The organism is Aquabacter cavernae (genome assembly GCF_003993795.1).
Taxonomy (GTDB): domain Bacteria; phylum Pseudomonadota; class Alphaproteobacteria; order Rhizobiales; family Xanthobacteraceae; genus Aquabacter; species Aquabacter cavernae.
The window spans coordinates 281,987-338,098 of sequence record NZ_RWKV01000008.1; the positions used below are offsets into that span (position 1 = coordinate 281,987).

At 67.7% G+C, this 56,112-nt stretch carries 52 protein-coding genes (2 of these 52 only partly in view); 33 read left to right on the forward strand and 19 right to left on the reverse strand.

Annotated elements, in window-relative coordinates; all coding sequences use genetic code 11:
* Positions 1–862, reverse strand: partial view of a glycosyltransferase family 2 protein gene (locus tag EJJ38_RS06090; RefSeq protein WP_164738429.1) — the 5' end (the start) only. The gene continues 1,295 nt to the left of window position 1, outside the view; only the first 862 of its 2,157 coding nucleotides appear in the window; it begins with the start codon at positions 860–862; its stop codon lies beyond the left edge, outside the window.
* A 100-nt stretch (positions 863–962) separates the two neighbouring features.
* On the opposite strand from EJJ38_RS06090, the gene gor reads away from it, so the two are divergent.
* The gene (gene gor / locus EJJ38_RS06095) at positions 963–2,324 is read left to right on the forward strand and encodes a glutathione-disulfide reductase (protein WP_127089219.1); all 1,362 of its coding nucleotides are present in this window, start codon (positions 963–965) and stop codon (positions 2,322–2,324) included.
* A gap of 115 nt (positions 2,325–2,439) precedes the next feature.
* Complete coding sequence (locus EJJ38_RS06100) at positions 2,440–2,727, forward strand: hypothetical protein (RefSeq protein ID WP_127089220.1); 288 nt, start codon at positions 2,440–2,442, stop codon at positions 2,725–2,727.
* Between the two features lie 38 nt (positions 2,728–2,765).
* Here EJJ38_RS06100 and EJJ38_RS06105 read toward each other — a convergent pair whose 3' ends face one another.
* Complete coding sequence (locus tag EJJ38_RS06105) at positions 2,766–4,019, reverse strand: multidrug effflux MFS transporter (protein ID WP_127089221.1); 1,254 nt, start codon at positions 4,017–4,019, stop codon at positions 2,766–2,768.
* 362 nt (positions 4,020–4,381) lie between these two features.
* Positions 4,382–6,532: a lytic transglycosylase domain-containing protein gene (locus EJJ38_RS06110; RefSeq protein ID WP_127089222.1), complete on the reverse strand. Its 2,151-nt coding sequence runs from the start codon at positions 6,530–6,532 to the stop codon at positions 4,382–4,384.
* Between the two features lie 387 nt (positions 6,533–6,919).
* Between EJJ38_RS06110 and dapA the strand changes: the two genes are divergently transcribed.
* From dapA to EJJ38_RS06125, 3 genes are all read left to right on the forward strand, one after another.
* Positions 6,920–7,819: a 4-hydroxy-tetrahydrodipicolinate synthase gene (gene dapA / locus EJJ38_RS06115; protein ID WP_127089223.1), complete on the forward strand. Its 900-nt coding sequence runs from the start codon at positions 6,920–6,922 to the stop codon at positions 7,817–7,819.
* 32 nt (positions 7,820–7,851) lie between these two features.
* The gene (smpB, locus tag EJJ38_RS06120; protein ID WP_127089224.1) at positions 7,852–8,331 is read left to right on the forward strand and encodes an SsrA-binding protein SmpB; all 480 of its coding nucleotides are present in this window, start codon (positions 7,852–7,854) and stop codon (positions 8,329–8,331) included.
* 85 nt (positions 8,332–8,416) lie between these two features.
* A complete protein-coding gene (locus EJJ38_RS06125) occupies positions 8,417–8,980 on the forward strand; it encodes a peroxiredoxin (protein ID WP_245454134.1) in 564 nt (187 codons plus the stop codon).
* Here the strand turns inward: EJJ38_RS06125 and EJJ38_RS06130 are convergent.
* Together EJJ38_RS06130 and EJJ38_RS06135 are read right to left on the reverse strand one after the other, a co-directional pair.
* Positions 8,968–9,597, reverse strand: coding sequence for a uracil-DNA glycosylase (locus EJJ38_RS06130; protein WP_127089225.1), 630 nt, complete (start codon positions 9,595–9,597; stop codon positions 8,968–8,970). The two genes, EJJ38_RS06125 and EJJ38_RS06130, sit on opposite strands and share 13 nt — an antisense overlap.
* 4 nt (positions 9,598–9,601) lie before the next feature.
* Positions 9,602–10,204: a LabA-like NYN domain-containing protein gene (locus EJJ38_RS06135; protein ID WP_127089226.1), complete on the reverse strand. Its 603-nt coding sequence runs from the start codon at positions 10,202–10,204 to the stop codon at positions 9,602–9,604.
* A 198-nt stretch (positions 10,205–10,402) separates the two neighbouring features.
* Between EJJ38_RS06135 and rpoZ the strand changes: the two genes are divergently transcribed.
* The gene (gene rpoZ / locus EJJ38_RS06140) at positions 10,403–10,792 is read left to right on the forward strand and encodes a DNA-directed RNA polymerase subunit omega (RefSeq protein WP_127089227.1); all 390 of its coding nucleotides are present in this window, start codon (positions 10,403–10,405) and stop codon (positions 10,790–10,792) included.
* Positions 10,793–11,073: 281 nt separating this feature from the next.
* Here the strand turns inward: rpoZ and rimO are convergent, their stop codons facing one another.
* Positions 11,074–12,417 carry a 30S ribosomal protein S12 methylthiotransferase RimO gene (gene rimO, locus EJJ38_RS06145; RefSeq protein ID WP_127089228.1) on the reverse strand — a complete coding sequence of 448 codons (1,344 nt, stop codon included), beginning with the start codon at positions 12,415–12,417 and terminating at the stop codon, positions 11,074–11,076.
* Between the two features lie 269 nt (positions 12,418–12,686).
* Here rimO and EJJ38_RS06150 point away from each other — a divergent pair, with 269 nt between their 5' ends.
* A complete protein-coding gene (locus EJJ38_RS06150) occupies positions 12,687–14,105 on the forward strand; it encodes a sugar porter family MFS transporter (RefSeq protein WP_274704720.1) in 1,419 nt (472 codons plus the stop codon).
* A gap of 25 nt (positions 14,106–14,130) precedes the next feature.
* Here EJJ38_RS06150 and EJJ38_RS06155 read toward each other — a convergent pair whose 3' ends face one another.
* Together EJJ38_RS06155 and EJJ38_RS06160 are read right to left on the reverse strand one after the other, a co-directional pair.
* A complete protein-coding gene (locus EJJ38_RS06155; RefSeq protein WP_164738430.1) occupies positions 14,131–16,218 on the reverse strand; it encodes a TonB-dependent receptor family protein in 2,088 nt (695 codons plus the stop codon).
* Positions 16,219–16,292: 74 nt separating this feature from the next.
* Complete coding sequence (locus EJJ38_RS06160; RefSeq protein WP_127089231.1) at positions 16,293–16,664, reverse strand: DUF2946 family protein; 372 nt, start codon at positions 16,662–16,664, stop codon at positions 16,293–16,295.
* 453 nt (positions 16,665–17,117) lie between these two features.
* Between EJJ38_RS06160 and exbB the strand changes: the two genes are divergently transcribed.
* The 11 genes from exbB (at position 17,118) to thiL (ending at position 26,439) form a co-directional block, all read left to right on the forward strand.
* The gene (gene exbB, locus EJJ38_RS06165; RefSeq protein WP_338021858.1) at positions 17,118–18,047 is read left to right on the forward strand and encodes a tonB-system energizer ExbB; all 930 of its coding nucleotides are present in this window, start codon (positions 17,118–17,120) and stop codon (positions 18,045–18,047) included.
* A 3-nt stretch (positions 18,048–18,050) separates the two neighbouring features.
* On the forward strand, positions 18,051–18,497 hold the full coding sequence (exbD, locus tag EJJ38_RS06170; RefSeq protein ID WP_127089233.1) for a TonB system transport protein ExbD: 447 nt from the start codon (positions 18,051–18,053) through the stop codon (positions 18,495–18,497).
* 5 nt (positions 18,498–18,502) lie between these two features.
* Positions 18,503–19,348, forward strand: coding sequence for an energy transducer TonB (locus EJJ38_RS06175; RefSeq protein ID WP_127090292.1), 846 nt, complete (start codon positions 18,503–18,505; stop codon positions 19,346–19,348).
* Between the two features lie 159 nt (positions 19,349–19,507).
* Positions 19,508–20,818: a serine hydroxymethyltransferase gene (gene glyA / locus EJJ38_RS06180; RefSeq protein ID WP_127089234.1), complete on the forward strand. Its 1,311-nt coding sequence runs from the start codon at positions 19,508–19,510 to the stop codon at positions 20,816–20,818.
* A 24-nt stretch (positions 20,819–20,842) separates the two neighbouring features.
* The gene (gene nrdR / locus EJJ38_RS06185) at positions 20,843–21,331 is read left to right on the forward strand and encodes a transcriptional regulator NrdR (protein ID WP_127089235.1); all 489 of its coding nucleotides are present in this window, start codon (positions 20,843–20,845) and stop codon (positions 21,329–21,331) included.
* Positions 21,328–22,470, forward strand: coding sequence for a bifunctional diaminohydroxyphosphoribosylaminopyrimidine deaminase/5-amino-6-(5-phosphoribosylamino)uracil reductase RibD (gene ribD / locus EJJ38_RS06190; RefSeq protein WP_127089236.1), 1,143 nt, complete (start codon positions 21,328–21,330; stop codon positions 22,468–22,470). The genes nrdR and ribD overlap by 4 nt, the downstream gene beginning before the upstream one ends.
* Before the next feature lie 480 nt (positions 22,471–22,950).
* Positions 22,951–23,640 (forward strand): GGDEF domain-containing protein, encoded by a 690-nt coding sequence (locus EJJ38_RS06195; protein WP_164738431.1) that lies wholly within the window; start codon positions 22,951–22,953, stop codon positions 23,638–23,640.
* A gap of 167 nt (positions 23,641–23,807) precedes the next feature.
* On the forward strand, positions 23,808–24,422 hold the full coding sequence (locus EJJ38_RS06200; RefSeq protein WP_127089238.1) for a riboflavin synthase: 615 nt from the start codon (positions 23,808–23,810) through the stop codon (positions 24,420–24,422).
* Between the two features lie 31 nt (positions 24,423–24,453).
* Positions 24,454–24,936, forward strand: coding sequence for a 6,7-dimethyl-8-ribityllumazine synthase (gene ribH, locus EJJ38_RS06205; RefSeq protein ID WP_420836878.1), 483 nt, complete (start codon positions 24,454–24,456; stop codon positions 24,934–24,936).
* On the forward strand, positions 24,933–25,442 hold the full coding sequence (gene nusB, locus EJJ38_RS06210; RefSeq protein WP_127089240.1) for a transcription antitermination factor NusB: 510 nt from the start codon (positions 24,933–24,935) through the stop codon (positions 25,440–25,442). The genes ribH and nusB overlap by 4 nt, the downstream gene beginning before the upstream one ends.
* 1 nt (position 25,443) lies before the next feature.
* Positions 25,444–26,439: a thiamine-phosphate kinase gene (gene thiL, locus EJJ38_RS06215; protein ID WP_127089241.1), complete on the forward strand. Its 996-nt coding sequence runs from the start codon at positions 25,444–25,446 to the stop codon at positions 26,437–26,439.
* A 153-nt stretch (positions 26,440–26,592) separates the two neighbouring features.
* On the opposite strand, the gene EJJ38_RS06220 is transcribed toward thiL, so the two are convergent.
* From EJJ38_RS06220 to EJJ38_RS06245, 6 genes are all read right to left on the reverse strand, one after another.
* The gene (locus EJJ38_RS06220; RefSeq protein ID WP_127089242.1) at positions 26,593–27,135 is read right to left on the reverse strand and encodes a hypothetical protein; all 543 of its coding nucleotides are present in this window, start codon (positions 27,133–27,135) and stop codon (positions 26,593–26,595) included.
* Between the two features lie 515 nt (positions 27,136–27,650).
* A complete protein-coding gene (locus EJJ38_RS06225) occupies positions 27,651–27,959 on the reverse strand; it encodes an SCP2 sterol-binding domain-containing protein (protein WP_127089243.1) in 309 nt (102 codons plus the stop codon).
* Positions 27,960–27,985: 26 nt separating this feature from the next.
* Complete coding sequence (locus tag EJJ38_RS06230; RefSeq protein WP_127089244.1) at positions 27,986–29,776, reverse strand: acyl-CoA dehydrogenase C-terminal domain-containing protein; 1,791 nt, start codon at positions 29,774–29,776, stop codon at positions 27,986–27,988.
* Positions 29,777–30,046: 270 nt separating this feature from the next.
* Entirely contained in the window at positions 30,047–32,365 is a 2,319-nt protein-coding gene (locus tag EJJ38_RS06235; protein ID WP_127089245.1) for a 3-hydroxyacyl-CoA dehydrogenase/enoyl-CoA hydratase family protein, read from the reverse strand.
* Positions 32,366–32,373: 8 nt separating this feature from the next.
* Entirely contained in the window at positions 32,374–33,510 is a 1,137-nt protein-coding gene (locus EJJ38_RS06240; RefSeq protein ID WP_127089246.1) for a thiolase family protein, read from the reverse strand.
* 102 nt (positions 33,511–33,612) lie between these two features.
* A complete protein-coding gene (locus EJJ38_RS06245) occupies positions 33,613–34,044 on the reverse strand; it encodes a MerR family transcriptional regulator (protein ID WP_127089247.1) in 432 nt (143 codons plus the stop codon).
* A gap of 429 nt (positions 34,045–34,473) precedes the next feature.
* Between EJJ38_RS06245 and EJJ38_RS06250 the strand changes: the two genes are divergently transcribed.
* The 4 genes from EJJ38_RS06250 (at position 34,474) to EJJ38_RS06265 (ending at position 40,370) form a co-directional block, all read left to right on the forward strand.
* The gene (locus EJJ38_RS06250; protein ID WP_164738432.1) at positions 34,474–35,805 is read left to right on the forward strand and encodes an OmpP1/FadL family transporter; all 1,332 of its coding nucleotides are present in this window, start codon (positions 34,474–34,476) and stop codon (positions 35,803–35,805) included.
* A gap of 80 nt (positions 35,806–35,885) precedes the next feature.
* Positions 35,886–37,535 carry a long-chain-fatty-acid--CoA ligase gene (locus tag EJJ38_RS06255; protein WP_127089249.1) on the forward strand — a complete coding sequence of 550 codons (1,650 nt, stop codon included), beginning with the start codon at positions 35,886–35,888 and terminating at the stop codon, positions 37,533–37,535.
* A 292-nt stretch (positions 37,536–37,827) separates the two neighbouring features.
* Positions 37,828–39,198 carry a glutamate--cysteine ligase gene (locus EJJ38_RS06260; protein ID WP_127089250.1) on the forward strand — a complete coding sequence of 457 codons (1,371 nt, stop codon included), beginning with the start codon at positions 37,828–37,830 and terminating at the stop codon, positions 39,196–39,198.
* Positions 39,199–39,431: 233 nt separating this feature from the next.
* Entirely contained in the window at positions 39,432–40,370 is a 939-nt protein-coding gene (locus EJJ38_RS06265) for a DMT family transporter (RefSeq protein ID WP_164738433.1), read from the forward strand.
* Positions 40,371–40,384: 14 nt separating this feature from the next.
* Here EJJ38_RS06265 and EJJ38_RS06270 read toward each other — a convergent pair whose 3' ends face one another.
* Entirely contained in the window at positions 40,385–41,266 is an 882-nt protein-coding gene (locus EJJ38_RS06270; protein WP_127089252.1) for a LysR substrate-binding domain-containing protein, read from the reverse strand.
* A gap of 181 nt (positions 41,267–41,447) precedes the next feature.
* On the opposite strand from EJJ38_RS06270, the gene EJJ38_RS06275 reads away from it, so the two are divergent.
* On the forward strand, positions 41,448–41,750 hold the full coding sequence (locus tag EJJ38_RS06275; protein WP_127089253.1) for a DUF1127 domain-containing protein: 303 nt from the start codon (positions 41,448–41,450) through the stop codon (positions 41,748–41,750).
* A gap of 98 nt (positions 41,751–41,848) precedes the next feature.
* On the opposite strand, the gene EJJ38_RS06280 is transcribed toward EJJ38_RS06275, so the two are convergent.
* From EJJ38_RS06280 to EJJ38_RS06290, 3 genes are all read right to left on the reverse strand, one after another.
* Positions 41,849–42,775: a DUF937 domain-containing protein gene (locus EJJ38_RS06280; RefSeq protein WP_127089254.1), complete on the reverse strand. Its 927-nt coding sequence runs from the start codon at positions 42,773–42,775 to the stop codon at positions 41,849–41,851.
* A gap of 102 nt (positions 42,776–42,877) precedes the next feature.
* On the reverse strand, positions 42,878–44,716 hold the full coding sequence (locus EJJ38_RS06285; RefSeq protein WP_127089255.1) for a monovalent cation:proton antiporter-2 (CPA2) family protein: 1,839 nt from the start codon (positions 44,714–44,716) through the stop codon (positions 42,878–42,880).
* 246 nt (positions 44,717–44,962) lie between these two features.
* The gene (locus EJJ38_RS06290) at positions 44,963–45,520 is read right to left on the reverse strand and encodes an invasion associated locus B family protein (RefSeq protein WP_127089256.1); all 558 of its coding nucleotides are present in this window, start codon (positions 45,518–45,520) and stop codon (positions 44,963–44,965) included.
* 426 nt (positions 45,521–45,946) lie between these two features.
* Between EJJ38_RS06290 and coxB the strand changes: the two genes are divergently transcribed.
* The 9 genes from coxB (at position 45,947) to EJJ38_RS06335 (ending at position 54,746) form a co-directional block, all read left to right on the forward strand.
* Positions 45,947–46,819, forward strand: coding sequence for a cytochrome c oxidase subunit II (coxB, locus tag EJJ38_RS06295; RefSeq protein WP_127089257.1), 873 nt, complete (start codon positions 45,947–45,949; stop codon positions 46,817–46,819).
* A 127-nt stretch (positions 46,820–46,946) separates the two neighbouring features.
* Positions 46,947–48,569: a cytochrome c oxidase subunit I gene (gene ctaD, locus EJJ38_RS06300; protein ID WP_127089258.1), complete on the forward strand. Its 1,623-nt coding sequence runs from the start codon at positions 46,947–46,949 to the stop codon at positions 48,567–48,569.
* A 257-nt stretch (positions 48,570–48,826) separates the two neighbouring features.
* Complete coding sequence (cyoE, locus tag EJJ38_RS06305; protein WP_245454204.1) at positions 48,827–49,741, forward strand: heme o synthase; 915 nt, start codon at positions 48,827–48,829, stop codon at positions 49,739–49,741.
* 3 nt (positions 49,742–49,744) lie between these two features.
* Positions 49,745–49,930, forward strand: coding sequence for a hypothetical protein (locus EJJ38_RS06310; protein WP_127089260.1), 186 nt, complete (start codon positions 49,745–49,747; stop codon positions 49,928–49,930).
* Positions 49,931–49,939: 9 nt separating this feature from the next.
* Positions 49,940–50,566: a cytochrome c oxidase assembly protein gene (locus EJJ38_RS06315; protein WP_127089261.1), complete on the forward strand. Its 627-nt coding sequence runs from the start codon at positions 49,940–49,942 to the stop codon at positions 50,564–50,566.
* Between the two features lie 97 nt (positions 50,567–50,663).
* A complete protein-coding gene (locus EJJ38_RS06320; RefSeq protein ID WP_127089262.1) occupies positions 50,664–51,500 on the forward strand; it encodes a cytochrome c oxidase subunit 3 in 837 nt (278 codons plus the stop codon).
* Between the two features lie 181 nt (positions 51,501–51,681).
* Complete coding sequence (locus tag EJJ38_RS06325; RefSeq protein WP_127089263.1) at positions 51,682–52,071, forward strand: DUF983 domain-containing protein; 390 nt, start codon at positions 51,682–51,684, stop codon at positions 52,069–52,071.
* Positions 52,068–52,832 (forward strand): SURF1 family protein, encoded by a 765-nt coding sequence (locus EJJ38_RS06330; RefSeq protein ID WP_127089264.1) that lies wholly within the window; start codon positions 52,068–52,070, stop codon positions 52,830–52,832. The genes EJJ38_RS06325 and EJJ38_RS06330 overlap by 4 nt, the downstream gene beginning before the upstream one ends.
* A gap of 93 nt (positions 52,833–52,925) precedes the next feature.
* On the forward strand, positions 52,926–54,746 hold the full coding sequence (locus EJJ38_RS06335; protein WP_245454136.1) for an NAD(P)/FAD-dependent oxidoreductase: 1,821 nt from the start codon (positions 52,926–52,928) through the stop codon (positions 54,744–54,746).
* 61 nt (positions 54,747–54,807) lie between these two features.
* Here EJJ38_RS06335 and EJJ38_RS06345 read toward each other — a convergent pair whose 3' ends face one another.
* Entirely contained in the window at positions 54,808–55,815 is a 1,008-nt protein-coding gene (locus EJJ38_RS06345) for a P1 family peptidase (RefSeq protein ID WP_127089266.1), read from the reverse strand.
* 180 nt (positions 55,816–55,995) lie between these two features.
* On the opposite strand from EJJ38_RS06345, the gene EJJ38_RS06350 reads away from it, so the two are divergent.
* Positions 55,996–56,112, forward strand: partial view of a cytochrome c biogenesis CcdA family protein gene (locus EJJ38_RS06350; RefSeq protein ID WP_127089267.1) — the beginning only. Its footprint extends 615 nt past the window's final position; only the first 117 of its 732 coding nucleotides appear in the window; its start codon is at positions 55,996–55,998; the stop codon falls past the right edge of the window.

Consider the following 56,112-nt stretch of genomic DNA (forward strand, 5'->3'; position numbering starts at 1 on the left):
CCGCGTCGCGCGTCGGCTGGCCGGAGGCGGGAAGCAGGCAGACGAGGCCCCGGTCGATACCCGCGATGAGGGTGCGAAGCGCGTCCGCGTCGTCCGCAGAGGTTTCGAAGAGGCGCAGGCGCGGTTCGTCCTTGGCCGCCGTGCGGGCCCATTGGGCGAGCGCGGGCGGCGCGCCGGTGGGGAGGGCCGCGTGCCACATCCAGTTCGGATCGGTCTGGGCCTGGAGGGCGGTCAGCCGGAGCCCAGCCTCCGCAGGGGCCGGAGGAAGCGGTCCCGCGAAGCACAAGGACAGGTCGCGCCGAGCGTGCAGGGTGTGGGCGAAATCCTCCACATGCTTTGCCCGGTAGGCGCGGTAGGCCGTAGCGCGCTCGGCCAGGCGGGCGGGGGAATTCTCCATGAGCGCCGCATGGGCGCCGCGCAGGTCGCGCGCCGCCGCACCGGCCTCCTTCCAGCGCCGCAGCGGCGGCAAACCGGGGAAGGAGCCCGCCAGCATCGCATGCAGCTTCAGCCCCAGCTTGGAGCGCGGATAGAAGCCGAGACGGGAAAGGGGCGCCGTGATGGCCGCCGTGCCCTTGGGCAGGAAGACCGCCTCAAGCGGCGCGGCGATGCGGGTGGAGGCAAGCACCTGTCCGCCCGCATCCAGCATGTCCAGCGTGATGCCGTCCGGCCCGGTGGGCGCATCAGCGAGGTCGAGCACATAGGCGCCGCCCGCTTGCGCCAGCCACAGGCGCAAGGCGAGAGGCAGGACAAAACGCCGTGTGCCGCCCGCCTCGGGGCGGGCCGACAGCCAGACGGGGCCGATGCCGTGCGGTGCCTGCGCCGGAGCGCTTTCGCGGATGCGGACCATGGGGCCTTGAAGCATCCCCTGCGGCATCCCGCAAGCCGGACGCGGCACGGATCGGCTTGACGCCGCCGCCCGCCGGGTCTTGAACGGACGCCCGATTTGATTGCGAGGCCGTGCCATGACCGAGACCGAAGTGGATCTGTTCGTCATCGGCGGAGGCTCGGGCGGCGTGCGGGCGGGGCGCATCGCGGCGCGCCACGGGGCCAAGGTGATGATGGCGGAGGAGTACCGCATGGGCGGAACCTGCGTCATCCGCGGCTGCGTGCCCAAGAAGCTGTTCGTCTATGCCGGCCGCTTCGCCCATGACCTTGAGGACATGGCGGGCTTCGGCTGGTCGGTGGCCGATGCGCGCTTCGACTGGCCGACGCTGATCGCCAACAAGGACAAGGAGATCGCGCGGCTCGAATCCATCTACCGCACCAATGCCGAGGCGGCGGGCGTCACCATCGTCAACAGCCGCGCGGTGGTGGAGGGGCCGAACACGGTGCGCCTGCTCGCCACGGGCGAAGTGGTGAAGGCCCGCTACATCCTCGTCGCCACCGGCGCGAAGCCCACTTTGGGGCCGGACATTCCGGGGCGGGAACTGGCCATCACCTCCAACGAGGCGTTCCATCTCAAGGCGCTACCGCGCCGCGTGCTGGTGCAGGGCGGCGGCTATATCGCGGTGGAGTTTGCCGGCCTGTTCCGTGCGCTCGGCTGCGAGGTGACGCTGGTGCAGCGGGCCGAGGTGATCCTGCGCGGCTTCGACGAGGAGGTGCGTTCGCATCTGGCGACCGAGATGGAGCGCTCCGGCATCCGCATGCTGTGCGGGCGCACCCTGTCCTCCATCACGCTCACCGACACCGGCAAGGCGGTGCGCCTGTCTGATGGCACCGAGGTGGAGGTGGACGAGGTCCTGCTCGCCATCGGCCGCCTGCCCAATACCGGCGGGCTCGGCCTGGAGGGCGCGGGTGTGGACCTGGATGCGGCCGGCGCCGTGAAGGTGGACGCCCAGTCGCGCACCAATGTGCCGAGCATCTATGCGGTGGGCGACGTGACCAACCGCGTGAACCTGACGCCCGTGGCCATTCGCGAGGGGCATGCCTTCGCCGACAGCGTGTTCGGCGGCACTCCCTGGACCGTGGACCACAGCCTCATCGCCACCGCCGTCTTCTCCGAGCCGGAAGTGGGCACGGTGGGCCTCACCGAGGAGGCCGCGCGCAAGCAGGGCCGGGCGCTGGACATCTATTCCACCTCCTTCCGCCCGCTGAAGGCGACGCTCTCCGGCCGCCAGACCCGCAGCTTCATGAAGCTGGTGGTGGAGCAGGGCAGCGAGAAGGTGCTGGGCGTGCACATCGTGGGGCCGGACGCGGGCGAGATGATCCAGCTCGCCGCCGTCGCTTTGGGCCTCGGCGCCACCAAGGCGGATTTCGACCGCACCGTCGCGGTCCACCCCACGGCCGCCGAGGAATTGGTGACCATGCGCACGAAGACGCGCTGAGATGGGCCGGAAGACGCGGCGGAAGTACAATCTTCCGGCTTGATTTTCCGCGCGCGGAAGGGTTGGAGAAGGGGCCGCGTGTGCGGCGCACACCCCTTTTCTTCCGGAGGTCCCCGTGCGGACGTTTGTGCTGGTTGGCGCGAGCCTTTGCCTTGTGTCCGGCGCCTTTGCCGATCCCATCCTGCCGACCCAGGACAAGGCCGGCTCGCTCCTGAAATATCAGGCGCTCGTGACCGCCGACCGGCGCGCGACGCTGGAAGCCTTCAGCGGCAAGTCCATGAAGGCGGATGCCACCTTCAGCAATCTCGATGCCTGCACCCTGCGCCAGACCACCGAGGACAATGCGGCGTCCCTGCGCCTGTCCAAGGCCGTGGCAGGCTGCGTGAAGGAACTGGGCCTGTGAGATAAGGGCCGCCGGTCGGTGACGGGCGGCCCTTCGTTTCAGAGGTGCCCGTCGCGCTGCGCCGAGAACAGGCGGCCATTCTCGGCGATGGCCACCAGGATGACGGAGAAGATCCCCAGGATCAGATAGCCGAAGCCCAGCGGCAGCACCGTTCCGTCGAAGGCGCGGCCCACGATGAGGCCGAGGCCGGCGCCCAGCAGCGTCGTGTAGAAGCCGATGAAGGAGGAGGCGGTGCCCGCCACCGCGCCCATGGGCTCCATGGCGATGGAGTTGAAGTTCGGCACCGTGATCGCGAACAGCGCCTGGGCGAGGGCGAGCAGCGCGCAGAACAGGATGACCGGCGGCACCCCGTCATAAGCGAGCCCCGACACCACGAGGCCGAGGCCCGTGAGCGTGAAGCCGCACACGCCGAAATGCGACAGGCGGCGCATGCCCACCGTGCGCACCAGCTTGGCATTCACATAGGAGGCGATGCCCATCACGCCCGCGATGACCGCGAAGGCGAGGGGGAAGAACTTGCCCAGGTGATAGACGCCATCCTCGAAGATCTGCTGGGAGGCCGCCACATAGGCCATGAGGCAGCCCATCATCAGGCCCATGCAGGTGGTGTAGAGCAGCGTCCGCCGGTTGCTCACCGCGAGCTTCATGCCCGCGCCGATGGCGCGCATGGAGAAGGGAACGCGGAATTCGGGCCGCAGCGTCTCTGGCATGCGCAGGCCGAACCAGACGCCGAGCACGAGGCTCAGCACCAGCATGGCGCCGAAGATCATGTGCCATTCGGCCACCAGCAGCACGAGCGAGGCGAATGACGGGGCGATCACCGGGATGATCAGGAAGACCATCATGGAGAAGGACATGACCTGCGCCATCTCCCGCCCCTCATAGCGATCGCGCACGATGGCCACGGACAGGACGCGCGATGCGGCTGCGCCCAGGCCCTGGATCACGCGCGCGGCGAGCAGCAGGGTATAGCTGTCCGCCACCATGGCCAGCAGGCAGCCGAAGGCATAGAGGGCCAGGCCCGCCATGAAGGTCGTCTTGCGCCCCACAATGTCCGAGACGGTGCCGAACACGATCTGCATGACCCCGAACCCCACCATATAGGCGGTGATGAGGAGCTGCAGGTCGTTGGGATTCTCCAGCTGGTAATGCGCGCGGATGGGACCGAAGGCGGGCAGCAGATTGTCGATGGAGAAGGCGGTCATGCCCATCATCAGCGCGATGATGGCCACGAACTCGACGAATCCGGGCGCGGCCGAATCCGTCCGGCCGGAGCGGCGGTTAGCGGGCATAAGGATTGCTCTGATTGGGCGCCGGACCGGCGCGGCCGAAAGGCTGCACCGCTTCTAAACCCGTGGGCCGGTAATTTGAAGCGACTGAGGGCGTGGCTCCGGCGGCACCCATGCCGTCCGCGCAAGGCTACGGAAGGGCAGCGGGGCGGGGGCCGGCCACGAGGCTCACGGCCTTGTCCGCCCGCTTAGGGGCGTGACGTCTCAGCGTCCATGCGGCGGCGGGAGGACGTGTCGGCTTGACCGGAGACGGCTTGCTTCAGCCATCACGAGCAGCAGCTCCGGCCCGCCGTGCTTCCCCGGAGTGAACACGCGAGGGCATGCCCGCCATAAAGGTGCGCATGCCATTCAGGCGCCCGTCAGCCTCAGCGCGCCGCCACGGGCTGCGGGCGGTTGATGCCGAAGCGGGCCTGATAGACGTTGTAGTTCTCCACCACGCGCTGGACATAGTTGCGGGTCTCGGAGAAGGGGATCAACTCCACCCAGTCCACCGGGTCCACGTCCTTGTCGCGCGGGTCGCCGTAGCGCTGGAACCATTTGCGCACGCTGCCCCGGCCCGCATTGTAGGCGGCGAAGACCAGAGCCGGGTTGCCGTCGTAATTGTCCATGAGCATGCCCAGCTCGGCCGCGCCGAACTGCACATTGTAGGACTGGTCGCTCATCAGCCGCGCTTCGCTGTAGGTGGCGCCGGTCTGCTTGGCCACTTCGCGGCCGGCGGCGGGCGTCACCTGCATCAGGCCCATGGCCTTGGCGCTGGAGAGGGTGCGGGCGTTGAACTGGCTCTCCTGCCGGGCCACCGCATAGATCATGGCCTTGTCCACCGGCGTGCCGATGGGGGTGTAGGAGGGCAGGCCGAAGGTGGGGAAGGCGAGGGCGTCGAGGGGATGGCCCTCATAGACGCTCTCCTTGCCCACCACGAGCGCGCCGCGCGCATCGCTGTTAGACTCGGCGAGCTGGGCGAGCAGCACCAGCTGGGCGCTGTCCTCCATACGCCAGGCGAGGTCGTAATAGATGGTCATCGGCGTGTCCCGGTCGCCGATGGCATAGAGCAGCTTGATGGCGCGCACCGGCTCCAGCCGGTCGAAGGTGGCGCGGGCCATGCCGGTGTCGGGCGCGCGGCGCAGCGCCACCGGGGGCAGGCCCATCCGCTGGCGGGACATCTGCCCGTAATAGGTGGTGGAGTGCTTGGCGGCCGCCTCGTAGCGCGCGCGAGCCGTGCCCGTATCGCCCATGGCCTCGGAGGCGCGGCCGAGCCAGTAGCCGGCGCGGGCCAGCGTGATGGGATTGGTCTGCCCCTCGACGGCCTTGGCGAAATGCCCGGCCGCGACGCTCGGCTGGTTGAGGAAGCGCAGGGCGATCCAGCCCGCCGTCCAGGACGCCTCGGAGCGGTAATTGTCGGAGGTGGGCGTCGCCGCGTCCGCCGCCACCTTGTAGGCGGTGCGCGCGTCGCCCGCGTCCAGCAGCTCGCGCGCCACGAGGCGGCGCTCGATCCACCACTGGTCGGTGTCCACCTGGGCCGTGGGATTGTCGGGGGCGGCCAGCAGCGCCTGGGCGGCTTCCGTGGGACGGTCGGCGCGGCGGGCGAGCTGCGCCTTCGCGAACAGATAGGCCGGGTCGTTGGACAGGGTGATGGGCACCTGCGCCAGCAGGCTCGCCCCGTTCGCTTCCCGGCGCGCCACGGCGAGGCGGGCGCGGGTGAGGGCCATCACGTCCGAGCCCGCGCGGGCGGCGGCGCGCATGGCGCGCTCGGTGTCGGGGTCGTAGCTGAACTTGTCGGCGCGCGCCTTGTGGTCGGCGCGGGTGATCATGGTGCCGAATTCGGTGAGCACCACCTGCTCCGTGCTCTCGGAGAGGTCGTCGGTGCGGTAGGCGTCACGCACCAGCGCCGCCACCATGCGCGTGTCGCCGGAGGCGGCGAAGGCGCGGGCCAGCGCGATCTTGCCGGGGCCGGTGAGGGGCGCCTGGTCTCCGAAGAAGGCCTGCACCGCCTGGGGCGAGCGCTTCTCGGTGAACAGCACCGCCTCCGCCTTGCGGCGCAGGGTGGACTGGGTGGGCCAGCCCGGCTTGTCGCGCAGGAAGGCGGCGACGCCGTCGAAGCCGAGATCGTTGGGGGCGCTGCGGATCACCAGCCAGGTCACCAGCGAGCGGGCAACCGGATCGCTCAGGCCCTGGGCCGCGGCGAGCGCCTCGGAGCCCTTGGCATTCTTGGCGAGCGTCACCGCGCTGCGCAGCGTTGCGAGGTCGCCTTGAAGGACGGGCGCGGGCGCGGCGGCGAGGGTGGGCGGCGCGCCCTTGGCTGCGGTCGCCTTCGGAGCCGGCTTGGGCGCCGACTTGGACGCGGCCTTGGCGTCCGGCTTCTTGGTGTCTTTCGCGGCGGTCGGCTTGCTGGAAGGCTTGGGAGGCGTGCTGGTGCTCTTGCTGTCCTGCGCCGATGCCGGCACGGCCGCAGCCGGCACGGCGCAGGCGAGGGCGATCGCCAGTGCGGTGCGGGAGATCAGGCTCTTGGCTGGCAGCATTGCACGTCCTCTACGCTGGGTTCGCAGCTCGGCCTATTTCTCGGCCAGCAGGATTGACGAAGTCCTAATGGCAAAGGTGCCTGAGCCCTGCTCACGCACCTTTGTCCCGGCCCACGCTGCGTGAGCGAAACCCGTCCGACCCGGCCAGCAGCCGGGGCGATGGAAGAAGAGAAGCGCGGACGTGTCCCCATTCCCGAAGCCCGGGGCACGGCGCGTGGAGACGTGATCATGCAAAGCGGGCGAAAGCAGGGCTCGCGCGGGCCGGGCCGGGGCGCGTGGAACTTTGTGCCGCATACCCTTTCGGATCCGCCCGCAACAGTTTATCTCATGCGATCCGGCCGGGCTTTCCTGGCTGGCGACATCGTCAATCAAAACAAGGCACAGGCCATGTCCACCCCCGCGTCCCCGGAGCGCTTCCGCGGCTCCTTCACTGCTCTCGTCACGCCTTTCCGCGACGGCGCCGTGGATGAGAAAGCGTTTCGCGAGCTGGTGGAGTGGCAGATCGCCGAGGGCACGCACGGCCTCGTGCCGGTTGGCACCACGGGCGAGAGCCCCACGCTGACCGCCGCCGAGCACGAAAAGGTGATCGAGTGGTGCGTGGACCAGGCGAAGGGCCGCGTGCCGGTCATCGCCGGCGCCGGCTCCAACAGCACGCTGGAGGCGGTCGCCTTCTCGCGCCATGCCGAGCGCGTGGGCGCGGACGCCGTTCTGGTGGTGACGCCCTATTACAATAAGCCCACCCAGGAAGGGCTCTACCAGCACTTCAAGGCGGTGAACGACGCCATCGGCCTTCCCATCTTCATCTACAACATCCCGAGCCGCTCGGTGATCGACATGTCGGTGGAGACCATGAAGCGGCTGTTCGAGCTGAAGAACATCGCGGGCGTGAAGGACGCCACCGCCAATCTGGCGCGCGTCTCCCTGCAGCGGCAGGAGATGGGGCCGGGCTTCATCCAGATGTCGGGCGAGGACGGTACCGCGCTCGGCTTCAACGCCCATGGCGGGGTGGGGTGCATCTCGGTGACCGCCAATGTGGCGCCGCGCCTGTGCGCGCAGTTCCAGGAGGCGACGCTGGCCGGTGACTATGCGGCGGCGCTGGCCATCCAGGACAAGCTGATGCCCTTGCACACCCACCTGTTCATCGAAACCAATCCCTCGCCCGCGAAATTCGCGCTCGCGGCGCTCGGACGGATCGCGGAAGACGTGCGCCTGCCCATGGTGCCGCTCTCCGAGACGTCCCGCGCCGTCGTCACGCGCGCGCTTGTCCATGCGGGCCTGATCAACTGAAGGCATGCGGGGCACTGCCCCGCATTGGAGCCATGAGCGAAAAGAAGAAGAAGGACCTGCCGCGCAAGGTGGTCGCCGACAACCGGCGCGCCAGGTTCGACTATGATATCGGCGAGACCTTCGAGGCGGGCATCGCGCTGAGCGGGACGGAGGTGAAGAGCCTGCGCACCGGCAAGGCGACGGTGGGCGAGAGCTATGCCGCGGCCAAGGCCGGGGAGATGTGGCTCTACAACGCCTTCATCCCGGAATATCTGGAAGCCAACCGCTTCAACCACGAAACGCGCCGGCCCCGAAAACTGCTGCTGCACAAGCGGCAGATCAGCAAGCTCGCCCATGCGGTGGAGCGGGAGGGCATGACGGTCGTGGCGCTCAAGATCTATTTCAACGAGCAGGGCCGCGCCAAGGTGGAGATCGCCCTCGCCAAGGGCCGCAAGGCCCACGACAAGCGCGAGGCCGTGAAGGAGCGCGACTGGTCGCGCGACAAGGCCCGGCTCATGCGCGAGCGGGGCTGAGGCCCCGCGTCAGCGCGATTGCGTGCGCGGCGGCTTGTCGGGCAAGATCGCGGCATCATCAGCAAAAGCGTCGAGTGAGCGGCCCGTGAGCGATCTGACTGAGCTTCCCGAGAATCTCCCCGCGCCCGAGGATGACGGCGCCGCCTCCCATCTGCCGGGGATGGAACTGCCCATCGTGCGCCTGCCCGGTACCCATGGGCAGACGGTGGACCTGTCGGCCCTGTCCGGGCGCGTGGTGGTTTATTGCTATCCCCGCACCGGCCAGCCGGGTGTTTCCAATCCGGACGGATGGGACGAAATCCCCGGCGCGCGGGGCTGCACGCCCCAGTCCTGCAGCTTCCGCGACAATTTCCAGGAGCTGACGGCGCGCGGGGTTTCCCACGTCTTCGGCCTTTCCACCCAGGATACCGACTATCAGAACGAAGTGGCGCAGCGGCTCGACCTGCCGTACCCGCTTCTGTCGGACCATCTCCTGTCCTTCACCCGCCGGGCGAACCTTCCCACCTTCACGGTGGACGGCATGACGCTGCTGAAGCGCCTCACCTTGGTGATCGAGGACGGCGTCATCGAGCACGTCTTCTACCCGGTCTTCCCGCCCCACCTGAATGTGGAGGACGTCCTGGCCTTCCTGGCCCGTCACCCCAGATAGGCGCGCACCTGCGCGAACACCGCGCGGAACATGTCGGGCGTGAGCACGCGGGTATTCGTGTTGTAGCGTGAGCAATGGTAGCTGGAGAACACCTCCAGCCCGCCCACGCGCGCCCGGCCACCATGGGTGAAGCGCACATGGGCCGGACGGGCGCCCAGCGCGGCCACGGTGGAATCATGGGCGATCTTGCCCAGCGTCACCACGGCCTTGAGGTTGGCCATCTCATCCTTGGCGGCTGAGAGGAAGGTCCGGCAGGTGCGGATTTCCGGGGGCAGGGGCTTGTTCTGCGGGGGCACGCAGCGCACCGCATTGACGATCCGCGCGTCGCGCAGTTCCAGGCCGTCATCGGGCCGGGCCGCATAGTCGCCCTGCGCGAAGCCGTATTCCTTCAGGGTCGCATAGAGAAGATCGCCGGCATAATCACCCGTGAAGGGGCGGCCTGTGCGGTTCGCGCCGCGCACGCCGGGCGCGAGGCCGACAATGAGCAGGCGCGCGTCCGCGGGCCCGAACGCGGGAACGGGCGCATTGAACCAGTCGGGTTCAGCAGCGCGCCATTCCGCGCGGAACGCGGCGAGGCGCGGACAGAGCGGGCAGTCCCGCCCGGGTTCCGGGGTCACGGGATCAGGACTCGTGCGGCTCCGGTGCCGCGCCGCGCCGCTCCAGGAAGCGCGGCGTCTCCTGCATGCGGCCCTGCCGCTCGGAGGGGTCGCGGCCGATCTTGGGCTGAAGGTCCACGAGATCGATGAACACGTCCGCCTGGCGACGCAGGTCGTCGGCGATGAGCGGCGGCTGGGTGGAGATGGTGGAGATGACGCTCACCCGCATGCCCTTGCGCTGGAGCGCTTCCACGAGGCAGCGGAAATCCCCGTCGCCGGAGAACAGGATGATGTGATCCACATGGCCGGCCAGTTCCATGGCGTCCACGGCGATCTCGATGTCCATGTTTCCGCGCACGCGGCGGCGGCCCTGGGCGTCCGTGAATTCCTTGGCGAGCTTCGTGACCACGGAATAGCCGTTATAGTCCAGCCAATCCAGCAAAGGTCGAATGGACGAATATTCCTGATCTTCGATCAGCGTCGTATAATAGAACGCGCGCAAAAGATAACCGCGAGACTGGAATTCCTTCAACAGTCTCTTGTAGTCGATATCAAATCCAAGCGCTTTCGTAGCCGAGTAGAGGTTTGCGCCATCTATGAGTAGCGCAATTTTTTCATTTGATATCATGTAAGGCCCGCAACGTGAAATTTGACGGTTTAAGCGGTTATTCTTTAAAGGTCGCTTCTTTTGGACCTTTTCCTATGTTCTGAAAGAAAGTGCAAGCGAAATCGGCCCTGCGGGCTTGCGTGGCCAATTTTTTTACGGTAGTAAGGCCGGCTTCCGAAATGACAATTCAGATTATCCTGCGCGAGGAGTGCCGAGTCCATGGCCCGTGTCACTGTTGAGGACTGCATCGACAAGGTGGATAACCGCTTCGAGCTGGTCCTCCTCGCCGGTCACCGTGCCCGCATGATCTCCTCCGGCTCGCCCATCACCGTGGATCGTGACAACGACAAGAATCCCGTGGTGGCCCTGCGCGAAATCGCGGACGAGACCGTGAGCCCCGAGGATCTGAAGGAAGACCTGATCCACTCGCTCCAGCGCTTCACCGAGGTGGACGAGCCCGAGCCCGAGGCCGTGCCGCTCATCGCCTCCAGCGAATCCCGCTCCTCCGACGATGCCGACGTGGTCATGGACCGCATGACCGAGGAAGAACTGCTGGCCGGCCTCCAGGGCCTTGTGCCGCCGGAGCATTCGGACGACGACGAGGGCTGAGGCCCCGGCGCAAGCCACACCAGGTTTCAAGAAGGCGCGGTCCGGAAGCGGACCGCGCCTTTTTTCTTGGGCGGGTCCGAGGTGGCGATTGGGATGTCGTGGGGCGGGTGTCTTCTATCGCGACCGATGTGGCGCGATGCTTGGGTAGCGGGCGCGGCAAAACCCGCTCTCCCTCGGGGAGGGCATGGCGATGGCTCTCCCGCAGGGCCGGATGAGCCGATCGTTGTTCACTTATTTTATATCAGTGGCTTGTGGTCAGGTTCTCACCTGACGCATCACCATCAGAAGCCGACCGCCGTGCCGCGCAGGTCGTAGGCGTCGGCGCCGTCGATCTTCACGCTGGCGATCTCGCCCACCCGCAGCGGGCGGCGCGAGGTCACATGCACCCGCCCGTCGATCTCCGGCGCGTCGCCCTTGGTGCGGCCGATGGCGCCCTGGGGCGTGACGGCATCGATGATCACCTGCTGGCGGGTGCCCACCTTGCGCTTGAGGCGCCGGGCGGAAATGGCCTGCTGGGTGCGCATGAATCGGTCATAGCGATCCGCCTTCACCTCGTCCGGCACCGGCAAGGCGATGTCGTTGGCCGGGGCGCCCGCCACCGGCTCGAACTTGAAGCAGCCCACCCGGTCCAGCTCCGCTTCCTGGAGGAAGCCGAGCAGGTCCTCGAACTCCGCTTCGGTCTCGCCGGGGAAGCCGACGATGAAGGTGGAGCGCAGCGTCAGATCCGGCACGGCCTTCCGCCAGGCCTGGACGCGGGCCAGCGTCTTTTCCTGGGAGGCCGGGCGCTTCATGCGCCGCAGCACGTCCGGGTTGGAGTGCTGGAAAGGGATGTCCAGATAGGGCAGCACCTTGCCGCTCGCCATCAGCTCCATCACCCGGTCCACATGGGGATAGGGGTAGACATAATGGAGGCGCACCCAGGCGCCCAGTTCGCCCAGCGCCTCGGAGAGATCGAAGAAGCGCGCGGCGCGCTCCTTGTCCCGCCACATGCTCGGGGCGTACTTGATATCCACGCCATAGGCCGAGGTGTCCTGGGAGATGACCAGCAACTCCTTCACGCCCGCCTTCACGAGGCGCTCGGCCTCGCGCATCACGTCGCTGAGGGGGCGGCTCACCAGATCGCCGCGCAGCTTGGGGATGATGCAGAAGGTGCAGCGGTTGTTGCAGCCCTCGGAAATCTTCAGATAGGCGTAGTGGCGCGGCGTCAGCTTCACACCGTGCTCGGGCACCAGATCCAGGAAGGGATCGTGGCTGGGCGGCACCGCCTGATGGACGGCGGCCAGCACGCTCTCATATTGCTGCGGCCCGGTGACGGCCAGCACGCCCGGATGGACGGCATGGATCTGCTCGGGCTCGGCGCCCATGCAGCCGGTGACCACCACCTTGCCGTTCTCCGCCAGCGCATCGCCGATGGCAGCTAAGCTCTCCGCCTTGGCGCTGTCGAGGAAGCCGCACGTATTCACGATGACGAGGTCCGCGCCCGCATGGGTCTTGGTCAGCTCGTAGCCTTCGGCGCGCAGGCGCGTGACGATGCGCTCGCTGTCCACGAGAGCCTTGGGGCATCCCAGCGAGACGAAAGAGATACGCGGCGCATGCGGCGCGGCTTTGGGCGCGAGTTCGGCCATGAGGCGGCGACAGTCATTCCTAAGAGCCGGATGTTTTGAGACCGGATCGCCCAGCGATACGGTTTCAACACTGAATCCGTCTCTTTTCAAAAAGTGAGAGAGCGATTCACCTTTGGGCGGGAAGCAGATTGCTGTCCGCCCAAAGGATCGCACTCTAGAGAAGCTCTGAGGCGTTAAGGGAGGCGGACCGCGCCGTCAATCCTCGCGCGCCGCCGAGCACCCCCCAGGCAAACGCGGGGCCATCAAAATCCGGCGAGCGCATTTGTCTATTGCGCACCCGGCGGGCGGGCTCCACTAGGGCCCAACTGCGTGGCCGGGGAGCTGTCATGGTCTATGTGATCGCCTGCATCGCCGCCTTGGCGGGGTTGCTGACCGGCTATGACGAGAGCGTCATCACCGCCACCCTCGCCCCCCTCGGCCGGACCCTTGTGGTGGCGCCCATGGAAGAGGGGCTGATGACCGCCTCCCTGCCGCTCGGCGCGCTGATGGGCGCCTTGGCCGGGGCGCTCCTGTCCGGCTCCTGGGGGCGGCGGCCCCTGCTGATGGGCGCGGCGGTATTGTTCATCGCGGGTGCCCTGGTCAGCGCGGGCGCGCCGGGCATCATCCTGCATGCGGTGGGGCGGTTCGTGCTGGGCGTGGCCATCGCCATCGGCGCCATCACCGCGCCTGCTTACATCGCGGAGACCGCACCCGCCGCCCGCCGAGGGATGCTGGCCTGCGCCTTTCCCATGGCCTTCTCCATCGGCGTGCTGGCGGCCTATCTGGTGGGCGTGGCCGTGGATGATGACTGGCGGCTTCTGTTCGCCAGCGCCGCCGCGCCCGGCCTCGTCCTGCTGGTGGCCCTCTGGCGCCTGCCGGAATCTCCGCCCGCTCTGGTCCAGGCGGGGCGGGTGGAAGAGGCGGGGGCGCTGGTCGCCCGGCTGAACGGCTGGAAAAGCCGGGATCCGCGCATCACCGCTGAGGTGGCGGCCCTGCGGGCGGCGGCGCGGGCGGATGCGCGCAACGGCAATTGGCGCGACCTGCTGGCCCCGGAAATCCGCCCCGCCTTGCTGGTGGGGACGGGCCTGTTCTTTTTCCAGCAGATGACCGGCATCGGCCCGGCCATCCATTATGCCCCCACCGTGTTCGCCCAGGCCGGGCTGGACGAGGGCAGCGCCCAGATCGCCACCACGCTCGGCTTCGGCGCCCTCAACATCGCGGTCATGGTGGTGGCCATGGCGCTCGTGGACCGGATCGGGCGGCGGCGGCTTCTGTTCCTCGGCTTTGGCGGGGCCGCGTTCAGCCTTGCCCTCCTGGCCGCGACGGCGGCCATCGGCACACTGGAGGTGCAGGTCTTCGCCTTCATGGCGCTGGCGCTTTACGGCGCGTCCTTCTCCCTGGCCATCGGCCCGCTGCCCTGGGTGATGGCGTCGGAGGTCTTTCCGCTCACATTGCGGGGGGCGGGGATCGCCCTCTCCACGCTCTCCAATTGGGTGTTCGGCTTCCTGGCGCTCCTGGCCTTTCCCCCGCTGGAGCAGGCCTTTGGGTTCGCGCCGGTGTTCGCGCTGGCGGCGGTCATGAGCCTTCTGGCGATGCTGTTCGGCGCGCGCTGCGTGCCGGAGACCAAGGGGCGGACGCTGGAGGAGATCGAGGCGCATCTGCGTTCCGGCCAGCCGCTGCGCACCCTCGGGGCCCCCGCCCGGCGCTGAGGCGCGCCGCGCGGGGGAGCGACGGTCAGAACGTCATCTTGGTGCCCACATAGAGCGCGCGTCCATTGCCCGGCTCGAACAGCGCCTGGTTGGGCGCGGCGCGCCCGGTCACGGCGACGCTGGCGATATAGGCTTCGTTGAACAGGTTGCGGGCGTCCAGATAGACCGAGAAGCGACCGCCCGGCGGCTCATAGCCCATCTTGAAGTTGAGCAGGGCATAGGGCGACGTGTTGAGGGTGTTGGCGTCGTCCACAAAGTAGGCGAGCGGCACCCATTCCACGTTCGGCCCGGCATAGAAACCGCTGGGATGCTTGTAGAGCAGCTCCGCCCGCAGATAGTGGCGGGGAATGCCGGGAAGCTGGTTGTTGCCCCACACCGGATCATTGTCGAAGAAGAAGTCGCTATAGGTATAGGCGAAGTTCAGCCACAGGCCGTCCGGCGCCGCCGAGGGGGACGTGACCGCAAGCCCCTGGAGGAAATTCCAGTTGGCACCCGCCTCCAGGCCCTGGTGGATGGTGTTGGAGAGGTTCACCACGGTGCAGGTGAGCCCCATGAGCACGCCCGTATCCTGGCACTGAAGCTCGTTCTCCACCCAGGAGCGGTAGAGCGACACGTCCCAGGAGAAGGTGGGCGTGCGGCCGCGCGAGCCGATTTCCGCCGTGGTGGCCGTCTGCGCCTTCAGGTTGGCGATGTCGCCCACGGCGAAATTGGTCAGTTCCGAAAAGGTGGGCGCCTCGCCGGAGCGCGAGACGTTGCCGAACAGCTGTGCGTCCGGCCCCAGTTCCCAGATGAAGCCGCCCTTGGGCAGGAAGAGCTGGTAGTCATTGCCCCCCGACACGGTGCCGAGATAAGCGAGCCGCCCGAGGCTCGCGTCCAGATACTGGAACGCCGCCACCAGGGCGAACTGGTCCGTCAGATAGAGATTATCCTCGGCATAGACGGTGGTGGTGGTGGCCTCGTCCGTGGACATGTAGACGAGGTTCGCGGCGTTTCCGTAGACATTGGTGTAGCGCTGGGCGTCCACCGTGCCGGTGCCGTAATTCACGCCCGCCACGAGGCGGTTCTTGAAGCCGCCGATGACGCGCTCGTCCACGAGGCGGGTGAAGGCGCCGTAATCCTGGTAGCCATAGTCCAGCACCTGGAAGATGGGGTGCACCAGGGACTTGTCATTGTAATAGACGCCCACGTCGAGCCGCGTGGTGTCGGCCAGGATGAAGCTGGTCTTGTTGGCCACCCGTACGGACTGGATGTTGCGCTCATAGTCCAGCGCCACGTTGGTGGGATTGGCGCTCTGGGGGGAATGGAGCGCCACATATTTGGAGACCGCGCCGGGAATGTCCTGCTGGACATCGGTGGCGTTGAAATAAAAGCGCGTCTCGATGTTCTCGTTGGCCTGCCAGCCGAAATTGGCGCTGCCGCGCGCATTGGTGCCGGAGGAATGGTCGCGGAAGCCACCCTGGGAGATGTAGGAGCCGGTGACGTAGCCGTCGAAGGCGCCGTTCACGCCGCCCACATTCGACTGCAGCCGGTAGAAATCGAAGCTGCCCGCATCGAGCCGCACGCCCAGGCCCGGATTGGACCGACCGGTGGGCGAGACGAAATTGATGGCGCCGCCCAGCGCGTTGGCGCCGTATTGGTAGCCGTTGGCGCCCTTGAACACCTCCACATACTGGTAGGATGTCGGGTCGATCTCCTGGAAGTCGCCGCCGCCATCGGTGAAGGAGAGGGGCACGCCGTCCTGGTAGAGGGTGACGCCGCGCAGATGGGCGTTGCGGGAGACGCCGGAGCCGCGAATGGAGAGACGTGTGTCCTCGCCCCATTTGGGCTGGGCGAACACGCCGGGCACATAATCCAGCATGTCCTTGATGGTGGTGGCCGGGGTGTCGCGCCACTGGTCCGCCGTCACCAGCGCGACGCCGCCGGGAATGAGATCGAGCCGGGCGCGCGCCTGCTCCGGGGTGAGCACGGTGATGCTGCCCGCCTGTCCCCCCGTGATGGTGATGACGGGAAGCTCTCCCGCCTGTTCCTGGGCGAGGGCGGGGGCGGCGAGGGCGGTGGACGCGAGACAGGCAAGCAAGCGCGCGCGGTGGCGCGTGGAAGAAGGAAAGATCATGGAGTTTTTCCGCGATCCGGCGCGCATGGGCGCGGCGGATCGAGCCGGGGACGGCTGCCGAGGCAGCGGCGATGTCAGGCTCGGGCGGAGGTGGGTGGCGCGCGCGGTCGGGCGTGCTCGTGGACCGGCGGCGCGGGGGAGGGGGCGCCCTCCGGGGCCGGGGCGGTGATGTCGAGGCCGGTCCGGGCGGCGGGCGCCTGGGTGGCGGGCGGCGTGGCCAGAAGCGGGGTGCTGCCGCCCAGGGGGCAGAGCACGCAATGCACCCCATGGTCCATTCCGGCCGGGGAATCGGGTCCGGCTTCCGTATGGGTGGTGCAGAAGAGGGGGGCGGCGTCCGCTGCGGCGGGGGCGAGCGTCTGTCCCGCAAGCGCCCCGGCGGCGATTCCACCGAGGATGAGATGCACGAGGAGAAGGTAGGAGAGGCACCAGCCGGTCAGGCGCGCCATATGGGTCAGCCGCCCGCGCGACCGAGGCCGCGCGCCAGCTTTCCTTGCGTGGCGCCTCACCGATGACATCGCGGACCCGAACCCTCAGCCTGCCGCACCACTCTTATAAAGATGGCGGGAATGAGCGCGGGCAGACTGCGTGAGCGGCGACCGCTTGTCCCTGCGTCATCACGGCGCGTATGCTTTTTGCACTGCAAAAACGCTTAACCTCGTGCCCCGACACAGGCTATAGTACGAGATAGCCAGCCAATCCGCAGCGCGGATCGCCAGCCAAACCAGCTCCATTTTTTCGACGCCGGTGACGCGATGACGATACGCGACTGTATGGGTCTACCTTCGGCCTTCAATCCGGGGGGGATCCCGACCGTTCTTGCAGCGCTTGTGTTCTGCGCTGCGATGGGAACGGCGCACGCTCAAGCCCCGGCCGCCGCTCCCCAGATTTCCGCGCCCCAAATGTCCGCGCCGGCGTCCGCGGCCCCCCGCACGCAGGCCGTCGCTCCGGTGGCACAGGCACCCGCAGCTCCGGCGGCCGTGGCGCCCGCGCCGGTCGCCCAGCCGGCTCCGGCCACCGCCGCCCCGGCCGCTGTTCCGGCGGCTCCCCTGGCGCAGGGCGCCGCGCCGCAGGATGCGACCCCGGCCGCTCCGGCCCAGCCCGCGCCGCTGCCGGAAGCCATTCCCGGCATTCTGCCCCATGACCTGTCCCCGTGGGGCATGTTCATGGCCGCCGACATCGTCGTGAAGGCGGTGATGATCGGTCTCGCCTTCGCCTCCGTGATCACCTGGACCGTGTGGCTGGTGAAGACGATGGAGCTTCTGACGGCGAATCGCGCCGTGCGCTCCACCCTCGCCATGCTGCGCCGGGCCCCCGGCCTCGCCGCCGCCGCCAAGGCGGTGCCGGGCAAGACGGGCGGTGCCGCCGGTGCGGTGGTCCGTGCCGCCCTGGCCGAGATGGAAGTCTCCCGCGCCCTGCCGGCCGAGGGCATCAAGGAACGGGTCGCCATCGCGCTCAACCGCATCGAGGCCCATGCCGCCCGCCGGATGATCCTGGGCACCGGGCTCCTCGCCACCATCGGCTCCACGTCGCCCTTCATCGGCCTGTTCGGCACCGTGTGGGGCATCATGAACAGCTTCATCGGCATCTCGAAGGCGCACACCACCAGCCTTGCGGTCGTGGCGCCCGGCATCGCCGAGGCGTTGCTCGCCACCGCCATCGGCCTCGTGGCGGCCATTCCGGCTGTGATCATCTACAATGTGTTCTCCCGCGCCATCGCCAACTACAAGGGCTCCCTCGCCGACGCCTCGGCCGAGGTGATGCGCCACCTGTCCCGCGACCTCGATCGCGAGGCGGTGGGCGGCGCGCGGATGCGGGCGGCGGCGGAATAATCCATGGCCGCCAATCTCGACCACGGCGGGGAAGACCTCGTCGAAAACCACGACATCAACGTCACGCCGTTCATCGACGTGATTCTGGTGCTGCTCATCATCTTCATGGTGGCGGCGCCGCTCGCCACCGTGGATATCCAGGTGGAACTGCCCACCTCCAATGCCCAGCAGCAGCCGCGCCCTGAAAAGCCGGTCTTCCTCTCCATCAACAAGTCGCTCGATTTGTCGCTAGGCAATGACGCGGTTCCGCGCGACGGCATCGGCCGGGTTCTGGACGCGGCCACCAACAATGACCGCCAGCAGCGCATCTTCGTGCGCGCGGACAAGTCCGTGCCCTATGGCGACGTGATGGAGGTGATGAACCTCCTGCGCGCGTCCGGTTATCTGAAGGTGGCCTTGGTCGGTCTCGAAGGCGCCGCCCAGCCCGCCGCGCCGGGAACCGCCCCTTGACCGCCATGGACTGGAACACGGCGACCCCCGCGCCCAAGCATGGCGGAGGCGGCTACGGCACGCGCTGGCTCGTGGCGGGTGCGGTGGTGCTGTCGGCCCATGTGGGCGCGGCCTATCTGGCGCTGCACTGGCCCCGCCCGGCGGCGGAGCCGGCGGCTGCGGCCATGATGATCGACCTCGCGCCCATGCCGGTCTCCGCCCCCTCCGAGGTGGAGGACATCGCGCCGGGTCCCCAGATGGTTCAGGCGCCGGAGCCGGTGAAGGATCTGCCGGAGGATCTTGAGGAGGCGGTTCCCCCGCCTCAGCCGATCACCGAGCCGCTGCTCGAACTGCCGGAATTGCCGCCTCCCATGCCGCTGTCGGAGGCGCTGCTGCCGCCGCAGAAGCCGCAGGAAGCGGTTCCCGAGCCGCCGCCGCCCAAGCCGGTGGAGAAGCCGAAGCCCAAGCCCACGGCGAGCCGCAAGCCGCCCGCGCCCGCCACCAGCGCGGCGCCCCGTTCGGACGCGCCCACCTCCACGGCCACCGCCGCGCCCTCGGCCGGGTCGTCCAGCGCCAATTCCACCGCGCCCGCCACCTGGCGCAGCATGCTCGTCTCCCATCTCAACCGCCATAAGCGCTATCCCGGCGAATCGCGGACGGCGAAGGAGGAGGGGACGGCACGCCTGCGCTTCTCCATCGATCGGTCGGGCCGCGTGGTGGGTGCGACACTTGTGGGCACCTCCGGCTCGCCGCGCCTGGATGCGGAAGTCATGGCCATGATCCAGCGCGCCTCGCCCGTGCCCGCGCCGCCGCCCGAGGTGGCGGGCAGCGTCATCACCTTCACCGTTCCGGTGAATTTCAACCTGCGCTGAACAGGTTCCCCGCCGGGGGCGGCTGCCCCCGGCATTCCCGCGCGCCTTTGGACCTGGGCTTTGGACTTGAGCCACGCACTGTGATAAGCGAGCCGCCTGCCTGGACCGGGCGCTTTCCAGCGTGCCGGACCCACCGCGCCGAACCTTCGGAGACCGCCCATGGCATCGCATGATGCGACCCGTTCCTCCGCGGAGGACAACACCCGCTTCTTTTCCGCTCCCCTCGCGGAGACCGACGCCGAGATCGCGGCCGCCATCTCCGCCGAGCTGGGTCGCCAGCGTGGCGAGATCGAGCTGATCGCCTCGGAGAACATCGTTTCGCGCGCGGTGCTGGAAGCCCAGGGCTCGGTGCTCACCAATAAGTACGCCGAAGGCTATCCGGGCCGTCGCTATTATGGCGGCTGCCAGTTCGTGGACGTGGCCGAGAACCTCGCCATTGAGCGCGCCAAGAAGCTGTTCGGCTGCGCCTTCGCCAATGTGCAGCCCAATTCCGGCAGCCAGGCGAACCAGGGTGTGTTCTTCGCGCTGCTCCAGCCGGGCGACACCTATCTCGGCCTCAACCTCGCGGCGGGCGGCCACCTGACCCACGGCTCGCCGGTGAACATGTCCGGCAAGTGGTTCAAGGCGGTTCCCTATGGCGTGCGCGAGGACGACCAGCGCATCGACTATGCCGAGGTGGCGCGCCTCGCGGACGAGCACAAGCCCAAGCTGATCGTGGCGGGCGGCTCGGCCTATCCGCGCGTGATCGACTTCGCCAAGATGCGCGAGATCGCCGACAGCGTGGGCGCCAAGCTCATGGTGGACATGGCCCATTTCGCGGGCCTCGTGGCGGGTGGCGCTCATCCCAGCCCCTTCCCCCACGCCCATGTGGTGACCACCACCACCCACAAGACCCTGCGCGGCCCGCGCGGCGGCATGATCCTCACCAATGACGAGGACATCGCCAAGAAGGTCAATTCTGCCATCTTCCCGGGCATCCAGGGCGGCCCGCTCATGCATGTGATCGCGGCGAAGGCGGTGGCCTTCGGCGAGGCGCTGCGCCCCGAGTTCAAGATCTACGCGAAGAACGTGGTGGAGAACGCCAAGGCCCTGGCCGAGACCCTGCGCGGCCACGGCTTCGCTATTGTCTCCGGCGGCACCGACACCCACCTCATGCTGGTGGACCTGCGCCCCAAGAACCTCAACGGCAAGGTGTCCGAGGCGGCTCTCGGCCGCGCGCATATCACCACCAACAAGAACGGCATCCCGTTCGACCCCGCCAAGCCCGCCATCACGTCCGGCGTGCGGCTCGGTACCCCGGCCTGCACCACGCGCGGCTTTGGCGTGAAGGAGTTCCAGCAGGTGGGCGATATGATCGCCGAGGTGCTGGGCGTCCTCTCGCAAAAGGGGGTGGACGAAGATAGTCTGGTTGAGCAGGCGGTTCGGCAGAAGGTGGCGAGCCTTCTGGATCGCTTCCCCATCTACGGCTGAGCGGGGCGCCGGAAGGGCGAAACGATGCGCTGTCCCTATTGCGGGCATGAAGATACTCAGGTCCGCGACAGCCGCCCTACCGAGGATGACACCGCCATCCGCCGTCGGCGGGTGTGCCCCCATTGCAATGGCCGCTTCACCACCTTCGAGCGCGTTCAGCTTCGCGAGCTGACAGTGGTGAAGCGCTCCGGCCGCCGCGAGCGGTTCGACCGGGAGAAGCTGGCCCGTTCCGTGGCCACCGCCTTGCGCAAGCGGGTGGACGAACCGGACACCGTCGACGCCCTGGTCTCCCGCGTGGTGCGGGGCCTCGAAAAGGTCGATACCGACATTCCCACCGAATATATCGGTGAGATGGTCATGAACGAGCTGAAGCGCATCGACGATGTCGCCTATGTGCGCTTCGCCTCGGTCTACCGGAATTTCCGCGAGGCCAAGGATTTCGAGAGCGTGCTGGACGAATTGGCCGCCGACCGGCCGTCCGGGGCGCCGGTCAAACCCCGGCGTCCGGAATGAGCCTTCTCTCCGCCTTTGCCGTCACCACCCCGGAAGAGGATGAGCGCCTGATGGCGCGCGCGCTTTCGTTGGGGCAGGCGGGTCTCGGGCGCACCTGGCCCAATCCCTCTGTTGGAGCGGTGGTGGTGGTCCAGGGGGAAGACGGGCCGCGCATCGTGGGTGAGGCGCTCACGGCGGAAGCCGGGCGCCCCCATGCCGAGCCCCTGGCGCTCGCCAAGGCCGGCGATGCCGCGCGAGGCGCGACGCTCTATGTGACCCTGGAGCCCTGTTCCCATTTCGGCCGCACACCGCCCTGCGCGGATGCGGTGATCGCCTCCGGCATCCGCCGGGTGGTGGCCGCCATCGAGGATCCCGATCGCCGGGTGCGCGGGCGGGGCGTCGCGCGCATGCGGGCGGCGGGCATCTGGGTCACCGTGGGCGTGGGCGCGGAACAGGCCCTCATCGACCATGCGGGCCATATCAGCCGCGTCACCCGCGCGCGGCCCCATGTGCTGCTCAAGATGGCGGTTTCGGCGGACGGCAAGGCCGGGCTGCCCGGCCCCGCGCCCGCTGTCATTACGGGCCCCGAGGCGCGCGAGAAGGTGCATCTCATGCGCGCCTTCTCCGACGCCATCATGGTGGGCATCGGCACGGCGCTGGCGGACGATCCGCAATTGACGGTCCGCGTGCCGGGCCTGGAGGACCGCTCGCCGGTGCGGATCGTGCTGGACAGCGAGCTGCGCCTGCCGCCGGGCGGGCGCCTTGCCCGGTCCGCGGGGCAGGTGCCGCTTTGGGTGATCGGCGCGGAGGATGCGCCGCTGGAGCGGGAGAAAGCCCTGGTGGACCTGGGCGTGGAGGTCCTGCGGGCCCCACGCGGCGGCGATGGGCGGCTCGACCTGGAAGCTGTGCTGAAGCTTCTGGGCCTGCTGGGCATTACGCGCCTCATGGCCGAAGGCGGCCCGCTCCTGGCGGCGGCCCTGCTGGAGGCCGGGTTGGTGGACGAGGTGGCCCTGTTCCAGGGGCCTTCGAGCCTGGGGCCGGAGGCGGTGGACGCCCTGGCCGGCCAGCCTTTGCAGCGCCTGACGGACCCCGTGGGATTCGCCCGGGTGGAGCAGGGACTCGTGGGGGCAGACCGCTTCTCGCGCCTGCGGCGCCTCTAACATCCCCGTGTTTCTCAACCGCGCAGGTTGTATCCCGTTCCATAGCTCTGTTGCAGTTTGAAAATCATTATTTTTCAAACTTTTGGGATCGAGGGCCGTTCGGTCTCCGCGCCTCGGTGGCATGCAGGTGCGGCATGCACGCCTTAGGGTAGCTTGCTAAGGTTCCCTTTTTATATCAGCCTGACCTTGGGAGAGGGAACGTACACATGTTGCCGTGAGCAATGATCCTGAGGAGGGCTTGAGATGGCGGGATTGTATTCCGATGTTTCATCCGTTTCCAATTGGGACCTGGTTCGTCGAGCCAAGTACTCTGTAGCCTGCCGTATATTCGGTGTTTTTTTCGCTGCCATCCACTTACCTCTCATTGCGTTAATCGTATATCTGTTTTTCAGCCATTCAGTTGAGAAGAGTGTTGCCGTCGGCGTGTTGCTTTGCGCGACTCTGCTTGGCGTGGCCATTTCGCTTTTCGCGACGTTTCGCATGCTGCGTCCGATCGCTGAGATCGTGCGGGCCATCGATGTCTATCGCACCAGCAAGCGGGTCGTTCGGCTCAGCCGGGGGGCGCCGCATGATGTGTCCCGCCTGTCCAATCAGGTCGAGCAGTTGCTGCACGACATGAATGAGCTGATCGACGATCTGCAGCGCAAGGCCAGCACGGACGAGCTGACCGGCCTCATGAACCGCCGTGCCTTGTTCGAGCACCATGCCAACCTGTTCGAGCGGGCGCGGCGCGACCGGTCCATGCTGGCGGTGGCCATGTTCGATCTCGACCACTTCAAGCGGCTGAACGACACCTATGGCCACGAAATGGGCGACCGGGTGCTGTTCGGCGTGGCCGAGACGGTGCGCGCCAATCTGCGCCCCTATGATCTATTGGGCCGGATCGGCGGCGAGGAATTCTGCGTGATCATGCCGTTGGACGATCCACGGGACGTGGAACCGGCCATTGACCGGCTGCGGCTTGCCATCAGCCGCCTGGAAATCGCGCCGCTCCGGCCAGGCAGCATCACGGCGAGCTTCGGCGCCGCTGTGGCCATGCCGGACAATGCCGGCCTCTCCGTGCTGATGCGGTTGGCGGATGGCGCGCTCTATGACTCCAAGCGGGCCGGGCGGAACCGCGGCACCGTGGTGTTTCCCGGCACGAGCGTCCGGAACATGCAGTCCCAGTAAGAGCGGGCAGGGGGAGGGGCACATACGTGCATCCCTTCCATGCCCGCAGCGCATCGACAAAGTGCCCCCGATGGGCCAAGTAAGGCGGGAAAAGCAGGCGCGCCGGGAACGGCGTGTCCTTTTGCTTCGGCGGCACAAGCCACCGGAGCCGCCATCGGTGGGTCATCATGTTCACAGGCATTGTCAGCGACCTCGGGCGGATCATGGATGTTGCCGCCCATAACGAGGTGCGCACGCTCACCATCGCCACGGGCTATGCGGCGTCCACCATCGATATCGGCGCCTCCATCGCGTGCTCGGGCGTGTGCCTCACCGTCACCTCCGTGCATGAGGGCGGGCCGCTGGGCACGCTGTTCACCGTGGATGCGGCCCCCGAGACGCTGGCCATCACCACGGCCGCCGTCTGGACCGAGGGGCGCAGGCTCAATCTGGAGCGGGCGCTCGCCATGGGGGCGGAGCTGGGCGGGCATCTGGTGACCGGCCATGTGGATGCGGCCGTCCCCGTGATTTCGCGCGAAGACCTTGGCGAGACCAGTCGTTTCGTGTTCGAGGCGCCGGACGCGCTCGCCCGCTTCATCGCGGCCAAGGGCTCGGTCTGCCTCGACGGCACCTCGCTCACGGTCAATACGGTGGAGGGCAACCGCTTCTCCTGCCTGCTCATCCCCCATACCCTGGCGGTGACCACATGGGGCGATGTGGGCGCCGGAGACCGGGTCAATCTGGAAGTCGATCTGATGGCGCGCTATGCGGCGCGCCTTGCGGAGTTCCCCCGGGGCGAGTAACCCCTCGGCGAGTTCAGGAGATTTTTGCATGGTGACCACCAGCCGCGAGCATGCGGACGCGGAGCCCGTTCCGGGCGCGCGCGTGCTTATCGTCGAGGGACGCTATTATGAGGCGCTGGCGGACGAGTTGCTCTCCGGCGCGCGGGCCGCGCTGGAGGCCGCCGGGGCAGAGGTGGAGGTGGTGACGGTTCCGGGCGCGCTGGAAGTGCCCATCGCCGCCGAGATCGCGCTGGAAGGCGCCGAGCTGGAAGGCCGTCCGTTCGAGGCGGTGGTTGCGCTCGGCTGCGTCATCCGGGGCGAGACCTATCATTTCGAGATCGTGGCCGGTGAATCCGCCCGCGCGCTCATGGATCTGGGCCTCGGGCTCGGCCTGCCGCTGGGCAACGGCATCCTCACCGTGGATACCGAGGCGCAGGCCTGGGAGCGTGCCCGTGTCACCGAGGGCAACAAGGGCGGGGGCGCGGCCCTTGCGGCGCTGTCGCTGCTGCGCCTCAAGCGGCGGGTGGCGCCATGAGCGAAGGCCCGAAACCCGATCTCGCCAAGGTTGAGATCCCCAAGCCCATGCGCAAGAGCGCGGCCCGGCTTGCCAGCGTGCAGGCGCTCTACCAGATGGATGTCGCCGCGACGCCGCTGTCGGAAATCTTCGCCCAGTTCGAGGCCTTCTGGCTCGGGCAGGAAGTGGAGGGGATGCAGTTCCCCGAAGCCGACCGGCGCCTGTTCCGCGACGTGGTGGAAGGCGTGCTGCGCGAGCAGCGCCGCATCGATCCCATGGTGGACAAGGCTCTGTCCGAAGGCTGGCCGCTGCGCCGGGTGGAGACGGTGCTGCGCGCCTGCCTGCGCGCGGGTGCCTATGAGCTGCTGGGCCGTCCCGATGTGCCCGCCCGCGTGGTCATCGCCGAATATGTGAACGTCGCCGGTGCGTTCCTGGACAAGGATGAGACCGGCATGGTGAACGCCGTGCTCGATGCGCTGGCCCGCGACCTGCGGGCGGCGGAGTTCTCCCGGCCGGGAGCCGCCTGACATGGACGGCGGGCGCTCGGGCGAGGATGCGTTCATCGCCCGCTTCCTGCGCCCGCTCGCCTCTGCCCCCGGCGCCCTCGGCCTTCTGGATGATGCCGCGCTTCTCACCCCGCCCGCCGGCATGCAGCTTGTCCTCACCAAGGACGCGCTGGTGGCGGGCGTTCACTTCTTTCCCGACGATCCGCCCGACACCATCGCCCGCAAGGCGCTGGGCGTGAACCTCTCCGACCTTGCCGCCAAAGGCGCCGTGCCGCTGGGAGCGCTGCTGGCGCTTGCCATGCCCGAGGGTGTGGGGGAGCCTTGGATGGAGGCGTTCGCCATCGGCCTCGGGGAAGCCTTGAGCGAGGCCGACTGCGCGCTTCTGGGCGGGGACACGGTGCGCACGCCCGGTCCGCTCACCCTTTCGATCACGGCTTTAGGAGGCGTGCCGGCGGGCAGCTTCGTGCCGCGCACCGGCGCCCGGCCGGACGAGGCGATCCTGGTGTCCGGCACCATCGGCGATGCCGCCTTGGGGCTGCTGCTGCGCCTCGATCTGGAGCGGCCGGGATTCGCGCCGCTGGTCTCGGCGCAGCGCGCCCATCTGCAGCGGCGCTATCTGGTCCCCGAGCCGCGCCTGGCCCTGGCGCCGCTGCTGCGCACCCATGCCAGCGCGGCCATGGATGTGTCGGACGGCCTCGTGGGGGACATCGCCAAGATGCTGGCCGTCTCGGGCTGCGGCGGCGTGATCACGGCGACGGAGGTGCCGCTTTCGGGCGCGGCACGGGCGGCGGTGCATGCGGAGCCCGCTTTGCTGCGCGCGGCCCTTACGGGGGGCGATGACTACGAGATCGTCTGCACCGTCGCGCCTCACCATGTGGCGGATATGATCGTCGCGGCGGAAGTGGCGGGCATCAAGCTGACCCAGATCGGCGAGACCCGCGCCGTACCCGGCCTCACTGTCCTCGACGCGGCGGGCAACCTGCTGGACATGGGCACGGGCAGCTACAGCCATTTCTGACGCCTGGGGCACCCGGGCCCGGCGACGGCGGGGTTCAAGGGCGCGCGACTCCGATCACGCGGTTGGGCCGTCCAAAAGAAAACCCCGCCCGGTTTCCCGAGCGGGGCTTCTGTCAGGAGAGGGTCATCAGGCCCTGTTCAAGCCTGAAGCCGATCACCAGCCCGGACGGCAGTGCAGGCCGCCATACGGACCGCGCCAGCAATAGCCGCCGCCCCAACGCGGACCCCAGCCGGGGCCGTACCACCAGTCGATGAAGAGGCTGGCATTGGTGCCGCTCTTCGGCGCGTCGGGGCTCAGGGTCTTGTAGTTGTAGGTCAGCGTGTCGCCGTTGATGACCGGGTTGGTCAGCTCGACCACGGCGGTCACGGGCTTGCCGTCAACGGTCACCGCGAGGGTGGCGTTCGGCGGATCCTTCTCGAAGTCGCTCTTGCCGCTGGTCCAGAACTGCACGAAGGACGAGGTCGGCGCATCGCCGGTCATCCGCTCGGGACGGTCGGTGAACATCAGCGTCTGGGGCGCGACGCCCTTCAGGGTGATGGTCTTGTCGTCAACCGTCACGGAATCGGCCACCTGCACGAACAGCCAGTTCGCGGGCTTCATGGGTTCCGCACCCGCAGGTATCGCGGGCGCCTGCGCGTTGGCGACGCCGACGGCGCCCACCAGGGCGATCAGCGCGCCATAGATAAAGGATTTCATGGCTCAGTCTCCGGGCGGGGGTTTCGTTCCTCACCGCGGCGCAGACCATACCACCGCTTGTGCCCATTTCCAGCCCGAGTCGCCTGTTTGAACCAATTCAAAAGCATTAAATTTCGGACACGAAGGAAGTCGTCAAATTGCCGGAGAGTGGTCGCGCGGGTGAGAGAAACGATGACTTGAGCGTGCCGGATGTTGGTGCGGTAAATATTCGGGTGCGCGAAGTAATCGATCGATTTGGATAGATTGTAGCATTTCAATCCCGCCCTGGAGCGTTTCCAAGCGAAGTGTGAGGCGGTTCGCGTGAAGGAAACGCAAAAAATGCAAAGAGAGTGAGTGTTTCAGCGTTTTCATGAAAGGCTGAAACACCCCAGCGGAAGCAGGGCTGTCGGAGAGCCGATCCTTCATAGGGAGCGCCCGGTCGCCTCCGGGGCGCGGATTTCCTCTCAAATGCAAGATGGCCGGCACCCGAAGGCCCGGCCATCCCTTTCTGTCCCGTTTGCGCCCTGGCGCAGCGTTCAGCCGTCCAGCAGGCCCGCGAGCTTCAGTGCCACGCCCTGCGACCCCTCCACCCGGAGGCGGCCGGTGGAGAAGGCGAGCATGGGGCCGATGCGTCCGGTGATCAGCTTCTCCAGCGTGTCGGAAGAGAGCTTCAGCACTGCTTCCGCCTCGCCCGTGCCTTCGGAGATGTCGGCGCCGGGGCCGGTGGCGTCCAGCACGATCGCCGTGCCGGAATCGGTCAGGTCGAAGCGCACGCGGTGGCCGAGGCCCGAAAGGGCGTCCGCGCGTTCACGCATGAGGTCGATAAGGGCAGAAGTCTCGGCCATGGTCCCGCTTTCGTGGTGGTGAAGGGTCAGAACAGCGCCTCGTCCAGCGCCATGAGGGAGGACTTGCCCGACTTGATGGAGCCCCACAAGGCGGCAGCGTCCGGCAGGAGGCGGTCGAAATAGAAGCGCGCCGTGGCGATCTTGGCGTCGTAGAAGCCCGTATCGGCCCCCGGCTCCAAACGCTTCTCCGCGGCCACCTTCGCCATGCGCGCCCACATGTAGCCGAGCGCCACCAGGCCGAACAGGCGCAGATATTCGGTGGCCGCCGCGCCGGCCTCCTCCGGATCCCTTATCCCCTTCTCGGCGATGAAGCCGGTGGCGAGCTGGAGCGCGCCGAACGCCTTGCCCAGCGGGCCCATGAACGGGCCGATGGTCTCGTCGTCCAGATTGGCGTCGATGAAGTCCAGCACGGGATGGAAGAAGCTGCGCAGATAGCGGCCCGCATGGGCGCCCAGCTTGCGGCCCACCAGATCCAGGGCCTGCACGCCGTTGGTGCCCTCATAGATCATGGCGATGCGCGCATCGCGCACATATTGCTCCATGCCGTGGTCACGCACATAGCCGTGGCCGCCATAGACCTGCATGCCCAGCGAGGCGTTCTCGAAGCCGAGATCGGTGAACAGCGCCTTCACGATGGGGGTCATGAGGGCGGTGAAATCCTCGGCGCGCTGGCGCTCCTCGGGATCGTTGGAGCGCTCCATGAGATCGAGGTTGCGCGCCACCCAGCCCGCCAGCGCCCGGCAGCCTTCGTTATAGGCCCGCATGGTCATGAGCGTGCGGCGCACGTCCGGGTGGACGATGATGGGGTCGGCGGGCTTGTCGGGATGCTTGGCGCCGGTGAGCGAGCGGCCCTGCAGGCGCTCTTTCGCGTATGCCACCGCGCTCTGATAGGCGGCCTCGCCCACGCCGAGGCCCTGCGTGCCCACGGAGAGGCGCTCGGAATTCATCATGGAGAACATGGCGCGCATGCCCTTGTGGGGCTCGCCCACAAGCCAGCCCGTGGCGCCGTCGAACGACATCTGGCAGGTGGCCGAGCCGTGGATGCCCATCTTGTGCTCGATGCCGGTGCACTGGGCGCCGTTGCGCATGCCGGGTGTGCCGTCCGCCTTGGGCAGGAATTTCGGCACGAGGAACAGGCTGATGCCCTTGATGCCCTTGGGCGCGTCCGGCAGGCGCGCCAGAACCAGGTGGATGATGTTGTCGGTCAGGTCATGCTCGCCCGCCGAGATGAAGATCTTCGAGCCGGTGATGGCATAGGAGCCGTCGCCCTGGGGCTCCGCCTTGGTCCGCAGCAGGCCGAGATCGGTGCCGCAATGGGGCTCCGTGAGGCACATGGTGCCCGTCCATTCGCCCGAGACCATCTTGGGCAGGAAGCGTTCCTTCAGCTCCTGCGAGGCATGGTGGGAGAGCGCCACATAAGCCCCGTGGGTGAGGCCGGGATAGAGGCCGAAGGCGAGGTTGGCGGAGCACATCATCTCTTCGATGAACTTGGTCACGCTCGCCGGCAGGCCCTGGCCGCCCCATTCGGGATCGCAGGCGATGCCGTTCCAGCCGCCGTCCACATAGGTGCGGTAGGCCTCCTTGAAGCCCTTGGGCGTGCGCACCACGCCGTTCTCATAGATGCAGCCTTCGAGGTCGGCGGACTGGTTGATGGGCGCCAGCACCTCGGTGACCAGCTTGCCCGCCTCTTCCAGCACGGCGTCGATGAGGTCCGGCGTGACCTCCTCCAGGCCCTTCATGTCCTTGAGCGCGTCGGAGCCGTGCAATTCATGGAGCACGAACCGCATGTCGCGAAGCGGGGGCTGATAGACCTGCATGGCGATGTCTCCCGTATTCTTGTCCGCCTCACGAAGAGGCGCGTGATCTTCGGTTCGTGTGCTCTCCCGGTAGGGGGAGAGGCATAGGGTGTCTCGGGCTTCCGCCCGGCTCTGCCCCCTCCCTAGCCCTCCCCCGCAAGCGGGAGAGGGGATGGGGCGAGCGGGGGGAGGGGCATGTGTCCTCTCCGTGCAACGGGGCGACATATCCTCCCGCGCAACAGGCTCCCTCTCCCGCTTGCGGGGGAGGGGTGGGGAGGGGGCAGCGCCCCCTCAGTTCCGCAGCGGCCGCCCCGTTTCCAGCGTGTGCTCGATGCGGGCGAGCGTGGCGTTGGTGCGGATGAGGCGCATGAAGGCGGCGCGCTCCAACTCCAGCACCTGCGCCTCGCTTACCGGCTCAATATGATCCGCCCCGCCGCCCGACAGCACGGTGGCGAGCGCGTCGGCCACCACGAGGTCGTGCTTGGTCGCGATGCCCCGGCGGTGGAAGCCGTCCGCCGCCATCACCATGGCCGTCTTGCCGGACGGGCCGGGCAAGGTGAGGTCCTGGGGCTTGGGCGGCTGGTAGCCCTCCACGAGGGACAAGGCGCGGGCCTTGGCGTCCGCCAGCAGGCGGTCGCGGTTCATGGAGATGCCGTCGGTCTTGCGCAGGAACAGCAGCTCCTTCGCTTCCGCCGCAGACTTGGAGACGGTAGCGACCGAGACGGTCTCGAACACCTTGGAGGGAGCGGGCATTGGCCCCTTGGGCAGGGCCGCGTCGCCCTGCCAGCGGGTCAGCATCTCCTTGCAGCCGCCCCAGCCGGGAATGAGGCCGACGCCGCATTCCACGAGGCCGATATAGCTTTCCGCATGGGCCTGGACGGCGCTGGAATGGAGCAGCAATTCGCATCCGCCACCCAGCGCCATGCCGGCCGGTGCGGCCACGGTGGGGAAGGGGGCGTATTTGAGATCCTGGTAGGCCTTCTGGCCCGTGGCCACCAGCTTCTCCACCTCACCGAACGCCGCGATGTTGCAGGCGAACAGCGCGAGGCCGAGATTGGCGCCCACGGAGAAGTTCTGCCCCTCATTGTAGATGACGAGGGCCTTGTACTTCTCCTTCACCAGCTTGGTGGCCTTGGCGAGGAGGGTGATGATGCCCTCGTCCAGCGAATTGCCCTTGCTGGTGAATTCCAGGCAGAGCACGCCGTCGCCGATATCCCACAAGGCGGCCGAGCCGTTCTTCAACACCGGCTGGCTTGAGAGCTTGATGTCGGCCAGAAGCAGCACGCCTTCGGGGCGGGCGATGTCGTGATAGGCGCCGTCCGTGCCGAGATATTGGCGCTTGCCGCCGTCCACCCGGTAGAAGGACTTGCCGTCCGCCGCCTGGAGCAAGGCGGGCACGTCCTCGCCGTCGGCCTTCAGCAGGCCGGCGAGGGCGGAGGCGCCGATCCGGTCGATCAGCTCGAACGGACCCCATTTCCAGTTGTAGCCGAGGCGCATGGCCTCATCGACGGCGACCACGTCGTCCGCCGCCTCGGGCACCAGCCGCGCGGCATAGGCCAGCGTGCGGCCCATGACGCGGCGGGCATAGCGGCCCATGGGGCTGTCATGGCCGAGGAGGGCGCCGAGATCCTTCTCCGCGCCCTCGGGCAGGGCGGCCTTCTCTTCCTTGCGATAGGCGCCGGAGGCGAGGTCAATGGCCTCCTTCACCTTGCCGCCGTCAGCACGGTTCAGGCGATAGAAGCCGCCCTTGCCCTTGCGGCCGATGAGCCCGCTGCCGATCATGGTTTCGATGAGCGGCACGTCCCGCAGCAAGGCGTGGAACGGGTCGGAGGCGGGCAAAGCCCGCTTCAGGCTGCCCTGGACATGGGGCATGAGGTCGAGGCCCACGAGGTCCAGAAGGCCGAACACGCCGGTCTTGGGGAAGCCGAAGGGGCGACCCATCACCACGTCCGCTTCTTCCACCGTGAGGCCGAGATCGATGGCCTCGATCACCGCCGCCTGGAGCCAGTAGGTGCCGAGGCGGTTGGCGATGAAGCCGGGCGTGTCCTTGCAGGTGACCAGGGTCTTGCCGAGCTTCACATCGGCGAATTGCGAGACGCGCGCCACGCTCTGCGGGTCGCTCTCCGGCCCGCTCACCACTTCCAGCAGGCGCATATAGCGCGGCGGATTGAAGAAATGGGTGATGAGGAAATCGCGGCGGAAGCCATCCGGCAGTCCGGCGGTGAGGTCCGCGAGGGGAATGGTGGAGGTGTTGGAGGAGACCGGCGTGCCCGGCCGGCGGGCGGCGTCGATCTTGGCGTAGAGCGCCTGCTTGATGTCCAGGCGCTCCACCACGGCCTCGATGATCCAGTCGCATTCCGCGAGCTTGTCGAGGTCGTCCTCGATATTGCCGGGGATGACGCGCTTGGCATTGGCCTTGGACATGAAGGCGGCGGGTTCCGCCTTCAGCAGCTTCTCGATGGCGCCCTTGGCGATGGCGCTGCGGTCGCTGGCGCCCTCGGGCACGATGTCCAGCAGCAGCGCCTCGGCGCCCGCATTGGCCACATGCGCGGCGATGCCGGCGCCCATGACGCCCGCGCCGATGACGGCGACCTTGCGAATTTCGCTCATGGCCCGCCTCACACGCGCTCGAGGACGGTGGCGATGCCCTGGCCGCCGCCGATGCACTGGGTGGCCAGCGCATAGCGCCCGCCCTGGCGCTTCAAGAGGCTCGCCGCCTTGCCGACGATGCGCGCGCCCGTGGCGCCCAGCGGATGGCCGAGCGCGATGGCGCCGCCGTCCAGGTTCAGCGTGTCGTCGGAAATGCCCAGCTCGCGCTGGCAGGCCAGGGCCTGGGACGCGAACGCCTCGTTCAGCTCCACCACGCTGATGTCGCCGATCTTGATATCGGAACGGGCCAGCGCCTTGCGGGTGGCGGCCACGGGGCCGATGCCCATGATTTCCGGCGCACAGCCCGCCACCGCCACGCCGCGCAGGCGGGCGAGGGGCTCAAGGCCGTTCTTTTCCGCATAGGCTTCCGTGCACACCAGCACGGCGGCGGCGCCGTCCGTGAGGGGAGAGGCGGTTCCGGCGGTCACCGAGCCGTTCTGGTCGAAGGAGGGCTTGAGGCCGGCAAGGTCGGCGGCGGTGGTTTCGCCCCGGATGCAGCCGTCCTTGGTGATGGTCTTGCCGTTGGCGGTGATGGCGACGATCTCCGCGTCGAGCCGCCCCTCGGCCTGGGCCTGCGCGGCCTTGCGCTGGCTGGCGAGGGCGAAGGCGTCCTGATCCTCGCGGGTGATCTGCCACTTGTTGGCGACATTTTCCGCCGTCTCGCCCATGCCCATGTAGGAGGCGGGGTTCTTGGCGTAGAGCGCCGGGTTGGGCATGGGGTTGAAGCCGGTCATGGGCACGCGGCTCATGCTCTCCACGCCCGCACAGATGAAGACCTCACCGGCGCCGAGCTGGATCTGGCCGGCGGCCATGTGCACCGCCTGCATGGAGGAGCCGCAGAAGCGGTTCACGGTGACGCCCGCCACCGACTGGGGCAGGTCCGCGATCATGCCGATGAGGCGCGCCACGTTGAAGCCCTGCTCGGCCTCCGGGAAGGCGCAGCCCAGGATCAAATCCTCGATGTCCTCAGCCTTCACGCCGGTGCGAACGATCAACTCGCGGATGACCTGGGCGGCGAGGTCGTCGGGGCGGACCCGGGCCAGTTCGCCCCGCTTGGCGGGCGCGAAGGGGGAGCGGGCATATCCCGCGATGACGACGTTCTGCATGGGCTCTCCTGCCTTTGTCTGCTGCCGGGCTTCGCGCCCTGTTCGGTGCGGATGGATGTTCGATGGTGACTGTGGGCGCGCTTGACGACGCCCGGATGATCCTCAGCTTGCCGCCGCCTCGCCGGGGCGCTTGCCCTCCAGCACGGCGAGCGTCTGGCTTTCGATCTCTTTCAACTCGCCGATGGATTCCTCCAGCGCGATCCGCTGGTCCTCCAGCAGGGCCAGCCGGTCGCGCACCTTCTGGAGGAGGAGGCGGATCTGCTCGCTCTGGGAGGGGTCGAGATCGTAGAGGTCGAGATATTCCTTGATCTCCCGCAGGGAGAAGCCGAGCCGCTTGCCGCGCAGGATGAGCACGAGCCGCGCCCGGTCGCGCTTGGTATAGATGCGGATATTGCCCGCCCGCCGGGGCAGGATCAGCCCCTTGTCTTCATAGAAGCGGATGGTACGCGCCGTGACGTTGAGGTCGCGGGCGAGTTCCGTGACGGTGAAGAAGGTGTCCGTGAGGGCACCGGGTGCAGTCCGACGGGGGGGCATGGGTGAACCTCACCTATACGTCATGGCTCGGCACCGAAGATACACCCTTTGACCGGCAGCACAAGCGGGGGCTCCGATTCTTCGATCCAGTTAGGGCGGCGCAAGATAGTATTGTTGCATTGCAACATGCCCTTTGGAAGGTTTTTGTCTCAGCTGAGGGTTGAAATATCCCAAAGGAGAGCGGTCGCGAATGAAGTCGATCATGCTTTGATTTGCTGGATTCTCTACGGAGTCTCGAGGGTCATCTGGTTATCCGTTGCCTTATGGTCACACTGGGTCGCTATCCTGTTCATGTTCAGTCGATAGGTGGTTGACCCGGCGGCCCGATCGGGCATGCTGACGTATAGGAGATGGTTCGTACCCATAAGAGCGCCAGAGAGGCGCCGTGGGGGCCGCTCTCGAGGAAAAGCCAAGCTATTGGGGGCTGACATGATCCGAGCCAGTCGATCGACCCGCGCCGCACGCCTTCTGCTGTCCACGGCGCTTGTGGCGCCCCTTGCCGTAACGGCGGGAGAGGCCTGGGCCGGCGGCTTCGGTCTGCGCGAACAGAGCGCCTACTACCAGGGCACGGCCTTCGCCGGTAACGCCGCGGGCGGGGCGGGCCTTGCCTCCATGTACTGGAACCCGGCGGCCGTCAGCTTCGTCCCCGGCATGCAGTTCGAGGGCAACGTCACCTATATCGCGCCCCACGCCTCCATCGACGTGACGTCCGCCCGCAGCGCGCTGGGCACCAATCTCGGCACGCTGGGCGTTGACAACATCGTGGACAACGGCGTGTTGCCCACCGGCTATGTGACCTATGCGGGCGAGCGCTGGGCGGTGGGCCTCTCGCTCAATTCGCCCTACGGCCTCGTCACCGATGCCACCTGCAACTGGTCCGGCCGTTACTATGGCTGCTACAGCCGCATCTTCGACATCAATCTCGGCGCCCAGGTGGCCTATAAGGTCAATGACTGGCTGACCGTCGGCGGTGGCCTGAACGCCAATTACATCGACGCCAAGCTCACCAACGCCCAGCTGCTCAGCGCGGCGCCCCCGTTCCCCACCGGCAATGCGGTCGTGAACGGCGACGATATCGGCTACGGCTTCTCGCTCGGCGCGTTGTTCACGGTGATGCCCGGCACCACCATCGGCATCGGCTATCGCTCCGCCATCAACAATACGCTGGAGGGGCTGACCAATCTCTCCACCATCTCCGGCACGCCACTGGCGACGCTCTCCACCACGGCCGGCCTGACGCTGCCCGACCAGATCACCGGCAGCTTCCGGTCTCAGATCGCCCCGCAATGGACCGTTTCCGGCACGGTGGAATGGACCAACTGGTCGAACCTGCAGGAACTGGTGATCGATTCCTCCACGCCCACCCCTTCCGTGCTCAATCTGCAATGGCAGGACGGCTGGTTCTTCTCCGGCGGCGTGGAATATCAGTGGACCCCGCAACTGGCGGTGCGCGCGGGCTTCGGTTACGAGATCAGCCCCATCACCGACGCCTATCGCACGCCGCGCCTGCCGGACAGCGACCGCATCTGGGCCTCTGCGGGCTTCACCTATGCCTGGACGCCGAACCTCAGCTTCGACTTCGCCTACACCCACATCTTCGGGCAGAGCGGCGACATCACGCTGTTCCCGAACGAGCTTGGCAATGCGACGCGCGGCTCGCTGGTGGCCGAGGTCAACGATGCCTATGTGGATATCGTTTCGGTCGGCGTAAGATACCGCTTCGACACCGCCCAGCCGAAGACGGTGCTCGTCACGAAGTGATGCGGGACGCCGCTGCCCTCGGGCGGCGGCCAAACGCGGCCCGGCCAACGGGCCGCTCCGTCCCGACCGGGAGACAAGGAATGCTCGCCACGACTCTTCCCGGCGTCGAGATCGGGCCCGTCACGGACCTGCTGGACGCCAGCGTGCGGAAGCACGGGGCCCGTACCGCCCTCAACTTCCTCGGGCGCAAATGGACCTATGCGGAGCTGGGTGTGCTGGTGGATGCCGCCGCCGCCGGGCTCCAGCGCCTCGGGGTGGGGAAGGGGGTCAAGGTTGGCCTCTGCCTGCCCAACACGCCCTATTCGGTCATCTTCTTCTTCGCCGCCCTGAAGGCCGGGGGCACGGTGGTGAATTACAGCCCGCTTTATGTGGAGCGGGAGCTGTCCCACCAGATCAAGGATTCCGGCACGACCATCATGGTGGTGCCGGACCTCAAGATCATCCATTCCCGCGTCGCGGCGGTGGCAGATCAGGCCGGGCTGAAGACCATCATCGTCTGCCCCATGGCCGGTATCCTGCCCTGGCTGAAGGCGATCGGCTTCCAGCTTCTCAAACGGTCGGACATGGCGGTCTATGACCGCACGGACGGGCGCCACGTCGCCTTTGGCGAGATCGCCCGGCGCGGCGAGCGGCCGACCCCGGTGAGCGTCGAGCCGGAGACCGACATCGCGGTGCTGCAATATACCGGCGGCACCACGGGCGTGCCCAAGGGCGCGCAGCTCACCCATGCCAATGTGACCGCCAACGCCTCCCAGGTGCGCAACCATGTGTGCCTGCTGCGGGAGGGGGAGGAGCGGGTGCTCGGCGTGCTGCCGCTGTTCCACGTCTTCGCCATGACCAATGTCATGAACATCCCGCTCTCCATCGGATGCGAGGTGATCCTGGTCCCGCGCTTCAACCTGGCGGACCTGATCGCCACCATCGAGAAGGAGAAGCCCACGCTGTTTCCCGGCGTGCCCACCATTTTCGCGGCCATCAACAATTCCCCGGGCATTCGGCGCGAGCAGCTTGCTTCCCTGAAGCTGGGTGTCTCCGGTGGCGCGCCGCTGCCCGTCGAGGTACGCGCCCGGTTCGAGGCGCTCACGGGCTGCAAGCTGGTGGAAGGCTACGGCCTCAGCGAGACCTCGCCCGTGCTCACCGCCAATCCGCCCCTGGGCGTCATCAAGGACGGCTCGGTGGGGACGGCGGTTCCCGGCACAATCATCGAGATTCGCGACCTTGCGGATCCCAGTCGTGTTCTCGGCGTGGGCGAGCGGGGCGAGGTGTGCGCGCGCGGTCCGCAGGTGATGAGCGGCTATTGGCGCAATCCCGAAGCCACGCGCGCGTCCTTCATCGATGGCGCCTTCCGCACCGGCGATGTGGGTTACCTGGACGAGGACGGCTATTTGTTCCTGGTGGACCGCATCAAGGACGTGATCCTGTGCGGGGGCTACAATGTCTACCCGCGCATGATCGAGGAGGCGCTCTACCTCCATCCGGCGGTGGCGGAGGCGGTGGCCATCGGCATTCCCGACACCTATCGCGGCCAGGCCCCCAAGGCTTTCGTCACGCTCCGCGAAGGCCAGACGGTCACGTCCGGGGAATTGTCCACCTTCCTGGAAGGCCAATTGTCCAAGATCGAGCTGCCCAGGCAGGTGGAAATCCGCCAGACGCTGCCCAAGACTCTCGTGGGCAAGCTCTCCAAGAAGGAGCTGGTGGAGGAGGAGGCCCGCAAGGCGAAGGGCCACTGAGCCGGCCCGCGCGCTGCCCCAGCCGGTGATTCCGCACCTTGCCGCTGCCGGGTACCCTTGCCCGGCACGGCCCGCGGATGCTGCGGCCAAAGGGCAGGGGCCTCGTCCTTGCCCTCGGTTTGCCATGGCGGCGCAGGCGTGTATGTTCCCGCGTCCTTGGTCTTGAGCGGGCGCGCCGGATCTCACCCTTTCGCGCAACGCCTGCTTTCACGCATGACCGGCGCCTCCGGCGCCCCACAGGTTTGAGCATCAGCGGCGGCCGTCGGCCGACCGCCCAGGGAAAGACTCGCGCATGGCCCGCGATACGCTGGACGCAACACCCATCCAAACCCGCGACGAACTGGTCGCGTGGATGGAAGGGGGAAACAAGCCCGAGAGCGCCTTCCGCCTCGGTACCGAGCACGAGAAGATCCCCTTCACCCTCGCCCGCCACGAGCCGGTTCCCTATGAGGGCCCCGCCGGCATCCGCGCGGTGCTGGAGGGCATGAAGGCCCAGAGCGGCTGGGATCCGATTCTGGAAGGCGAGACCCTGATCGGCCTTGCGGACCCTCGGGGTGGCGGCGCCATCTCGCTGGAGCCGGGCGGGCAGTTCGAGCTGTCGGGCGCGCCGCTGATCTCGGTCCACGAGACCTGTTCGGAGATCAACACCCACCTCACCCAGCTTCATGAGGTGGCCAAGCCCCTGGGCCTCGGCTTCCTGGGCATCGGCATGAGCCCGGAATGGACGCGCGCGGAAACGCCCGTCATGCCCAAGGGCCGCTACCGCATCATGGCCGGCTATATGCCCAAGGTGGGCACGCTGGGCCTCGACATGATGTTCCGCACCTGCACCGTGCAGGTGAACCTGGATTTCTCCTCCGAGGCCGACATGGTGCGCAAGTTGCGCGTCAGCCTCGCGCTCCAGCCGGTGGCCACCGCGCTGTTCGCCAATTCGCCCTTCACCGAGGGGCGGCCCAACGGCTTCCTCTCGTTCCGCTCGGAGATCTGGCGCGACACGGATGCGGACCGCTCCGGCATGCTGCCCTTCGCCTTCGAACCGGGCATGGGTTTCGAGCGCTACGTGGATTACGCGCTGGACGTGCCCATGTATTTCGTGAAGCGCGGCGAGCATTACGTGGACGTGGCCGGCTCCTCCTTCCGCGACCTTCTGGCGGGCCGCCATCCCGCGCTGCCGGGCGAGACGGCGACGCTGTCGGACTGGGTCAACCATCTCTCCACCATCTTCCCCGAGGTGCGCCTCAAGCGCTTCCTGGAGATGCGCGGCGCCGATGCCGGCCCGTGGGCGGATTTGTGCGCCCTGCCGGCGTTCTGGGCGGGCCTGCTTTATGATCAGGCCAGCCTCGATGCGGCCTGGGACGTGGTGAAGGACTGGACGGACGCGCAGCGCCAGCAGGTGCGCGACGATGTTCCCCGCCTTGCCCTGAAAGCCGAGATCGCCGGGCGGACCTTGGCGGATGTGGCCCGCGAGGTGCTGGCCATTTCCCGCGCCGGTCTGGCGCGGCGGAACAAGCGCGACAGCCAGGGGCGGGACGAGACACGGTTTCTCGCGCCGTTGGAGGAGACCCTGGCCTGCGGCAAGACACCCGCCGAACGCCTGCTGGACCTCTATGCGGGTCCGTGGGGCGGCTCGGTGGAACCTGTGTTCGACGCGCTCGCTTACTGAGACGTCCGAACCGCACGGTAACTGGTTCCGGCTCCTGCCGGGGCCGGACTGACGGCGACCGCCGCCGTCCGTTGGAATCGCTCTCGCCTATGTGCGGGACGCATGGCGGCTATGTTCCGCGCGCCGCTTACCCGTTGCCTCCAGCTGGGCGAAACAGAGAGCCGAGAGACTCGGACGCGCTTTTGCCTCGGCGTTACGGCGAGGGGAGGCTGCCGCCGGGCAGAGTGTTCGCCATGCCGCAGCCGCCCATTCCCGCCCAATCCTCCCTCGGACCGGCGGATATCGGCCTTTATGCCGTCACGGTGCTGATTTTCAGCTCAGGCTGGCTGCCGCTTCGGTTCCAGCTGGGCGTGGTGGACCCGGAAGTGTCGCTGGTCTGGCGCTTCATCGTCGCCTCCGGCTGCATGTTCGCCGTCGCGGCCCTGAGCGGCGCGCGCCTGACCTTTCCGCTGCGAGACCACCTGCTGTTCGCCGTGCTGGGCGTGACCCTGTTCTCGCTGAACTTCCTCGCCTTCTATTATGCCGGCTACCATCTGGCGTCCGGCCTGCTCTCCGTGCTGTTCGCGCTGTCGGCGGTGCTCATTCCCCTCATGTCGGCGCTGGCTTCGCGCACATGGCCGCGGCCGCGCATCCTCGCCGGGGCGCTCTTGGGGGTGGTCGGCGTGGGGCTGGTGTTCGGCCCGGTCCTGTCGGAGCGTGGCTTCGGCTCCGGCCTCCATCTGGGGCTTCTGGCCGGGCTCGCGGGCGCGCTGCTGTTCTCGTTCGGCAGCATGATGTCCATGGCGCTCGGGCGGCGGCACCTGCCCCAGGCCTCGGCCAATGCCTATTCCATGTTTTACGGGCTGGTCCTGCTGGCGGCCATCGCGCTGCTGCGGGGCGGTCATTTCCAGGTGGAGTGGACGGGCCGTTACCTCGGCTCGCTCGCCTGGCTCATCATCTTCCCCACCTTGCTGGGCTATGCGGTCTACTTCCAGCTCATCTCCCGCATCGGTGCCAGCCGGGCGGGATACGGCACGGTGGTCATGCCCATCCTGGCCCTGCTCATCTCCTCCTTGGTGGAGGACTTCCACTGGACCCTGGCGGCGGGCGTCGGGATCGCGCTGGTGCTGGTGGGCAATTTCGTGGTGCTCGGGGCGCCGCGCACGCCGCAGGGCCTTCCGGACAAGCCCTGAAGCGCACCGGGACCTTATTCCGCCGCGTCCGACTCGGTGACGTTGTCGAGGCCCTGGATGATGTGGTTGGCCAGCTCGTCCGCGAGGATGGAGGGCTCGTGTCGGTTGCGCAGCAGGCCGATATCGCACGGCGGCAGGGGCGGATAGCCGTCCGAGGGACCAAGCACCCGCATGCCGGGCCGCAGCGCCGATTCCGGGAAGACGGACACCGCGAGGCCGGACAGGACCGCCGCCGAAACCGCGCCCGCATTGGGGCTGGTATAGAGCACGCGATGCGCCCGGCCGATTCCGGTCAGCCGCGTGATGGCCGCTTCCCGCCAGAGGCAGGTGGGGCGCCCCAGAGCCAGCGGCACCGGCGTTTCCAGATGGGCGGCGTGGCGCGCGGAGGAGACCCACATCAGCCGCTCGCGGCGGATGATCTGGGCGTTGCGGGCGGAATTTTCCGTATAGGTGATGATGGCGAGGTCCAGCGTGCCGGCGCGGATGCGCTCGGAGAGATCGCAGGACGGCTCGCAGATCACGGTCAGCTCCACAGAGGGGTGCGTACGCGAGAAGCGCGCCATGATTTCCGGCAGATAGCGATCCGCATAATCGTCCGGCACGCCGAGGCAGACATGGCCGGAAAGGGCCGCGTCCGCGAAGCTCGCGACCGCTTCGAGATTCAGCTTCACGATGCGCCGCGCAAAGTCCAGCAGGCGCTCGCCATCCTCCGTGAGGCGCGAGGCACGCCCGTCGCGCGCGAAGATGGGGCGCCCGACCCGCTCCTCCAGCCGCTTCATCTGCATGGAGACGGCCGACTGGGTCTTGTGCACCACTTCGGCGGCGCGGGTGAAGCTGCCGGTCTCAGCGATGGCAACGAACGTGCGCAACTGGTCGCCGTCGAGCAGGAAGGTCATGGGTCTCACCTTATCATCAAGGTTGATGATAATTCCGATGAATAACATTCGCTAGTTTGATTTCACGAGCGCGTGCACAAGCATGACAGGCGCTGCGGCGTCCGGTGCACGGCCCGGGAAATCGGGTGGCTCTCGCCGGGCGGATGGAGACACTTCCCGGCGCCCGAACTGGAGAGAACCCATGTCTTACGGAGAGACCCGCGCGGCGTTCGTCGCACCGGTCGGCTCGGCGCTGGCCCATGTCCTGCTCACGGCGTCTGATTTCGCGGTGAAAGCCGCCCGCGCCATCGAGCATCGCCGCGCCCTCCGTCAGTTGGGCCAGCTCGACGACCATATGCTGCGTGATATCGGCCTGACGCGAAGCGATCTTCGCGATGCCGCCGCCGAACCGCTCTGGCGCGATGGAACGCAGGTTCTGATCACCCGCACCGTGGAACGCCGCGCCGCTTTCCGGCTGCGTCAGCGCAACCGCGCGGGGGCCTGATCGGGCGACACAATCGGACGGCGCCGCCCCTCGGGGTCGTCCTCTCTGGCCCGTGCCGCGAACCGGCACGGGCCTTTTTTATGGTCTCGCGCCGGGCGCTATTTCGGCTTGCGCGGGGTGCGGGAATGGCCGGAGCTGCGATCCAGCATCTGGCTCCAGAACTCCGCCATGGGCAGCAGGCCGAACGGATCGTAGGGATCGGCCGGGCCACGCCCTTGGGTGCCGGGCGGGAAGCCCGTGGCGAAGAGCTGGGCGAAGTAATCCTGCAGCGGCCAGTGCCCCAGGGCGGGAGGGGCCGGCGGGGGAGGGGGCGGAGGGGGCAGGGGAGCGACGGGCTTCGGCATGGCGCCGCCCATGCTCGCAAGCGCGGTCTCCATCATCTCTTGCCAGGCCGCGGTCGCGCCCCGCGTGCCGAAATTTCCGCCGACTGAGGTCCAGGGCGAACGGACCATCATCTCCGAGAAGGCATCCACCCAGGGATTTCCGGTGCGGCGGCTCATCGGGCCCATCATGCTCACCAGACCGTCCACCCAGGGATTCCCCGTGGGTTCCGGCTGGCCGCTGGCGCGCGCCAGCAGGCCGGCCAGCATCTGGTTGAGGGCGCCCGAGGCGGCCAGCGACTTGGTGAGGCCACCGATCACCAGCGACGCGAAGGCCGGCGTCATCTGATTGACCACGGCGACGCCGAGCCCGGTGGAAGAGGCGGCGTGATTCATCACCGCGCGCGACACTTCCGGCGAACCGAACATCGCTTCCAGCGCATTGGCGCCCGGCTGGGCGAGGTCGCTGGGCGTGGTGGGACCGCGATCATAGAGCGCGGCATAGGGACCGCGCATCATGAGGACCATGAGATTCGCGAGCCCCTCGGGGCTCTGCATGGACTTCTGAATGCCCATGGCGAACGCGGGCATCAGCGCCTCGGCGGCGGCCTGGGCCTGATGTACCGAAAGCCCATAGAGCTGCGCGAGGTTGTTCAGCCCCTCGCCCCCTTGAGCTGCACGCACCATTTGAACGAAAGGATCCATTGGCCGCCTCCTGTGGGAAGTCTATGCCATGATCCTGCCAAAATCACGGAAAGATCGGCCGGTCCGGACCTTACGCACCGCAAGCCGTGCCGCGACCCATCGTCAGCCCGAGAATTCGGTCTCGTGCGTGAGCACGTCCTGGGCCTCGGGATTGAGCGGGCGGGCGGGCTTGTCGGGCTGGGTCAGCGGCTCGGGCTCCAGCTTGCGGTTGGGAATGAGATCCATGCCCGCATAAAGCCCTTCCTCCACCTGCCGCTGCAGGCGCGCCCGGTCCTTGGCCCGCACCTCGGAAACCAGGCCCGCCACCGCTTCGCGCTCCAGGCCCAGCGTTTCCAGGGTGCGCGCGCCGAAGGAGAAGGCCGATTCGAGGGTCTCGCGCATCTCGTAGTCCACGCCCTTGCGCAGCAGGGTCATGGAATGGGCGCGGTCATAGCTGCGCACATGCAGGCGGACATGGGGCATGGAGGCCTGGACGATATCGACGATGCGGTCGGCCGCCTCGCGGTCGTCCACGCACACGGCGATCACCTCCGCCTGGTCGGCCCCCGCCGCGCGCAGCACGTCGAGGCGTGTGCCGTCGCCATAATAGATGCGCACGCCGAACCGGCCCGCGCTCTGGATCATCTCCACGTCGCTGTCGATGATGGTGACGCCCACCCCTTCCGCCAGCAGGCATTGCGAGACGATCTGCCCGAACCGGCCGAAGCCGATCACCAGCACCCGCCCATCCGCATCGGAGAAATCATCCGGCTCGGGCTCCGGCGCGTTGCGGCGGAATTTCGGGAGAAGATAGGTGATGGCGGCGAACACCAGAGGGCCGATCATCATGGTGATGGCGGCGGTCGCGGTGAGGAATTCGCTCTGCTCGCGACTCAGCAGGCCGTTGGTCAGAGCGAGCGGGAACAGGACGAAGGCGAATTCGCCCGCCGGCATGAGGACGGCGCCCGCCCGTACGGCATCGGTGCGGGTGGTGTGGTCGGAGCGGTAGAGGCCGAACACCACGGCGAACTTGATGGAGGTGATGAGCACCGCCGCCGCGATGAGCGGCAGGATGTGCGGCAGCAGCACCCGCATATCCAGCGACATGCCGATGCCCATGAAGAAGAAGGACAGGAGCAGGCCGCGGAAGGCGTCGATATTCGCCTCCAGCTCATGCCGGAAGGTGCTTTCGGAGAGCAGCAGGCCCGCCAGGAAGGCGCCCAGCGCCATGGACAGGCCGACCGAGGCCATGAGACCCGCCGCACCGAGCACCACCAGCAGCGCCGCCGCCGTCATGGCCTCGCGCGCGCCGGAGCGGGCAAGAAGGCGGAACAGGGGATTGAGCAGATAGCGCCCGGCCAGGACCATGGCCCCGACCGCCGCGATCGCCGCGCCCGCCTTGAAGGCCACCATCATGGGCTCCCCCTCCATGCGCGCCGCCGCCGGGGCCAGCAGCGGCACGAGGGCCAGGAGCGGAACGATGGCGATGTCCTGGAACAGCAGAATCGAGAAAGCCCGCTGCCCGTAGCCGGACGGCAGGTCTCCGCGTTCGTTGAGAATCTGGAGCGCGATGGAGGTGGCCGACATGGCGAGCGCCATGCCCGCGATGAACGCGCCGGGCAGGCTGAGGCCGAGGCTCCAGCCCACGGCCGTGATGAGCAGGCCGGTCACCAGCAACTGCGCCGTGCCGAGCCCGAAAATGTAGCGGCCCATGGAAAGGAGCCGCGAGGGCTGCAATTCCATGCCGATGAGGAAGAGGAGGAACACCACGCCCAATTCGGCGACGGTGATCACCACATGGGGGTCGGCCACATCGAAACCCGCCGGGCCGATGGTGATTCCCGCCAGCAGATAACCGACCACGGGTGACAAACCGAGGCGCTTGGCGATGGGGACGGACACCACGGCGGCGAGAAGGAAGGCGAGGCCGGCGAGGAATAGTGTGTGGTCGTCCCCGTGCATCGCCTGTCGTCTCCGCACTGCCGCGCTCAAGAGTGCCATAGGCCAGCGTCGCCGCGCATTGGGCTGCGGCGCAGGTCGTCAGTCGCTCTCTCTCAATGCTTCAAAGGCTGGTTCCACGGTCAGCCATGTTCAGGCTGACCGGTATCAGGCTCTAGCTTCGCCGCTGTTTTTGGGCAGGGCATGTGGCCAAACCATGCCCGCGATGCGAAATCCTCGCGGCACCGCACAACTGCGCGGACGGTGTAACTATTTCAGCGCGTCGAAGCCGGGGCCGAAGCCATTCAGGCTCATGGGAATGCCGATGCCTTCCTCGGGCGTCTGGAAAATAATGAAGGTGGCCTGCTTGCCCTGGCGCAGCCGGTTGATGAGCGTGTCGTCCATCACCACTTCGGCCACGCAGCCATTGGGCAGGCAGCGCACGAAGCCCGCGCGGCCCACATCCGCATCGTCGATCTTCAGGCCGAGGCCGGAGGGGATGAGCACGCCCAGCGGGGCCAGCACGCGCAGCAGGCGGCTCTTCCCGTCGGCGGTCTTCAGGATGATGACCGTAAGGCCCACATTCGGGCGGTCCTCGGCCTGCACGCTCTGCAGAAGCACGCATTGCTCGCTCTGGGCACCGGGGGGGGTGTCGCAGCGAATCTGCCAGTCGTTGAACACCTGCTTCACCACGCCCTGGGCCGCGGCGGGCGTCTGCATCAGGCAGGTGAGGGCAAGCGCGGCGGCGGCGATCAGGCCAGGGAAGAGGGCGTGGCGTGAGGCAGGTGCGATGCGTGAGGCAGATGCGACCGACGACTCGAATCCCATGGATTCCGGCTCCAAAAAACACGCGGCGACGCCGCTTCCGACACAGGCGGGACGCAACGATCTAGCCCTGCTCTTGGGCTTAAGAGCCTGACCGCTCATGTCAAGGATGCGTGTCCCGATTTGACGACAAAACGCCATTTTGTGGCGGATCGAGGGAGGCGTGGCCCAAGCTTGGCCTTGCGTGGTCGATCCGCCGCCGGCAGGCCCGAAGGGGCGGCGCGGGGGGCCTCGCACCTTAATATTGGGGGCTGCATGCGCCCCCTGGCCGCATTTGCGGCACCCCGTGATTTGTGTTTGATGTAAATCAAAGAAGGGCGTTCCGCGTGTGAGTTTCGGCGCTTCCCGTTAATGTCCCGTGAGCCGGTTGGGCTCCGGGATCGGGAGCCGGGGGATGAGAGCGACGCCGCTGAGGGAGAGAAAGTCGTCATGAGGTCATTCTTTCGCAGCTCAGCACTCGCCGCGGCGACCTGTGCCGCCGCGATGGTCGCGAGCGCAGGTGCGTGGGCCGGGATGGGGCAGCCCTCCGACTGGCAGATCAATCTCCAGGGCGCGGCGACCCCCGTCATGGAGAACATCCACTCCTTCAATATCTTCCTTCTGGTCATCATCACGGCCATCGTTCTGTTCGTGATGGTGCTGATCGCGATCGTGGTGGTGCGCTTCAACGAGCGCGCCAACCCGGTGCCCTCCAAGACCTCGCACAATACCCTCATCGAGGTGGCGTGGACCGTGGTCCCGGTGCTGATCCTGGTGGCCATCGCCATCCCGTCCTTCCGCCTGCTGCACCAGGAACTGCACATCCCCGAGCCGGACATGACGGTGAAGGTGACGGGGCACCAGTGGTACTGGTCCTATGAATATCCGGACAATGGCGGCTTCGGCTTCGATTCGCTGATGATTCCCGAGAAGGACCTGAAGCCGGGCCAGCCGCGCCTGCTGGCGGTGGACAATGAGGTGGTGGTGCCGGTCAACAAGACCGTGCGCATCCAGGTGACCGCCGGTGACGTGATCCATTCCTTCGCGGTTCCCTCCTTCGGCGTTAAGATCGACGCGCTGCCCGGCCGCCTCAATGAGAGCTGGTTCAAGGCGACGCGCGAGGGCGTCTTCTACGGCCAGTGCTCCGAGCTGTGCGGCCGCGACCACGCCTACATGCCCATCGCGGTCCGCGTGGTGAGCGAGAACGAGTTCAACGCCTGGGCTGCCCAGGCGAAGCAGAAATACTCTGCCGCGCCCGCGCCGACCTCGGTCGCCGCTGCGCCTGCCGCCGACGGCCTGATGCGGGTCGCCGACGCCCAGTGACCCTTGAGGCCCGGCGCGCCGGGCCTTCGGACCGGGGGGCGGGAGCCCCCGGTCCGCGCGACCACAACGCAAGCCAGACGATAAAGACTGAAAGACGGCAACGTCTCGACAGCTAAGGACGCACCCCATGGCCACCGACGCGCACGCGGCGCACCACGAACCTCATGTCGCCGAGCACCACGGCGATCCCACCGGCTGGCGGCGTTGGGTGTTCTCCACCAATAACAAGGACATCGGGATCATGTACCTGATCTTCGCCATCGTGGCGGGGATCGTGGGCGGCGCCCTGTCCATCGGCATCCGTATGGAGCTGATGGAGCCGGGGCTGCAATATTTCAAGAATCCCCAGACCTTCAACGTGTTCACCACGGGCCACGGCCTCATCATGATCTTCTTCATGGTGATGCCCGCCTTGATCGGCGGCTACGGCAACTATTTCGTGCCGCTGATGATCGGCGCGCCGGACACCGCCTTCCCGCGCATCAACAACATCGCCTTCTGGCTGATGCCCCCGGCCTTCGGCCTCGCCATCATCTCGCTGTTCGTCGAGGGCGCGCCCGGCAGCGACGGCTTCGGCGGCGGCTGGACCATCTATCCCCCGCTCTCGGGAAAGCTTGGCCATCCCGGCCCGGCCATGGACTTCCTGATCTTCGCGCTGCACATCGCCGGCGCGTCGTCCATCCTGGGCGCCATCAACCTCATCACCACCATTCTGAACATGCGCGCCCCGGGCATGACGCTGCACAAGATGCCGCTGTTCGCCTGGTCGCAGCTCATCACCGCCTTCCTGCTGCTCCTGTCGCTGCCGGTGCTCGCGGGCGCCATCACCATGCTGCTGACGGACCGCAATTTCGGCACCACCTTCTTCGACCCGGCCGGCGGCGGCGACCCGATCCTGTTCCAGCATCTGTTCTGGTTCTTCGGCCACCCCGAGGTCTATATCCTCATTCTGCCGGGCTTCGGCCTCGTCTCCCACATCGTCTCCACCTTCTCCCGCAAGCCGGTGTTCGGCTATCTGGGCATGGCCTACGCCATGGTGGCCATCGGCGTGGTGGGCTTCGTGGTGTGGGCTCACCACATGTACACGGTGGGCCTTTCCGCTGCGACGCAGTCCTACTTCGTCGCCGCCACCATGATCATCGCGGTGCCCACGGGCGTGAAGATCTTCTCCTGGATCGCCACCATGTGGGGCGGCTCGGTGCAGTTCCGCACGCCCATGCTGTGGGCCATCGGCTTCATCTTCCTGTTCACCGTGGGCGGCGTGACGGGCGTGGTGCTCTCCAATGCGGGCATCGACCGCTCGCTGCACGACACCTATTACGTGGTGGCGCACTTCCACTATGTGCTGTCGCTGGGCGCCGTGTTCGCCATCTTCGCGGGCTGGTATTACTGGTTCCCGAAGATGAGCGGCTACATGATCCCGGAATTCTGGGGCAAGCTGCACTTCTGGGTCACGTTCATCGGCGTGAACATGGTGTTCTTCCCGCAGCACTTCCTCGGCCTTGCGGGCATGCCGCGCCGGTATGTGGACTATCCCGATGCGTTCGCGCACTGGAACTACATCTCGTCCATCGGCTCCTACATTTCCGGCGTGGCGGTCATCATCTTCCTGATCGGCACCGTCGTGGCCTTCCGCCGCAAGGAGCTGGCCGGCCCCAATCCGTGGGGTCCGGGGGCGACCACCCTCGAATGGACGATCAGCTCGCCGCCGCCCTTCCATCACTTCGACGTGCTGCCGCGCATCAAGTGAGGAGAGATGCGCCCCGGCGGGCCGGCCTCTGCCGGGATCGCCGGGTCGCTCATGGCCCGTGTGGCCATGCCGCCTTCCCGCCCTGCGCTATTCCGCCGGGCGGCCGCGGCGAATAAGGTGAGCCCCGATTGACGGGGCTCAAAATCGGGCCCTTGACGGGAAGCGCTCTGCCGGAGCGCTTCGAGATGGGGCTCGGAAGGCATGGCCTTTGCGGGTCGTGCCGGGACACGTCGAATATGAGTGACGCCAGCGTGAGCATGAACGAAAGCACCACCGCCACGGACATGGCGGGCGGAATGGCATCTCCCGGAGATTACATCGCGCTCCTGAAGCCGCGTGTGATGTCCCTGGTGGTGTTCACCGCCCTGGTGGGGCTTGTGCGCGCGCCCGACCATGTCCATCCCGTCATCGCCTTCACCGCCATCCTGTGCATCGCCGTGGGCGCGGGCGCGGCGGGCGCGTTGAACATGTGGTGGGACGCGGACATCGACGCCATCATGTCCCGCACCCGGCGGCGCCCCATTCCGTCCGGCCGCGTGACCCCGCGCGAGGCGCTCGCCTTCGGCCTGACCCTGTCCGGCTTCTCGGTGGTGGTGCTGGGCCTTCTGGTGAACGTGCTGTCGGCGGCGCTGCTGGCCTTCACCATTTTCTTCTACGTGGTCATCTACACCATGTGGCTGAAGCGCTCGACGCCGCAGAACATCGTCATCGGCGGCGCGGCGGGAGCCTTCCCGCCCATGGTCGCCTGGGCGGCCGCGTCCGGCAGCGTGAGCCTTGAGAGCCTGCTTCTGGTCGCCATCATCTTCTTCTGGACCCCGCCGCATTTCTGGGCGCTCGCCCTCTATCGCGCGGACGATTATGCGCGGGCGGGCGTGCCCATGCTGCCGGTGACGGCGGGCGCCAACGAAACGCGCCGCCAGATCCTGCTCTACACCCTCTTTTTGGTGCCGCTGGCCTTCTCGCCGGTCCTGCTGGGCTATGCGGGCATCGCCTATGGCGTGGTCTCCGCCGTGACTGGCCTCGGCATGGTGTGGCTCGCCATCTCCGTCTACCGCACCCGCACGGGTGAGGCGGCGGTCAAGGCGGCGCGGCGCCTGTTCGGTTTCTCCATTCTCTATCTCTTCCTGCTCTTCGCCACGCTGCTGGTTGAAGCGTTCATTCCGGGGATTTGAGGCATGGCGAAGGATGACAAGCCGCCCCCACCCGGCCGGGTGGATGGTGTGGTGTTGACGCCGGAGCAGAAGCGCCGGCGCCGGGCGCGGTCCATCGCGATCGCCTCGGTGCTCGGGTTCCTGGTGCTGCTGTTCTATGTGGTGACGATCGTGAAACTGGGGCCGAGCGTACTGAACCGGCCCCTCTGACAAGGACGGATGGACGTGGGAGACGACAGAAACAGGCAAGGCGGGGCAGAGCAGGGGGCACGCAAGGCGCCGCGCCACATGCTCGTCGCGACCGCATGCGTGCTGTTCGTCGCTGCCATGGTGGGGGTCTCCTACGCCGCCGTTCCGCTCTACGCCATGTTCTGCAGCCTCACCGGCTTCGGCGGCGCGCCGCGCGTGAGCACGGCCAAGCCCGAGGGAATTTCGGAGCGGACCGTTACCGTGCGCTTCGACGCCAATGTGGCGCCGGGCCTGCCCTGGGTGTTCAAGCCGGAGCAGGCCTCCGTGACCGTGAAGGTGGGCGAGACCAAGCTGGTCTATTTCCGCGCGGAGAACACCTTCAACACCGCCACCACCGGACAGGCCACCTACAATGTGACGCCCGGCAATGGCGGCTTCTATTTCGTGAAGATGCAGTGCTTCTGCTTCAACGAGCAGGTGCTGCAGCCCGGCGAAGTGCTGGACATGCCGGTTGTCTTCTACATCGATCCCGCCATTGAGCAGGACGAGGACATGTCTTCGCTGAAGACTGTGACCCTTTCCTACACCTTCTTCCCCGCCAAGACGCAGGCTCCCAAGGCCGCGTCCGCCGGGGAGGGGGCCGGAAAGGGCGGGTGAGGAACGCCAGCCCGAACGGCGCGGCGCCAAGAACATAAGTGCAGCAGGGCCGACGGCCCGGTACGAATTGGGATAGCTGGAAGGGGAGGCCGTCGGAATGGCCGAGGCACACGTCAAGCAGCACGACTACCATCTGGTGGAGCCGAGCCCGTGGCCCATCGTCGGTGCGGTCTCGGCCTTCATCCTCACCGTGGGTGCGGTGGTGTGGATGCACGGGGGCACCACCATTCCCATGATCGTCGGGTTCGTGGGCGTGCTCTACACCATGTTCGGCTGGTGGCGGGACCTGATCCGCGAAGGCGCGAAGGGCTTCCATACCCCCGTGGTGGCCATCGGCTTCCGCTATGGGATGATCCTGTTCATCGCCTCAGAGGTGATGTTCTTCGTCGCGTGGTTCTGGGCCTTCTTCGATGCCGCCCTGTTCGTGAACGAGGGCATCAATTTCGCCCGCGTGGAGGTGACCGGCGGCGTGTGGCCGCCCCACGGCATCGAGGCGCTGGACCCCTGGCACCTGCCGCTACTCAACACCCTCATCCTGCTTACCTCGGGCACCACGGTCACCTGGGCGCACCATGCGCTGCTGGAGAATGACCGCGAGGGGCTTAAGTGGGGCCTCGTCTGCACCGTGGTTCTGGGCGTGCTGTTCAGCATGTGCCAGGCTTACGAATATTCTCACGTCCATTTCGGCTTCTCGGGCAACATCTACGGCGCGACCTTCTTCATGGCGACCGGCTTCCACGGCTTCCATGTGATCGTCGGCACCATCTTCCTGGCGGTGTGCCTGGGCCGGGCCCTGGCCAGCCATTTCACGCCGGAGCGTCATTTCGGCTTCGAAGCGGCCGCTTGGTACTGGCACTTCGTGGACGTGGTCTGGCTGTTCCTGTTCGCCTTCATCTATGTGTGGGCGGCCAGCGGCAGCGCCGGCCACGGCTGACGGCGCGCCGTCTTTCCCTCGGTACCGGTCCTCAGACCGGGCCGGGCGGGTTTTCTTCTCCCGCCGCGCGGGCTGAACCAAGGGCATCGTGCGTCCAGCTCACGACCCTTGGCCCTGCAGCCAGCACGGGGCGGCATTTACCGCCCCGTTCCTGTTTAAGGCCCGCCGGCTGAGGCCCGCCATGTCCATGAGCCCCTATCATTCGCCCGTCTCCCCGGTGGCCGCCGGTCTGTCCTGCCGCTGCCCGCGCTGCGGGAAGGGGCTGCTGTTCAAGGGCTTCCTCGACATCGCACCCAAATGCGAGTCCTGCGGCCTGGATTATGGCTTCATCGACGCCGGAGACGGGCCGGCCGTGTTCGTCATCCTCATTGCGGGCTTCGTGGTGGTGGCCCTGGCCTTCTGGGTGGAGGCGACGTGGCGGCCGCCGCTCTGGGTGCATGCGCTCCTCTGGATCCCCGCCATATTGGTGGCGACGCTCGGGCTGCTGCGTCCGCTGAAGGCGACGCTGATCGCCTTTCAATTCCGCAACAAGGCAGCCGAAGGCAGGCTGGAGCAGCGCTCGGGCGAATGAACGCGCGCGGGCTCCTTCTCCCGACCCTTGCCGCCCTCGTCGTGCTGGGCGTGCTGGTGGGACTCGGGACATGGCAGATGGAACGGCTCGCCTGGAAAACCGAGCTGGTCGCCCAGGTGCGGGCGCGCACTTCCGAGCGGCCCATTCCCGCGCCGCCCCCCCGCGAATGGCCCGATATCGACCGGGCGCAGGATGAATATCTGCCCGTCACCGCCTCCGGCCGGTTCGATCACGGGCGGGAGACCTTGATCTATACGGTCCTCTCCGACCCCAAGGGGCCTTTCAAAGGGCCCGGTTATCTGGTGATCACGCCCCTCATGCAGGCGGACGGATCGGCCATCCTCGTCAATCGCGGCTTCGTGCCTGAGGACCGGCGCAATCCCACCACCCGCGCGGCGGGGCAGGTGGAGGGGCCGGTGACGGTGACCGGCCTGCTGCGTCTGCCGGAGGAGGCCAACTGGTTCGTTCCGGACAATGCGCCGGAGCGCAATGCCTGGTTCCGGCGCGACCCGGAAGAGATCGGCCGTGCCCGGGGCCTTGCCCGCGTGGCGCCCTTCACCATCGATGCGGACGGCACGCCCAATCCCGGCGGCCTGCCGCAGGGCGGCGAGACGCGCCTGAGCTTCCCCAACAAGCACCTGGAATATGCGCTCACATGGTACGGCCTCGCCGTGACACTGGTGGGCGTCTATGTGGCTTTCGTGATCACCCGCCTGAGGGGGCGGCGTGATGATCTCGACGCGCCGCGCGCGGCGGACTGACCGCAATCGTTCGCTGCGCCCTCCGGTCCGCTTCCCGTCCCGCTGCAACGCGGCATAGGATCAGTGCGGCACGGACGGTGGAGCGGAGCGAAGATGGCGCAGAGGGTGGATGTTCTCGTCCTCGGGGCGGGCATGGTCGGCGTGTCCACGGCGCTTCATCTGCGCCGCCTGGGGCTGTCCGTGGTGCTGGTGGACCGTCGCGCGCCGGGGGAGGAGACCTCGTCGGGCAATGCCGGGGTGGTGGAGGGCAGCGCCCTCTTTCCCGTCTCCTTTCCCCGCGATCTCGCCATCCTGGCGCGCCACGCCCTGAAGCTGGCGCCTCAAAGCAATTACCGGCTCGGTGCCTTGCCGGGCCTCATGCCGTGGATTCATGCCTATTTCCAGGCCTCCTCCCCCCCGGCGCTGGCGCGCAGCGCGCGGGAGCTTCGGCCCCTTATGGCGCGGGCACGGGACGACCATCGCACCCTTGCGGCCGAGGCGGGGGCGAGCGACCTGCTCACGCCCACCGGCTGGGTGAAGATCTACCGTTCGGAAGCGGACTATGCCTCCGCCGGGCCGGAGCGGGAGCTGGCCCAGGCGCTCCAGGTGCCGTTCGAGGCCCTGGATATCGCCGGTGTGCTGCGCCTTGAGCCCCATCTGCGGCCCGACTTCCTGCGCGGCACCTTCTGGCCGGACTGCGACAATTGCAGTGATCCGGGCGGGCTGGTGAAAGCCTATGCGGCCCTGTTCGAGGCCGAGGGCGGGCTGCTGCTGCAGGGGGACGCGCGCACCCTCTCCCGCCAGGGATCACGCTGGCGGGTGGCCTGCGCGGCCGGTCCCGTGGAGGCGGAGCGGGCGGTCCTGTGCCTCGGCCCCTGGAGCATGGACCTGTTCTCCAGCCTGGGCCTGCGCCTGCCGTTCGCGGTCAAGCGCGGCTATCACCTGCATTTCCCGCCGGAGCCGGGCGCCACGCTGTCGCGCGCCGTGGTGGACCGGGCCGGCGGCTTCTGCCTGCAATGGACCCGTTTCGGCGTGCGCGCCACCACGGGGATCGAATTCGCCCTGCGAGACGATCCACCGGACCGGCGGCAGGCGGATCTCGTGGCCCCCCTCGCGCGGAAGCTGTTTCCCATGGGGCCCGCGCATGAGGCCGAGCCTTGGCTCGGCCGGCGCCCGGCCTTTCCCGATTCCAAGCCGGTTGTCGGCCCCGCACCGGGGCAGCCGGGCCTGTTCCTCAATTTTCGGACACAGCCACTGGGGCTTCACGCTCGGCCCTACCACCGGCCGCCTGCTGGCGCAGATGATGAGCGGGGCGACCCCGTTCACCGACCCCGCTCCTTATGCGGCGAGCCGGTTCTAGAGCGTTTCCGACCGCGCTGTGGCGCGGTCGGCGCTTCAGCGGGTGAAGAAGGCCCGCGGGCTCTGCCCCTCGCGCATATAGGCCCAGAAGGCGACGGCGCCGATCACCTGGGAGAGGATGGCCGGAAACAGGCTGGCCAGGGCTTCCGCCGAGAGGCCCTCCGGCGAAATGGCGCCGCGAATGCCGAACTGGCAGACGGCGGAGATCGCCACCCATACGGCGAGCAGGATGGGCGCTGCGGTCAGGGCAACGCGCAGGCGCATCACCGTGAAGACCACGAAGGCGGCGGACCAGGCGAACAACGCTACTTGGGGAATGACGCCGAAACGCAGGATCTGGCTCTGGAGGCTGGGGCCGGAGAGGGCATCCACGATGGCGGAACCGGCGGCCTGCGGGCCGATGGTGGCGATGAGGGTGAAGGGCATGGCGATTTGCGACGCCGTGATGCCGCAGGCGCACCAGAAGATGATGGCCAGAAGGCCCTTCAGACCGGGGCCGGAGGGATCGCGGCGTCGTCGCGTGGAGAGGACAGGAGGAACGGCGCTCATGATCGGTTTCGCATGGCCTCGGTTTGAAAACGGCTCCCAGGCTGGCGGCAAGAGCCGCCGGCTTCAAGGGAGGCGCGGGAATGTCCCCTCAGGCGCGCGCCGCGAACAGGTCGCGCCAGGCGGGCAGGGCATTGGCATAGGGCAAAGCGCGCGCTTCGTACACCGCGCGGGCCACGGCCCGGGCCATCACCAGGGCCGCCGTCGCGCCCAGCGTTGCCTCCAGGCGCAGGTCCACCTCCGCCGCGTTGCGTCCCGTGGCCACCGAGAACACGCAGTCTCCGTCCAGCGGCGTATGGACCGGGAAGAGGGAGAGGGCGAAGCCGTCCTGTGCCATCACCGCGAAGCGGCGGGCCTGGGCGGGGCTGAGGGTCGCGTCCGTGGCGATGATGCCGATGGTGGTGGCGGCGCGGGTGGCGCCGGTCTTCAGGGGCGGTGCGCGGCTTTCGTCCGGCCATACGGGCGGCAGGCCGAGGCCGCCGAACTCGCCGTCCCGTTCATAAGGCGCGGCGCGCAGATGGGGGCCGCCGCCGATGAGCGGAGAGCCCACCGCATTCACCGCCACCAGCGCGCCCACCACATGGCCCGAGGCCGTGACGGCGGAAGCGGAGCCGAGCCCGCCCTTCACTCCGGCGCAGCACGCGCCGGTGCCGGCGCCCACGCTGCCGAGGGCGAAGGCGCCGTCCGTGGCCGCGTCGAGCGCCGCCCGCGCGAAGGTCCGATAGGGCGGCTCGCTGCCCCACGCCTTGTCGCCCCCGTTCAGCAGGTCGAACAGGATGGCGGCGGGCACGATGGGCACGCGGGCAGGGCCCACCGCAAAGCCCCTGCCATGCGCGGCCAGCCAATCCATGGCGCCGGAGGCAGCATCGAGGCCGAAGGCGGAGCCGCCGGACAGGACGATGGCATCCACCCTGTCCACCGAGGCGCCGGGGGCGAGGAGGTCGGTCTCGCGCGTTCCGGGGCTGCCCCCGCGCACGTCCACCCCGGCAATGGAAGGCGTCTCGCACAGGAGCACGGTGGTGCCTGAACCGAGGGCGAGGTCGCCCGCATGGCCCACGGCGAGGCCCGGCACGTCGGTGATGAGATTGAGATGGGCCATGGATCGCTCCGCTCTGCATCCTGCTTGCCGAAACCGGGCGCGGACTGCAACGGCATTCGCCGGGAGATCCCACGGGGAGGCGTCACGGCAGGGGCACCTCACAGAGGTTTGGCATCACATCGGGGCGATCAGGGATGGAGCGGACTTGCCCGCGCACGCGGACCGGGCCATAGCCCCCTCATGGCCGATGTGACCCTTCCCGCCGCGTTCCTCGCGGGCCTTGCGAGCTTCCTGTCACCCTGCGTGCTGCCGCTGGTGCCGCCCTATCTGTGCTTCATCGGCGGAACCACGCTGGAG

Coding starts and splice junctions, on each gene's coding strand:
- EJJ38_RS06245 (WP_127089247.1), bottom strand. CDS start 34,044: ATGCCCCCCCGTCGGACTGCACCCGGTGCCCTCACGGACACCTTCTTC.
- EJJ38_RS06345 (WP_127089266.1), bottom strand. CDS start 55,815: ATGGCCCATCTCAATCTCATCACCGACGTGCCGGGCCTCGCCGTGGGC.
- EJJ38_RS06255 (WP_127089249.1), top strand. CDS start 35,886: ATGCTCGCCACGACTCTTCCCGGCGTCGAGATCGGGCCCGTCACGGAC.
- EJJ38_RS06325 (WP_127089263.1), top strand. CDS start 51,682: ATGTCCATGAGCCCCTATCATTCGCCCGTCTCCCCGGTGGCCGCCGGT.
- cyoE (WP_245454204.1), top strand. CDS start 48,827: ATGAACGAAAGCACCACCGCCACGGACATGGCGGGCGGAATGGCATCT.
- ribD (WP_127089236.1), top strand. CDS start 21,328: ATGAGCCTTCTCTCCGCCTTTGCCGTCACCACCCCGGAAGAGGATGAG.
- EJJ38_RS06270 (WP_127089252.1), bottom strand. CDS start 41,266: ATGACCTTCCTGCTCGACGGCGACCAGTTGCGCACGTTCGTTGCCATC.
- EJJ38_RS06105 (WP_127089221.1), bottom strand. CDS start 4,019: ATGCCCGCTAACCGCCGCTCCGGCCGGACGGATTCGGCCGCGCCCGGA.
- EJJ38_RS06285 (WP_127089255.1), bottom strand. CDS start 44,716: ATGCACGGGGACGACCACACACTATTCCTCGCCGGCCTCGCCTTCCTT.
- EJJ38_RS06335 (WP_245454136.1), top strand. CDS start 52,926: ATGGCGCAGAGGGTGGATGTTCTCGTCCTCGGGGCGGGCATGGTCGGC.
- rpoZ (WP_127089227.1), top strand. CDS start 10,403: ATGGCCCGTGTCACTGTTGAGGACTGCATCGACAAGGTGGATAACCGC.
- EJJ38_RS06280 (WP_127089254.1), bottom strand. CDS start 42,775: ATGGATCCTTTCGTTCAAATGGTGCGTGCAGCTCAAGGGGGCGAGGGG.
- EJJ38_RS06290 (WP_127089256.1), bottom strand. CDS start 45,520: ATGGGATTCGAGTCGTCGGTCGCATCTGCCTCACGCATCGCACCTGCC.
- EJJ38_RS06240 (WP_127089246.1), bottom strand. CDS start 33,510: ATGCAGAACGTCGTCATCGCGGGATATGCCCGCTCCCCCTTCGCGCCC.
- EJJ38_RS06110 (WP_127089222.1), bottom strand. CDS start 6,532: ATGCTGCCAGCCAAGAGCCTGATCTCCCGCACCGCACTGGCGATCGCC.
- nusB (WP_127089240.1), top strand. CDS start 24,933: ATGAGCGAAGGCCCGAAACCCGATCTCGCCAAGGTTGAGATCCCCAAG.
- gor (WP_127089219.1), top strand. CDS start 963: ATGACCGAGACCGAAGTGGATCTGTTCGTCATCGGCGGAGGCTCGGGC.
- exbB (WP_338021858.1), top strand. CDS start 17,118: ATGTCCGCGCCGGCGTCCGCGGCCCCCCGCACGCAGGCCGTCGCTCCG.
- EJJ38_RS06200 (WP_127089238.1), top strand. CDS start 23,808: ATGTTCACAGGCATTGTCAGCGACCTCGGGCGGATCATGGATGTTGCC.
- EJJ38_RS06260 (WP_127089250.1), top strand. CDS start 37,828: ATGGCCCGCGATACGCTGGACGCAACACCCATCCAAACCCGCGACGAA.
- EJJ38_RS06195 (WP_164738431.1), top strand. CDS start 22,951: ATGCTGCGTCCGATCGCTGAGATCGTGCGGGCCATCGATGTCTATCGC.
- smpB (WP_127089224.1), top strand. CDS start 7,852: ATGAGCGAAAAGAAGAAGAAGGACCTGCCGCGCAAGGTGGTCGCCGAC.
- EJJ38_RS06310 (WP_127089260.1), top strand. CDS start 49,745: ATGGCGAAGGATGACAAGCCGCCCCCACCCGGCCGGGTGGATGGTGTG.
- EJJ38_RS06265 (WP_164738433.1), top strand. CDS start 39,432: ATGCCGCAGCCGCCCATTCCCGCCCAATCCTCCCTCGGACCGGCGGAT.
- EJJ38_RS06275 (WP_127089253.1), top strand. CDS start 41,448: ATGTCTTACGGAGAGACCCGCGCGGCGTTCGTCGCACCGGTCGGCTCG.
- EJJ38_RS06235 (WP_127089245.1), bottom strand. CDS start 32,365: ATGAGCGAAATTCGCAAGGTCGCCGTCATCGGCGCGGGCGTCATGGGC.
- EJJ38_RS06155 (WP_164738430.1), bottom strand. CDS start 16,218: ATGATCTTTCCTTCTTCCACGCGCCACCGCGCGCGCTTGCTTGCCTGT.
- ctaD (WP_127089258.1), top strand. CDS start 46,947: ATGGCCACCGACGCGCACGCGGCGCACCACGAACCTCATGTCGCCGAG.
- rimO (WP_127089228.1), bottom strand. CDS start 12,417: ATGGCCGAACTCGCGCCCAAAGCCGCGCCGCATGCGCCGCGTATCTCT.
- thiL (WP_127089241.1), top strand. CDS start 25,444: ATGGACGGCGGGCGCTCGGGCGAGGATGCGTTCATCGCCCGCTTCCTG.
- EJJ38_RS06225 (WP_127089243.1), bottom strand. CDS start 27,959: ATGGCCGAGACTTCTGCCCTTATCGACCTCATGCGTGAACGCGCGGAC.
- glyA (WP_127089234.1), top strand. CDS start 19,508: ATGGCATCGCATGATGCGACCCGTTCCTCCGCGGAGGACAACACCCGC.
- EJJ38_RS06175 (WP_127090292.1), top strand. CDS start 18,503: ATGGACTGGAACACGGCGACCCCCGCGCCCAAGCATGGCGGAGGCGGC.
- coxB (WP_127089257.1), top strand. CDS start 45,947: ATGAGGTCATTCTTTCGCAGCTCAGCACTCGCCGCGGCGACCTGTGCC.
- EJJ38_RS06160 (WP_127089231.1), bottom strand. CDS start 16,664: ATGGCGCGCCTGACCGGCTGGTGCCTCTCCTACCTTCTCCTCGTGCAT.
- dapA (WP_127089223.1), top strand. CDS start 6,920: ATGTCCACCCCCGCGTCCCCGGAGCGCTTCCGCGGCTCCTTCACTGCT.
- EJJ38_RS06250 (WP_164738432.1), top strand. CDS start 34,474: ATGATCCGAGCCAGTCGATCGACCCGCGCCGCACGCCTTCTGCTGTCC.
- EJJ38_RS06220 (WP_127089242.1), bottom strand. CDS start 27,135: ATGAAATCCTTTATCTATGGCGCGCTGATCGCCCTGGTGGGCGCCGTC.
- EJJ38_RS06230 (WP_127089244.1), bottom strand. CDS start 29,776: ATGCAGGTCTATCAGCCCCCGCTTCGCGACATGCGGTTCGTGCTCCAT.
- EJJ38_RS06135 (WP_127089226.1), bottom strand. CDS start 10,204: ATGATATCAAATGAAAAAATTGCGCTACTCATAGATGGCGCAAACCTC.
- EJJ38_RS06320 (WP_127089262.1), top strand. CDS start 50,664: ATGGCCGAGGCACACGTCAAGCAGCACGACTACCATCTGGTGGAGCCG.
- EJJ38_RS06330 (WP_127089264.1), top strand. CDS start 52,068: ATGAACGCGCGCGGGCTCCTTCTCCCGACCCTTGCCGCCCTCGTCGTG.
- EJJ38_RS06315 (WP_127089261.1), top strand. CDS start 49,940: ATGGACGTGGGAGACGACAGAAACAGGCAAGGCGGGGCAGAGCAGGGG.
- exbD (WP_127089233.1), top strand. CDS start 18,051: ATGGCCGCCAATCTCGACCACGGCGGGGAAGACCTCGTCGAAAACCAC.
- nrdR (WP_127089235.1), top strand. CDS start 20,843: ATGCGCTGTCCCTATTGCGGGCATGAAGATACTCAGGTCCGCGACAGC.